Source organism: Pseudomonas sp. Sample_10 (assembly GCF_004321495.1).
In the GTDB taxonomy this organism is placed as follows: domain Bacteria; phylum Pseudomonadota; class Gammaproteobacteria; order Pseudomonadales; family Pseudomonadaceae; genus Aquipseudomonas.
The window spans coordinates 1-44,541 of record NZ_RCOE01000046.1 but is presented as its reverse complement, the minus strand read 5'-3'; the positions used below and the strand labels follow the sequence as shown (position 1 = coordinate 44,541).

42 protein-coding genes are annotated in these 44,541 nt (G+C 59.4%); 11 read left to right on the top strand and 31 right to left on the bottom strand.

Annotation, left to right across the window (positions count from 1 at the left end):
* The coding region (locus D8U18_RS03735) for a GntP family permease (RefSeq protein ID WP_131107047.1) at nt 1-1,342 on the bottom strand (1,342 nt) is incomplete at its 3' end.
* A gap of 83 nt (nt 1,343-1,425) precedes the next feature.
* Nucleotides 1,426-1,959 carry a gluconokinase gene (locus D8U18_RS03730; protein WP_056852595.1) on the bottom strand — a complete coding sequence of 178 codons (534 nt, stop codon included), beginning with the start codon at nt 1,957-1,959 and terminating at the stop codon, nt 1,426-1,428.
* A gap of 215 nt (nt 1,960-2,174) precedes the next feature.
* Here D8U18_RS03730 and D8U18_RS03725 point away from each other — a divergent pair, with 215 nt between their 5' ends.
* From D8U18_RS03725 to D8U18_RS03715, 3 genes are all read left to right on the top strand, one after another.
* Nucleotides 2,175-3,206, top strand: coding sequence for a LacI family DNA-binding transcriptional regulator (locus tag D8U18_RS03725; RefSeq protein WP_056852596.1), 1,032 nt, complete (start codon nt 2,175-2,177; stop codon nt 3,204-3,206).
* A gap of 389 nt (nt 3,207-3,595) precedes the next feature.
* A complete protein-coding gene (locus D8U18_RS03720; RefSeq protein WP_130908625.1) occupies nt 3,596-4,231 on the top strand; it encodes a glutathione S-transferase in 636 nt (211 codons plus the stop codon).
* 170 nt (nt 4,232-4,401) lie between these two features.
* Nucleotides 4,402-4,965 (top strand): hypothetical protein, encoded by a 564-nt coding sequence (locus D8U18_RS03715; protein WP_056852599.1) that lies wholly within the window; start codon nt 4,402-4,404, stop codon nt 4,963-4,965.
* Between the two features lie 58 nt (nt 4,966-5,023).
* On the opposite strand, the gene D8U18_RS03710 is transcribed toward D8U18_RS03715, so the two are convergent.
* From D8U18_RS03710 to D8U18_RS03690, 5 genes are all read right to left on the bottom strand, one after another.
* Nucleotides 5,024-6,343, bottom strand: a complete 1,320-nt coding sequence (locus D8U18_RS03710; protein WP_130905875.1) for a PAS domain-containing methyl-accepting chemotaxis protein — start codon at nt 6,341-6,343, stop codon at nt 5,024-5,026.
* 594 nt (nt 6,344-6,937) lie between these two features.
* Nucleotides 6,938-7,951: an ABC transporter substrate-binding protein gene (locus tag D8U18_RS03705; RefSeq protein WP_130908627.1), complete on the bottom strand. Its 1,014-nt coding sequence runs from the start codon at nt 7,949-7,951 to the stop codon at nt 6,938-6,940.
* On the bottom strand, nt 7,948-8,490 hold the full coding sequence (locus tag D8U18_RS03700; protein WP_131107046.1) for a sigma-70 family RNA polymerase sigma factor: 543 nt from the start codon (nt 8,488-8,490) through the stop codon (nt 7,948-7,950). The genes D8U18_RS03705 and D8U18_RS03700 overlap by 4 nt, the downstream gene beginning before the upstream one ends.
* 118 nt (nt 8,491-8,608) lie before the next feature.
* The gene (locus D8U18_RS03695; protein WP_131107045.1) at nt 8,609-9,400 is read right to left on the bottom strand and encodes a PhnD/SsuA/transferrin family substrate-binding protein; all 792 of its coding nucleotides are present in this window, start codon (nt 9,398-9,400) and stop codon (nt 8,609-8,611) included.
* A 133-nt stretch (nt 9,401-9,533) separates the two neighbouring features.
* Nucleotides 9,534-10,475, bottom strand: a complete 942-nt coding sequence (locus tag D8U18_RS03690; RefSeq protein ID WP_130908630.1) for a fatty acid desaturase — start codon at nt 10,473-10,475, stop codon at nt 9,534-9,536.
* Between the two features lie 330 nt (nt 10,476-10,805).
* Here D8U18_RS03690 and D8U18_RS03685 point away from each other — a divergent pair, with 330 nt between their 5' ends.
* Nucleotides 10,806-11,237 carry a GNAT family N-acetyltransferase gene (locus D8U18_RS03685; RefSeq protein ID WP_131107044.1) on the top strand — a complete coding sequence of 144 codons (432 nt, stop codon included), beginning with the start codon at nt 10,806-10,808 and terminating at the stop codon, nt 11,235-11,237.
* 8 nt (nt 11,238-11,245) lie between these two features.
* Here the strand turns inward: D8U18_RS03685 and def are convergent, their stop codons facing one another.
* The 3 genes from def to D8U18_RS03670 all read right to left on the bottom strand — a co-directional run bounded on the left by def (nt 11,246) and on the right by D8U18_RS03670 (nt 13,111).
* Complete coding sequence (gene def, locus D8U18_RS03680; protein WP_056852606.1) at nt 11,246-11,785, bottom strand: peptide deformylase; 540 nt, start codon at nt 11,783-11,785, stop codon at nt 11,246-11,248.
* Nucleotides 11,786-11,787: 2 nt separating this feature from the next.
* A complete protein-coding gene (locus tag D8U18_RS03675) occupies nt 11,788-12,744 on the bottom strand; it encodes a YihY/virulence factor BrkB family protein (protein ID WP_056852607.1) in 957 nt (318 codons plus the stop codon).
* 175 nt (nt 12,745-12,919) lie between these two features.
* Entirely contained in the window at nt 12,920-13,111 is a 192-nt protein-coding gene (locus tag D8U18_RS03670) for a CsbD family protein (protein WP_056852608.1), read from the bottom strand.
* Between the two features lie 200 nt (nt 13,112-13,311).
* Between D8U18_RS03670 and D8U18_RS03665 the strand changes: the two genes are divergently transcribed.
* Nucleotides 13,312-13,689 (top strand): hypothetical protein, encoded by a 378-nt coding sequence (locus tag D8U18_RS03665; RefSeq protein WP_007990351.1) that lies wholly within the window; start codon nt 13,312-13,314, stop codon nt 13,687-13,689.
* 265 nt (nt 13,690-13,954) lie between these two features.
* On the opposite strand, the gene fadD1 is transcribed toward D8U18_RS03665, so the two are convergent.
* Together fadD1 and fadD2 are read right to left on the bottom strand one after the other, a co-directional pair.
* Nucleotides 13,955-15,652: a long-chain-fatty-acid--CoA ligase FadD1 gene (gene fadD1 / locus D8U18_RS03660; protein WP_131107043.1), complete on the bottom strand. Its 1,698-nt coding sequence runs from the start codon at nt 15,650-15,652 to the stop codon at nt 13,955-13,957.
* 384 nt (nt 15,653-16,036) lie between these two features.
* Nucleotides 16,037-17,725, bottom strand: coding sequence for a long-chain-fatty-acid--CoA ligase FadD2 (gene fadD2, locus D8U18_RS03655; RefSeq protein ID WP_056852610.1), 1,689 nt, complete (start codon nt 17,723-17,725; stop codon nt 16,037-16,039).
* 244 nt (nt 17,726-17,969) lie between these two features.
* Between fadD2 and D8U18_RS03650 the strand changes: the two genes are divergently transcribed.
* Both D8U18_RS03650 and D8U18_RS03645 read left to right on the top strand, forming a co-directional pair.
* Nucleotides 17,970-18,914, top strand: coding sequence for an alpha/beta hydrolase (locus D8U18_RS03650; RefSeq protein WP_131107042.1), 945 nt, complete (start codon nt 17,970-17,972; stop codon nt 18,912-18,914).
* Between the two features lie 41 nt (nt 18,915-18,955).
* On the top strand, nt 18,956-19,426 hold the full coding sequence (locus tag D8U18_RS03645) for a MaoC family dehydratase (RefSeq protein ID WP_056852612.1): 471 nt from the start codon (nt 18,956-18,958) through the stop codon (nt 19,424-19,426).
* A 155-nt stretch (nt 19,427-19,581) separates the two neighbouring features.
* On the opposite strand, the gene D8U18_RS03640 is transcribed toward D8U18_RS03645, so the two are convergent.
* The 4 genes from D8U18_RS03640 to D8U18_RS03625 all read right to left on the bottom strand — a co-directional run bounded on the left by D8U18_RS03640 (nt 19,582) and on the right by D8U18_RS03625 (nt 23,262).
* Entirely contained in the window at nt 19,582-20,445 is an 864-nt protein-coding gene (locus D8U18_RS03640; RefSeq protein ID WP_056852613.1) for an HlyD family secretion protein, read from the bottom strand.
* Nucleotides 20,446-20,455: 10 nt separating this feature from the next.
* Nucleotides 20,456-20,662, bottom strand: coding sequence for a DUF1656 domain-containing protein (locus D8U18_RS03635; protein ID WP_056852614.1), 207 nt, complete (start codon nt 20,660-20,662; stop codon nt 20,456-20,458).
* Complete coding sequence (locus D8U18_RS03630; protein WP_130908636.1) at nt 20,649-22,637, bottom strand: FUSC family protein; 1,989 nt, start codon at nt 22,635-22,637, stop codon at nt 20,649-20,651. The genes D8U18_RS03635 and D8U18_RS03630 overlap by 14 nt, the downstream gene beginning before the upstream one ends.
* Before the next feature lie 157 nt (nt 22,638-22,794).
* Complete coding sequence (locus tag D8U18_RS03625; protein WP_056852616.1) at nt 22,795-23,262, bottom strand: PA2169 family four-helix-bundle protein; 468 nt, start codon at nt 23,260-23,262, stop codon at nt 22,795-22,797.
* Between the two features lie 203 nt (nt 23,263-23,465).
* On the opposite strand from D8U18_RS03625, the gene D8U18_RS03620 reads away from it, so the two are divergent.
* Nucleotides 23,466-23,702 carry a DUF3820 family protein gene (locus D8U18_RS03620; RefSeq protein WP_131107041.1) on the top strand — a complete coding sequence of 79 codons (237 nt, stop codon included), beginning with the start codon at nt 23,466-23,468 and terminating at the stop codon, nt 23,700-23,702.
* A 32-nt stretch (nt 23,703-23,734) separates the two neighbouring features.
* Entirely contained in the window at nt 23,735-24,916 is a 1,182-nt protein-coding gene (locus tag D8U18_RS03615; RefSeq protein ID WP_056852617.1) for an aminotransferase class V-fold PLP-dependent enzyme, read from the top strand.
* 2 nt (nt 24,917-24,918) lie between these two features.
* On the opposite strand, the gene D8U18_RS03610 is transcribed toward D8U18_RS03615, so the two are convergent.
* From D8U18_RS03610 to zwf, 4 genes are all read right to left on the bottom strand, one after another.
* On the bottom strand, nt 24,919-25,635 hold the full coding sequence (locus D8U18_RS03610) for an intradiol ring-cleavage dioxygenase (protein ID WP_056852618.1): 717 nt from the start codon (nt 25,633-25,635) through the stop codon (nt 24,919-24,921).
* 175 nt (nt 25,636-25,810) lie between these two features.
* On the bottom strand, nt 25,811-26,476 hold the full coding sequence (locus D8U18_RS03605; RefSeq protein ID WP_056852619.1) for a bifunctional 4-hydroxy-2-oxoglutarate aldolase/2-dehydro-3-deoxy-phosphogluconate aldolase: 666 nt from the start codon (nt 26,474-26,476) through the stop codon (nt 25,811-25,813).
* Nucleotides 26,477-26,493: 17 nt separating this feature from the next.
* Nucleotides 26,494-27,207 (bottom strand): 6-phosphogluconolactonase, encoded by a 714-nt coding sequence (gene pgl / locus D8U18_RS03600; protein ID WP_131107040.1) that lies wholly within the window; start codon nt 27,205-27,207, stop codon nt 26,494-26,496.
* Nucleotides 27,194-28,663: a glucose-6-phosphate dehydrogenase gene (gene zwf, locus D8U18_RS03595; RefSeq protein ID WP_131107039.1), complete on the bottom strand. Its 1,470-nt coding sequence runs from the start codon at nt 28,661-28,663 to the stop codon at nt 27,194-27,196. The genes pgl and zwf overlap by 14 nt, the downstream gene beginning before the upstream one ends.
* A gap of 228 nt (nt 28,664-28,891) precedes the next feature.
* Between zwf and D8U18_RS03590 the strand changes: the two genes are divergently transcribed.
* Nucleotides 28,892-29,752, top strand: coding sequence for a MurR/RpiR family transcriptional regulator (locus D8U18_RS03590; RefSeq protein WP_170948639.1), 861 nt, complete (start codon nt 28,892-28,894; stop codon nt 29,750-29,752).
* A 185-nt stretch (nt 29,753-29,937) separates the two neighbouring features.
* On the opposite strand, the gene D8U18_RS03585 is transcribed toward D8U18_RS03590, so the two are convergent.
* From D8U18_RS03585 to edd, 11 genes are all read right to left on the bottom strand, one after another.
* Entirely contained in the window at nt 29,938-30,792 is an 855-nt protein-coding gene (locus tag D8U18_RS03585) for a D-hexose-6-phosphate mutarotase (protein ID WP_131107038.1), read from the bottom strand.
* A 112-nt stretch (nt 30,793-30,904) separates the two neighbouring features.
* On the bottom strand, nt 30,905-32,251 hold the full coding sequence (locus D8U18_RS03580; protein WP_056852623.1) for a carbohydrate porin: 1,347 nt from the start codon (nt 32,249-32,251) through the stop codon (nt 30,905-30,907).
* A 223-nt stretch (nt 32,252-32,474) separates the two neighbouring features.
* Nucleotides 32,475-33,635 (bottom strand): sn-glycerol-3-phosphate ABC transporter ATP-binding protein UgpC, encoded by a 1,161-nt coding sequence (gene ugpC, locus D8U18_RS03575; protein ID WP_056852624.1) that lies wholly within the window; start codon nt 33,633-33,635, stop codon nt 32,475-32,477.
* Nucleotides 33,636-33,637: 2 nt separating this feature from the next.
* Nucleotides 33,638-34,483: a carbohydrate ABC transporter permease gene (locus D8U18_RS03570; RefSeq protein WP_056852625.1), complete on the bottom strand. Its 846-nt coding sequence runs from the start codon at nt 34,481-34,483 to the stop codon at nt 33,638-33,640.
* Nucleotides 34,476-35,384, bottom strand: a complete 909-nt coding sequence (locus D8U18_RS03565) for a sugar ABC transporter permease (RefSeq protein WP_056852626.1) — start codon at nt 35,382-35,384, stop codon at nt 34,476-34,478. The genes D8U18_RS03570 and D8U18_RS03565 overlap by 8 nt, the downstream gene beginning before the upstream one ends.
* 180 nt (nt 35,385-35,564) lie before the next feature.
* A complete protein-coding gene (locus D8U18_RS03560; RefSeq protein WP_130931478.1) occupies nt 35,565-36,866 on the bottom strand; it encodes an ABC transporter substrate-binding protein in 1,302 nt (433 codons plus the stop codon).
* Between the two features lie 118 nt (nt 36,867-36,984).
* On the bottom strand, nt 36,985-38,244 hold the full coding sequence (locus tag D8U18_RS03555) for an AGE family epimerase/isomerase (RefSeq protein WP_131107037.1): 1,260 nt from the start codon (nt 38,242-38,244) through the stop codon (nt 36,985-36,987).
* A 192-nt stretch (nt 38,245-38,436) separates the two neighbouring features.
* Nucleotides 38,437-39,906 (bottom strand): ATP-binding protein, encoded by a 1,470-nt coding sequence (locus D8U18_RS03550; protein ID WP_056852629.1) that lies wholly within the window; start codon nt 39,904-39,906, stop codon nt 38,437-38,439.
* Nucleotides 39,896-40,627, bottom strand: coding sequence for a response regulator transcription factor (locus D8U18_RS03545; RefSeq protein WP_056852630.1), 732 nt, complete (start codon nt 40,625-40,627; stop codon nt 39,896-39,898). The genes D8U18_RS03550 and D8U18_RS03545 overlap by 11 nt, the downstream gene beginning before the upstream one ends.
* Before the next feature lie 197 nt (nt 40,628-40,824).
* On the bottom strand, nt 40,825-41,790 hold the full coding sequence (locus D8U18_RS03535) for a glucokinase (RefSeq protein WP_131107035.1): 966 nt from the start codon (nt 41,788-41,790) through the stop codon (nt 40,825-40,827).
* Nucleotides 41,787-43,613 carry a phosphogluconate dehydratase gene (gene edd / locus D8U18_RS03530; RefSeq protein WP_056852632.1) on the bottom strand — a complete coding sequence of 609 codons (1,827 nt, stop codon included), beginning with the start codon at nt 43,611-43,613 and terminating at the stop codon, nt 41,787-41,789. The genes D8U18_RS03535 and edd overlap by 4 nt, the downstream gene beginning before the upstream one ends.
* 219 nt (nt 43,614-43,832) lie before the next feature.
* Here edd and D8U18_RS03525 point away from each other — a divergent pair.
* Nucleotides 43,833-44,541: type I glyceraldehyde-3-phosphate dehydrogenase (locus tag D8U18_RS03525; protein WP_131107034.1), on the top strand; the 709-nt coding region annotated here is incomplete at its 3' end.

Here is a 44,541-nt window from a genome sequence, read left to right as displayed (position 1 = left end):
GCGACAACAACAGAATAAAGCCCAGGCCCACCACCGACAGGATGGTTTCCATCGCAGTCCAGGTCTTGAAGGTTTCGGCCACGGTCATGTTGAAGTACTGCTTGACCAGCCAGAAACCGGCGTCGTTCACGTGGGACAGGATCAACGAACCGGCACCGGTGGCCAGCACCAACAACTCGCGGTTCACGCCCGGGATCATTCCTACCACCGGTACCACGATGCCCGCGCCCGTGATGGTCGCCACTGTCGCCGAGCCGGTTGCGATACGGATCACCGCCGCCACCAGCCAGGCCAGCAGGATCGGCGAAATTTGTGCGTTCACCGCCATGTGGCCGATCACGTCGCCCACACCACTGGTCACCAGCATCTGCTTGAAGCCACCACCGGCACCGATGATCAGGATGATCGCGGCGGTCGGTGCGAGGCTCGCATCCAGCCATTTCATCATTTGGCTGGAACCGATGCCCTGCTTGTAGCCAAAGGTATACAGCGACAGCAGCAACGCCAGCAGCAATGCCGAAATCGGGTGACCGATCAGGTCCATGAAGGCGCGGAAGATGTTGCCATCCGGCAGCACGACGTCGGCGAAGGTCTTGAGCAGCATCAGGAACACCGGCAGCAGCACGGTCACCAATGTGATGCTGAAGCTCGGCAATTCAGTTGTGTCTGTTTCGCGGGCCAGTTGATCCACCAGTTCCTGGTTCGGATGACCGGGAATGTGCTTGGCAATGAACGTACCGAAGATCGGGCCGGCAATGATCGCCGTTGGCAGCGCCACGATCAGACCATAAAGAATGGTTTTACCGATGTCGGCACCGAACACGCCGATGGCCAGCAGCGGGCCCGGGTGCGGCGGCACCAGGCCGTGGACCGCCGAGAGGCCGGCCAGCAGCGGGATACCGATCTTGATGATCGAAACGCCGGTGCGACGGGCAACGATAAACACCAACGGAATCAGCAACACGAAGCCGATTTCGAAGAACAGCGGGATGCCCACCAGGAACGCGGCGAACATCATTGCCCACTGCACTTTGTCCTTGCCGAACGCGCGGATCAGGGTCTGGGCAATCTGGTCTGCCCCGCCCGACTCGGCCATCATTTTGCCGAGCATGGTGCCCAGCGCCAGGATGATACCGACGAAACCGAGCACACCACCGAAGCCGTCCTGGAACGCCTTGATGATGGTGCCGATCGGCATGCCGGAGGTCAGCCCGAGGAAGGCGGCGGCAATGATCAGGGCAAGAAAGGGGTGCAACTTGAACTTGGTGATCAGGACGATAAGCCCGATCACCGTGACCACTGCATCGAGCAGCAGGAACGTCTCGTGGGACATGCCAAACATTAGGGGTGTCTCCTGGTTGTTGTTGTTATTAAAGCGGGTAATTCAAAAGCCATAAGGACAGCGCTATCTCTGCAAGCAAAAAATTAACCGGCGCGCTTCAAGCCATGTTCAAGCCACCAATGGTGTGCCTGGACAGCCAGTTCATCGACGCTGTGATTCGACGCATCGAGGGCCAGGGTCAATGGCTCGCCGACGGGAGATTCGAGGGTGGCGAACTGGCTGTCGATCAAGGTCGACGGCATGAAATGGCCCGGCCGGTGGGAAACGCGGTCGGCGGCGACTTCGGGGGTCAGTTCAAGGAACACGAAGCCCAGGCCCGGCAAGGCGCTGCGCAAGCGTTCGCGATAGATGTGCTTGAGCGCCGAACAGGTCAACACCGGGCGCTGGCCCTTGGCGTCAATGCGGCGCAATTCATCGCACAGGCTGTCGAGCCAGCCGGCACGGTCTTGATCGTCCAGGGGGATACCCGCGCTCATCTTTTCGATATTGGCGGCTGGGTGGAAAGAGTCGCCTTCAATGGCAGTGGCGCCGCTCAGTTGGCAGAGAGCTTCGCTGACGCACGTCTTGCCGCAACCGGCAACGCCCATGATGACCAGGGCGGTGATGGGATGATTCATGTAACACCTCAGCGCGCAGACAGCGCTACCTTTGCAAGCTATGACACTCGAACAAAAGCAGAAGTTGCCGACGCCTTTCTTGTCATTTTATGGGTTGCAGCATGTTCGTTCCCAATGCCAAAAAGCGAGGATCAGGCGAACCCCCGCTCACGCATTTGCAGCTGCATCGAGACAGCGCTACCTTAGTGCCTTGAATTTTGTTTGGCAAGCCGTCGATGAATCCAACTAAAAACGATAAAAATACCCGCACCACTGGCCGCCCTACCCTGAATGAAGTTGCCCGCCTGGCCGGTGTCAGCCCGATCACTGCTTCGCGTGCCCTGCGCGGCGTCAGCACCGTGGCTACCGAACTGGTGGAAAAAGTCCAGAAAGCGGCACTTGAGCTCAACTATGTAGTCAACCCTGCCGCCCGTGCCCTGGCGTCGGCGCAGAGCCATTCGGTGGTGGTGCTGGTGCCGTCATTGTCCAACCTGCTGTTCATCGACACCCTGGAAGCCATTCATCAGGTTTTGCGCCCCAAGGGCTTCGAAGTGCTGATCGGCAACTTCCACTATTCCCGCGACGAAGAAGAAAACCTGCTGCGCAATTACATGGCCTATCAGCCACGCGGTTTGTTGCTGACCGGGTTCGACCGCACCGAAAGCTCGCGACGGATGATCGAAGCCAGCAACATTCCCTGCGTGTACATGATGGAGCTGGACAGCGCCGCCGGGCTTAACTGCGTGGGCTTTTCGCAACTGGCCGCCGGTGAAACGGCTGCCGAGCACTTGCTGTCCCGCGGTCGCAAGCGCCTGGCGTACATCGGCGCGCAACTGGATCAACGCACCTTGCTGCGCGGCGAGGGTTTCCGTCGCGCCCTGCAAAAGGCCGGTTTGTACGATCCCGCCCTGGAAGTGCTGACCCCGCGTCCGTCTTCCGTGGGCCTGGGTGGCGAACTGTTCTTGCAGATGATTGCCAGCCACCCGGATGTCGATGCGATCTTCTTCGGCAACGACGACCTGGCCCAGGGCGCGCTGCTCGAAGCCATGCGTCACGGGATCAAGATCCCCGAACAAGTGGCGATCCTCGGCTTCAACGACCTGCCCGCATCCGCGCACATGGTCCCGCGCCTGAGCAGCATCAGCACCCCACGCGAAGCCATCGGCCGCCGCGCGGCGGAGCAGATGCTGACGCTGATGGCCGGCAACACCGTGGCCAGGCCGGTGCAGGATATGGGCTTTGAGCTGAAGGTGCGTGAGAGTACATAAGCACGACTCAACCGCAGTGAAGTGAGATTTTGTGGCGAGGGAGCTTGCTCAGTTCGGCGGCGAAGCCGTTGCAATGTAGATAGAACGCATCCGCTGATATTGGGAGCGCTTCGCACTCCAGCGCGAGCAAGCTCCCTCGCCACAGGTTCGGCGATCAATCCTGCGGATCGAGGTTATCCGTGGACCAAGCCAAGGTTGCGAAGCACCTGAAGTCCAATCAAGAGCCAAACGCGGAACTTCCGTTGGGGCATTACCACGCGGAGCATGGGAACGATCAGGGCGCCCATGCGAGTCGATTTCAACTAACCTTTTAGAGCAACGTATGTCGCCCTCTGGCGAGCACACTGTTAGATTCCCGTAGCGCACCAACTCGCTAACGGAGCAGCGCAATGGATCACACACTGAAAATTCTCGGTAAAGCCTCGTCGATCAACGTCCGCAAGGTGCTGTGGACCTGCGAGGAACTGGGGCTGTCCTTTGAGCGCGAGGATTGGGGCAGCGGTTTTGCCTCGACCCACAGCCCCGAGTTCCTCAGGTTCAACCCGAACGCCCAGGTTCCGGTGATCATCGATGAAGCCGGGGTGTTGTGGGAGTCCAATACCATTTGCCGCTACCTGGCCGGCAAGCACCAACACCACCATGAATTACTGCCCGGCGAACCGGCCGCCCGCGCCCGGGTGGAGCAGTGGATGGACTGGCAGGCCACTGATCTCAATTCATCCTGGAGCTACGCGTTCATGGCGCTGGTGCGCAAGGACCCGGAATACCAGGACGCCCATCGCATCGAAGTCGGCGTGCGTGGCTGGAACCAGAAAATGGCCATCCTCGAACATCAACTCGCGACCACCAAAGCCTATGTCGCTGGCGCGCGGTTTACCCTGGCCGATATTGTCATCGGCCTGTCGATCAACCGCTGGCTGATGACGCCGATGGAACGCCCCGATTACCCGGCCATCGATGAGTATTTCAAACGTCTGGCGCAACGCCCCGGCTTCCTCAAGCATTGCTGCAACGGCTTGCCTTGAGCACGCGATCTGGGCGGTAGGGCTCTGCCGCCCAGCGGCAAGGCCTTACCGCAAACACGTTTACCCGCTGCAAGAAAAACACATAACGCACTGATTTATTTAGCTTTAAATGTTCAGGCACAGACTTTGCTCAGCGCACCTCACCACAAACACCTACAAGGTCTCTCCTTATGTTGGTCAGTGCAAAGTCAAACCTGGTCACACCACTCCCCAAACGTCCTGGTGAAGATCCAACCGCTGAAGCCGCCGCCGGTCTGCAAAGCGTCATGACTCAAGCCCTGCAAAACAACGTGCAGGCACAAACCGCGCAAACCGACACGCAGGTTCAGGAATCAGCGACCCAGATCGCGACGCAACAGGTCAGCGAGGCCGCCAAAGTGAGCGACAACGTCGATGAAGCGTTCGCCAAGACCCGGGTGAATCTGCAAGCGGTCTACGCGCCACTGCCGGATGACATCAAGGACCGTTTCAAGGGCGGTTCGGCTACGGATGAGTTCAAGGACTACATGAGCAAAACGCCGGAGCAGCGCCTGCGTGATGCGATCCTTCAGGAGATGGGGCTGACTCAAGAGGAGGTAGACGCCATGCCCCCGGAGAAACAGCAAGCGATCGGTGAAGAGATCGCCCAGCGCATGGAAGACAAGAGGAAGATGGCCCAGGCCGAGGAAGCCAACGAACGTAACCACGACAGGCCGGGCGCCGAGGCCGTGGACAAACTCATCGCTGCGCTTTAAGGCATTGCACGAGATAAAGAAGGGTCCCTCTACCGGGACTCTTCTTTATTTGTTGCTCTTAATTCAACTGCAAGGTCGAGTTGAATTGACTGATCGCATCCACCACGTGTCGCGACCCTTGCTGAATTTCCAGGATCACCTCCCCCGCCTCGTTCGCCAATTCCACACCGAGCCCCGTTCGACTCAAGCTCGACTGCATGCTCGACACGGCACTCAATGACAAATCGTGGTTCTTGCGCACCACGTCGACAATCTCCAGCGTCGCCTGACTGGTGCGGGCGGCAAGGCTGCGCACTTCATCGGCCACGACCGCAAAACCCCGCCCATGCTCGCCGGCGCGGGCGGCTTCGATGGCGGCATTGAGCGCCAGCAAATTAGTCTGATCGGCAATGCCACGGATGGTCTGCACGATGGTGCCGATGATGTCCGACTGTTTGCTCACCGCGTCGATACTCAGCGCGGCCTGATTCAGATCCCGGGAAATGTCCTGGATGATCTGCACCGTTTGCTGCACCACCTCGGAACCTTTGCGTGCGCAGGCGTCGTTTTGCACGGAAGTGCTATGGGCCGATTCAGCAGCGGTTTGCAGCGTGGTCATCTGGTGGGTGATGTCGCTGGCGAACTTCACCACCTTGTACAACCGCCCTTTGGTGTCGAACAACGGGTTGTAGGACGCTTCGAGATAAATCGTCTGACCCTGCTTGTTCTTGCGCTCGAATCGGTGCGAGTGATATTCGCCGCGATTCAGCGAAGCCCAGAACGCCTTGTAACTTGCCGATTCGGCTTCGGCCCGGTGACAGAACAGACTGTGATGCTGCCCGATCACTTCGTTGAGCGAGTACTGCATGGTTTTCAGGAAGTTTTCATTGGCGGTGATCACTCGCCCGTCGGGGGTGAACTCGATCACCGCCATGGAGCGACTGATAGCTGCCAGCATGCTCTCGTTTTCGTGTTCCTTGTTGACTCTGGCCGTAATGTCGGTGGCGACCTTGATCACGCTTTTGACTTGCCGATCGGGACCAAACACCGGCATGTAACTGGCTTCGAGCCAGATTTCCTTGCCGTTCTTGTTCAGGCGCAAAAAGGTGCCGCTGACCGGCTCGCCACGGGCCAGGTCACGCCACAACTTGGCGTACTCCTCGCTACGGTAAAACGCCTCTTCGCAAAACACCCGATGGTGCTTGCCGCGAACTTCTTCTGCGCTGTAACCCATGACGCCGCAAAAGTTTTCATTGGCGTCGAGGACGATACCCTCCGGGGTGAATTCAATCATCGCCATCGAACGACTGACGGCCGCCAACTTGGCATTGGCCTCGGTCAGTGCGCAACTGAAACGCTCGATCTCCAGCAGGTCAGCCTTGTGATGTAGGTTGAACATGGTCTTATCACCCTATTGCTTGCGCGGTCTTTTGAATTATTGAAAGTTGCTGGTCTTTCAAATCCACCACTACGTTCCACAGAACAGGCACACGCGCCCCTCCAAAAGAGGAAGGACCAGTCAGGTGATTAATGATGTTCAATCGGAGGGTCCCTGGCGCGACACTCTCATCAAGACATCCTTCTCTTGATAACCCGCAGGCGGGTCAACCCTAACGTGCTCATAACGAAATTCCCTTTCCACAACAGCTCCATTGAATGCATCGGTGCCTTGGATTGCGCACTCTGGGAGTCACCGCGTCGTTGCGGTCGACATGGTTAGTTACACGAGAGCATAGACAGACGAGTGAGGCTTGCAAGGCCACTAGTCGGCCAGCATTGGGTACAAAATCGGTTCAGCGTCAGACGAAGACCTAGGAGGGAGCGATGACAGGCAAGGCTTGATCAGCGGGGGCGAATGGGCGTGAGTCTTGGGATTGATTGCGAGCAGGCTCGCTCCTGAAGGAGATCTGCGGTGATCAACATTTTTGTGAACACCGGGAAACACTGTAGGAGCGAGCCTGCTCGCGATGGCTATCTACACGTCTCCCCGAAACTACAAACTGGCACTCACTTTCGTAGCCACCTCACCCGGCACCCAACCCTTCCAAACCTGCGGCTGTTCACGCAAAAACGCTTCGGCGACTTCACGGGGTTTCTGGCGTTTTTCACTCATCTGCCCCAGCGTCTGGTTGAGCAGATCAATCGGCAAGTCGACTTTTTCGAAAAACGCCACCAGGTCGGGATACTGCGCCTTGAACGGTGCCGATACGCCAATGGCCAGGCTGGCCGGCATCGAGCTAGTACCTATGGGGTTTGGGTTACTGGCGTCGGCCAGGGTTTTCCAGGCTTGGGCATCGAACGGCGGTTCTTCGAGTTTCACCAGTTTGAAGCGACCTAACAGCGGCGTTGGCGACCAGTAATAGAACAACACCGGTTTGCCTCGACGAATCGACGACGCCACTTCGGCATCCAGCGCCGCGCCGGAACCGGTGCGGAAATTGACGAAACTTTCGCTCAGGCCGTACGCCTTGAGCTTCTGGCTGTTGACGATCTCCGAGGTCCAGCCCGTAGGGCTGTTGAGGAAGCGGCCACGCCTTGGGTCTTCCGGATCGCGGAACACATCTTTGTACTTGGCCAGGTCGGCCACCGACTTCAGCTCCGGCGCCAGGGGTTTGATGCCGCGTTCCGGGTCGCCCTTGATCACATACTCCGGCACCCACCAGCCTTCGGTGGCGCCCTTGACGGTGTCGCCCAGGCCGAACACTTTACCTTCCGCGGCAGCCTTGACCCACGCAGGGCTGCGTCCGGCCCATTCTTCGCCGATCACCTGGATGTCATTCTTCGCCAACGCCGCTTCGAGGCTGACGGTGCTGCCCGGCAGCGTGTCTGTCGGGTAGCCATAACCTTTCTCGACGATCAACCGCAGGATCTCGGTGATCAGGCTGCCGCTTTCCCAGGTGATGTCGCCAAAATGGATAGGTGCCGGTTTTTCCGTCGCAGGGGCCTGGGTGGCAAACAGGCTCAGGGCCAGCAGCGAACTGCCGAGCAGGGTTTTGATCGATCTCATGCGGACCTCTTGTTTGGCAGGGGGCGGTTCAGGGATTGATTGGCGCTGTGGCGGATGCACAGAGCCTCGGAGCGAGTCATGTAGACGCTGACCGAACGCAGGGAAATGCCCAGCTCGGCAGCGATTTGCGGGTAGGTCAGACCGTCGACCCGCGACAACAGAAAGGTCGCCCGAACGTTGTCGGGCAGACGCGACAGTGTGCAGTCAAGGCTTTGCAGGGCCTGGGTCGATTGCGCCAGTTCTTCAGGTGAAGGCGATAACGGCGGATCCATCTGCAATATATGGTCGACATGCTGGCGCTCCAGGTCGCGCCGGCGCCAGAGTTGATAGATCAGGCGTCGCGTAATGGTGGTCAGCAAGGCACGCGGTTCGCGGATGGCAAGCGGCTTTGGGGCTTCGAGCAATTGCACAAAGGCTTCGGCGGCGATGTCTTCGCAACCGCAACCCACGTGCTGGCGCAACCGTGCACAAAGCCAAGGGTAATGCGTGCGGAACAGTCTGCTTATTACGTAATGATGGGAACGGTCGATGCCGGACATAGAGGCTCCAAGGTCTAGGGGGTCACTGGATGTCCGGTCATCCGGTGAGGTGATCCTAGCAATGGGCCTTATTCATTAACAATACTAAAAATGCATTTTTATATTACCGAAAAGAATATTAACGCAGTTGCCCGTATCCCAATGTTTCAGCTTCGCGTTGATAGTCGAGTATCACTTGATAGTCACCTTCACTGGCCGGCAACACTTCTCGCAAGCCAAGGACTTCAGCTACCTGCGGCAACTCGCCCAGGGCCTGATTCATCACGTGTCGAATCTTTTCCGCTTGCCCGGCGCAAAGGCTTGCTGCGGTGATGTAGGGCAAGGTCGGGCTGAAAGCGCTGCGAGCTACGACCCGCAAGCCAGCCACTTGCGCTTCGGCGTGACGGGCGAGAAAAGCGAAGGTCACACTGTCGATGGCCGCCAGATCAGCACGGTTCTGCTGTAACCAGCGCAAGCTTTCGCGATGACTGCCGCTGGTACCGACCGAGGCAAAAAACTGCCCGTCCCGATGCAGCGGCGCCAGACGATGACGCAACAGGTTCATGCCGCTGTTGGAGTCTTCGCCATTGATCACCCCACGGCTGCCAAGAAATTCCGGCAAGGTTCGTCGTCGATCGTCGGCGCGGCTCAACAACAGGCTGCAATGGTGGCCGCCGCTACTGTCCGGCAGCTCGTAACGCGGACGTCCCAGCACCCTGACCTTGCCACGCAAAGCCGTCATCAGCGGATAGCCGCAGGTTTGTGTCAACAGCAGTTGCGGGGATAGCCACAGGTCCATCAAGGACAGACTTTCGGCGCTGCGGCGAGTGACGCCCAGGTGTTCGACGATACGTGCCAGCCACTGTTCGTTGGCTTGTTGAACAGGCTCAGGAGCAACGTACATCAGTAATTCAGCAATCTGTTGAGTCATCAAAATCCTCCATACAACGAAGATCCCAAGCGAGCCTGCTCGCGATGGCTATGTCACATTCAACACATCTGTTGATTGGCCCAACGCTATCGCGAGCAGGCTCGCTCCTACAGGGTACAGAAGTGGCCTTACGTCAGTGAAACGGATGCAGCGGACTGTCGATCGCCCTCACCCCATGCTCACGCCAAAAATGGCCATAGCCCTGCACCAGAAACCCGCCGCTGCGCGCCAGCCATTGCTCGCGACGCATGCGGTAGGCGCGGGGCAAGTCATACCAGGGCAGTCCCGGCAAATCGTGGTGCACCAAATGCAGATTGAGGTTGAGGAACAGCCAGCGCCACGGCCAGGCCGCTTCATTGAGTACGGTGCGTTGCTCCGGTGCCGCATGCGGGCGGTGTTCATAGTAGGAGCGAATCATCGCAATCGACAGCGCCGGCACGCTGACCAGCAACAAGTAATGCCAGATCGGCAGCACGCTGAAGTGGGCGATAAACAGCAACATCAACAAGGTCACCGCGCCATGGCTGAGCCACATCAACCAGGCTTGGCGATCGCCCTTTTTCAAGCGTTTCAGTTCATCCCGGGCCAGACCCAGCAGGGCAACTGGCGCTCCGAGCAGAAAGCGGCCGAGCATGGTTTTATTCAGCCAGTGCAGGCTTTTTTTCAACCAGGAGCTGCCTTGCCACTGCTCGGCACTCAGGTAGCGGCTTTCCGGATCGCGACCGGGAATGGTCAGGTCTTCATCGCGGTGATGCAGCAAATGGCTGTCGCGATACAAGGTGTAGGGATACCAGACGGCGAACGGCGCATAGCCAAGGATTTTATTCAACAGCGGCCAGCGGGTCGGATGACCGTGCAGTAGTTCGTGCTGCACCGACAGCCACAACACCACCACGGGAATCAGCAACCCGGTACTCAACCACAAGCCCAGGGAGTGACTGGCCATCACGAGGGCGAACCACGCGCTGTAGACGCCGATCAACAGCAACCAGGTCGGCCACTCGGTGCGGGCGGTCAGGCGTTGGCGTAGCGTTTCGATTTCTTTTCGGTGGGCAGTATCGAAGTAATGAGGCATGGCGTTGCTCGGATCGGGGACCAATCCTCTTCTGTGCAACGACGCCTGGATTTCCTGCAGATTATTTTCAAACTGATCGCTCCCGCATTGCGCGGGAGCGAACGATCAGCGCAGGCTCAATGCCCGAACACATTGACCTTTTTGGCTTTCTTGTCGGCGCGTTTTTCAATAGCGGTTTTCGCCGGCTTTTTCTTGTCCGCTTTCTTTGAATCCATACCTTTGGACATGATGCGTACTCCACTCACAGGGGATGTGAGATCAGGTATACACCTATCTTTGCAGGTGCGTTCTTTTATAATCGCCCGCTTCGCGTACCGACAGTCCGAGACCATGCCCGACACCCGTTTCAGCCGACTCGATGAGCCGCTTTGGCCATTGATGAACAAGTTCTACCGCGCCCATCAATCGTCGATGAAAGCGGTTCGCGAGGCGCAATTGTGGGTGGCCCGGCGCGACGAAATCGTCGGGGCGTTGTGTTTGCGTCCGGTTTCCGGCGGGCATTGGTTGACCGGTTTATTTGTCGATCCGGCGTGTCGCGGGCAAGGCATCGCCGCAGCGTTGATCAGCGCGGCGGTAAAGGAGTGCGAACTGCCGGTATGGCTGTTCTGTCATCCCGACCTGCGTGGTTTTTATGAGCGCCGCGGTTTTACCTTTGATCCGCCAATGCCCTACGCGATGGTCGAGCGACTGAGCCGCTATGCGCGCAGCAAACCGATGATTGCCATGGGCCTGGCACCAGTGGTGAGGGCTCGTTGCGCGTAAACGGTGGATCAATCGTCAGCGTTGGGATCGAGGTCCGGAAACATCACTTCGGTGAAGCCGAACTTGCTGAAATCGCTGATGCGCGACGGGTAGAGCCGGCCGATCAGGTGATCGCACTCATGCTGCACCACCCGCGCGTGGAACCCGGATGCAATGCGCACGATCGGCTCTCCCTTGGGGTCGAAACCTTCATAGCGGATCTGCTGGTAGCGATCCACCGCGCCACGCAAGCCGGGCACTGACAGGCAACCTTCGAAGCCCTCTTCCATCAGCGGGCTCAATGGCGTGATCAACGGGTTGATCAGTATCGTTTGCGGCACCGCCTCGGCGTCCGGGTAACGTTCGCTGTGCTCGAAACCGAAGATCACCAGTTGCAGGTCAACACCGATCTGCGGTGCAGCCAGGCCGACGCCACCCACGCTCTCCATGGTCTGGAACATGTCATCGATCAGTTGCCACAATTCGGGACTGTCGAACATTTCAGCGGGCACCGGCGGAGCAATGCGCAGCAGGCGCTCATCACCCATTTTCAGGATTTCACGAATCATGGTCAGGTTTCGTCAATGGTCGGTTTGGGTTGTGAATGATCGCGGCCAAGTCCCGATACGTGCTGTTTTTCATGGACAGGGCCTTTCTCGCCGGCAACTTTCTCGCCAGGGTCCTTACCCTCGCGCGACATGTGCTCGATCACCGCATTCATCTCCGCGCCGAGCAGTAACACCGCCGCGGAAATGTAGAAGTACAGCAACAGCACGATGATCGCACCGATACTGCCATACATGGCGTTGTAGTTGGCGAACTCCTTGACGTACAAACCGAAGCCCAGCGACGCAATGATCCACACCACCACGGCCAGCACCGAGCCGGGGGTGATGAAGCGAAATTCCTGTTTGACGTCAGGCATGACGTAATAGATCAGCGCCACCGCGACCATCAACAGGATCACGATCACCGGCCAACGCGCGATGGTCCACAGGGTGACGATGAAGTACTCGAGGCCCACTTGCGAGGCGATCCAGCTCATCACTTGCGGCCCGAGTACCATCAGCGCGGCGGCGATCAGCAGCATGCCGGCGATGCCGACGGTGTAGATGATCGACAGGGGAAAACGCTTCCACGCCGGGCGACCTTCAACGACATCGTACGCCGCGTTCATCGCACTCATCATCAGCCGCACACCGGCCGAGGCGGTCCACAGCGCAATCACGATACCCACCGACAGCAATCCGCCCTTGGACTGCTGAAGCTGGTCGATGACCGGGTTCACCTGTTCCAGGGCCTGGGGCGGCAGCACCAGCTCCGATTGCAGGCGCAGCCAGGAAAAGAAATCCGGCAGGTGCAGGAAACCGATCAGGGCAATCAGGAACAGAATGAAGGGGAACAGCGAAAACAGCATTTGATAGGCCAGTGCCGAGGCATAGGTCGACATCTCATCGTCGACGAACTCGGTGACCGTGCGCACCATCACACGGTGGATGGGCAGACCTTTCATGTCCGGGAAAATCATTAGCGTCTCCATTCGCCGCAATCAGGATGGGATGTAGTCATGGCGACTCAGGGGCCGTTTTCTTAGATCAAAGTAGCCTACCTGGCGACTTTGAAACAATTTCCTCAATCAAGTTCAGGCTGACACAAAAACGGCCATCTGTGGATGGCCGTTCGAGGCTTGTTCAAAGGCCGGATCAAGCCTTGTCGACACCTTTTTTCACGGCATCCTTGGCCTTGCCGACGGCTTGTTGAGCTTCGCCTTTCTTTTCTTGCACCACGCCTTCGGCGCGCATCTTGTCATTACCGGTGGCCTTGCCGACGCCTTGCTTGACGTTGCCGGCGGCTTCGTTGGCCATGCCTTTCACTTTATCGCTTGTGCTGCCCATGATGAATCTCCTGCGTGCGTTTCATTGGGAGGAAAGTGGTTACACAAGGTTGACCGAGCGCATTCGCGCGGAGTTTCATTTATTTTCCGCGCGACATTTCATCGTTCCATGCAGGTTGGGCTTTATGTTTGCCCGGCAACCCCCGAGAATGCGCAACGTATCGGCGCGTGGCGCTGAAGATCCAATACCGCAGGAATGTTATGAAACTCGATAAAAAGCAGGCCATTGCCCGCAGAAACCAGGAACTTGGTGGTGCTGTGCTTGGCGTCAACAACTGCCACTTCACCGAACTGAACCGCAACCGCAACATCTGGTGGTTCGATATTCCGGTGGCACGCCTGGCCGTGGGTCAGTACGAGTGGATTCACCTGCTGATGCACACCCCGGACACCGACGAACTGCTGCATTTGAAAGTGCCGACGGTGTTTTTGCGCGAGAAGCTCGAAGGCCTGGTGGTGCGCAATCAGGGCAAGCGCAAAGCGGCCCTGAGCCTGGAACTGAGTGCCGACAAGGACTCGTATCTGCAGGACATGCGTCCGGCAGGTACCAACGTCAACTTCGCACCGTTCCGCCAATAACTCCTGCCGCTTGCGGAGTAAAGGACTCCCGCGACAGAAAAGTTTTGCAAAGAAGAATCCAGCACCAACAAAAAGCCCCGCATTTGCAGTAATGCTGTTCAGTCAAGGAACATTACCCTGTGGCGAGGGAGCTTGCTCCCGCTGGGGCGCGAAGCGGCCTTGAAAAGGCACTGCTGCGCAGCGCAGCGGGAGCAAGCTCCCTCGCCACAGGATGCTAACGTTCTCTTCAGTGAACAGCATCACCGCATTTGCGGGGCTTTTTGGTTTACGCGGCGTTCTTCGCCTTGAGCTTTTTCAGCTCCTCATCGCGCAGTTCCCGGCGCAGGATCTTGCCAACGTTGGTGGTCGGCAACGCGTCGCGGAACTCCACCGAACGCGGAACCTTGTAGCCAGTGACGTTGGCGCGCATGTGCTCCATCACCTGTTCCTTGGTCAAGGTCACGCCCGGTTTGGCGACGATGAAAATCTTGATCGCCTCACCCGACTTCTCGTCCGGCACGCCGATGGCCGCGCATTGCAGCACGCCCGGCAAAGTTGCCAGCACGTCTTCCAGTTCGTTCGGGTACACATTGAAACCGGACACCAAAATCATGTCTTTCTTGCGATCGACAATGCGCATGTAGCCGTCGGGCTGGATCAATGCGATGTCACCGGTCTTCAACCAGCCTTCGCTGTCGAGGATTTCGTCGGTGGCGTCCTGGCGCTGCCAGTAGCCTTTCATGACCTGTGGGCCTTTCACGCACAGTTCGCCGATTTCGCCCATTGGCTGCTCGACACCGGCATCGTCGACGATTTTGCACAGGGTCGACGGTACCGGAATGCCGATGGTGCCGATCTGGATATTCTGGATCGGGTTGACCGTGGCCACCGGACTGGTTTCGGTCATGCCGTAGCCTTCGCAGATGGCGCAACCGGTGACCGCTTTCCAGCGCTCGGCTGCCGCCAGTTGCAGCGCCATGCCGCCGGACAGGGTGACTTTCAGCGCGGAGAAGTCCAGCTTGCGGAAACCTTCGTTATTGCACAGGGCCACGAACAGAGTGTTGAGGCCAACAAAGCCGCTGAACTTCCACTTCGACAGTTCCTTGACCATCGCCGGCAAGTCGCGCGGGTTGCTGATCAGGATGTTGTGGTTGCCGATCAGCATCATCGCCATGCAATGAAAGGTGAAGGCATAAATGTGGTACAGCGGCAGCGGTGTGATCAGGATTTCGCAACCTTCGTTGAGGTTGGACCCCATCAGCGCCTTGCACTGCAGCATGTTCGCCACCAGGTTGCGGTGGGTCAGCATCGCGCCCTTGGCCACGCCGGTAGTGCCACCGGTGTATTGCAGCACTGCCACATCGCTGTTGGCCGGGTTCGCTTCCGCCACTGGCTGGCCCTGGCCCTTGCTCAGCACGTCGTTGAACTTGACGGCTTTTGGCAAGTGATAGGCCGGCACCATCTTCTTCACGTACTTGATGACGCTGTTGATCAGCAGGCGCTTGAGCGGCGGCAACAGGTCGGCGACTTCGGTGACGATGACGTGCTTGACGCCAGTCTTGGGCACCACGATTTGCGCCAGGTGCGCCATGTTGGCCAGGCAGACCAGGGCCTTGGCACCGGAGTCGTTGAACTGGTGTTCCATTTCCCGTGCGGTGTACAACGGGTTGGTGTTGACCACGATCAGCCCGGCGCGGATGGCACCGAAGACGGCCACGGGGTACTGCAGGACGTTGGGCAGTTGCACGGCGATTCGATCGCCCGGCTGCAAATCGGTATGCTGTTGCAGATACGCGGCAAAGGCACCGGACAATTCGTACAGTTCACCGTAGGTGATTGTCTTGCCCAGGTTGCTGAATGCCGGCTTGTTGGCGAAGCGTTGGCAGGATTGCTTCAACACTGCCTGAATATTCGGATACTCGTCTGGATTGATGTCGGCAGCAATCCCAGCTGGGTACTTATCCTTCCAAAAGTCTTCGATCATGGAAGCCCACTCCTCAGCAACGCGAATTCAGCACCGCATTTGATGCGATTATTATTGGTGTTTGGTCATTGGTGAATCTGGCTGACAGAAGGCCGAGAAGTCACAAAGCGCGCCGAGAGTAGCAGCTTTGCCAAGGGTCGACTAGAGCCAAAAGCGGCCTCTACGGTCACAAATGTGACTCAAGAATGACAAACGGTCATTTTAGAGCAAAAAACCTATAACATCCTGAAAGCCACGGAATTCGGGGCTCTGGCGTACGCCGAAAAGCATCGCGGGCAAGCCCGCTCCCACAGGGTTCGCGTCGTACACAACGTGCGTGCACAACAGTGAATCTGTGGGAGCGTGGCTTGCCCGCGATCCGCGTGAAGCGCGGCCATTCAACAATCAGGCGATATCGCGCAACTCGCGCCGCAGAATCTTGCCCACCGGTGTCATCGGCAACGACTCACGCAGCACGATGTGCTTGGGCACTTTGTAAGCGGTGAAGTTTTCCTTGCAGTACGCCTTCAGCTCTTCAAGGCTGACCCCTGCCTCACGCGCCACCACAAACAGCTTGACCGCCTCACCGGAACGTTCGTCCGGTACCCCGATGACCGCACAGTTGGCGACTTTCGGGTGGGCCATGACCACGTCTTCGATCTCGTTCGGGTACACGTTGAAACCCGAGACAATGATCATGTCTTTCTTGCGATCGACAATGCGCACAAAGCCGTCCGGGTCGATCACAGCAATGTCGCCGGACTTGAACCAGCCCTCGGCGTCCAGCACCTCGGCGGTGGCCTCGGGTTTCTGCCAGTAGCCCTTCATGATCTGCGGGCCCTTGATGCACAGCTCGCCGCGCTCGCCCAAGGGCTGTTCGACCCCTTCATCATTGATCACTTTCAACGTGGTGCCCGGCACTGGCAGCCCGACCGTGCCGATGCGCGATTGGTCGCCGTACGGGTTGGTGCAGGCCACTGGCGAGGTTTCGGTCAAGCCGTAGCCTTCGGTGATGCGACAACCGGTGAGCTGTTCCCAGCGTTCGGCAGTAGCCTTGACCAGCGCGGTGCCACCGGAGTTGGTGAGCTTGAGGCTGGAGAAATCCAGGGTCTTGAAATCCGCGTGATCCATCAGCGCAACGAACAGCGTGTTGAGCCCGAGCAACGCCGAGAAGCGCCAGTTTTTCAGTTCCTTGATGAAGCCGCCGATGTCCCGCGGATTGGTGATCAGCACGTTATGGTTGCCGGACACCATCATGCACATGCAATTGGCCGTGAATGCATAGATGTGGTACAGCGGCAGCGGCGCGATCATCACTTCCTGCCCTTCGCGCAACAGCGGCTGACCGTCGTTGCCGAACTGCTCCAGACAGGCCCGCACTTGTTGCATGTTCGCCACCAGGTTGCCGTGGGTCAGCATGGCGCCCTTGGCCAGCCCGGTGGTACCACCGGTGTATTGCAGCACGGCGATATCGTCGAGGCCGACTTTCAGCGGCTTGATGCCCAGGCCGCGGCCCATGCGTAACGCAGTCTTGAAGGAAATGGCCTGGGGCAAGGCATAGGCCGGGACCATTTTCTTCACCTTGCTCACTACCGTGTTGACCAGCCAGCCTTTGGCGGCGGGCATGAAGTCGCCCATTTTGGCTTCGATCAGGTACTGGATGTCGGTGTCGGGCAGGACTTCCTGGACCTTTTGCCCGAACATGTTGAGGTACACCAGTGCCCGGGCGCCGGAGTCCTTGAACTGGTGACGCATCTCCCGCGCGGTGTACAGCGGGTTGGTGTTGACCACGATCAACCCGGCACGCAACGCGCCGAACACGGCAACCGGATAATGCAGGACGTTAGGCATCTGCACCGCGATGCGATCCCCCGGCACCAGGTCGGTATGGGCTTGCAGGTAACCGGCGAACGCTGCGCTGTAGCGTTCCAGTTCGGCGTAGGTCAGGGTGATGCCCATGTTGCTGAACGCCGGGCGATCAGCGAATTTCTTGCAGGAACGTTCGAACACCTCGATGACCGACTTGTAGGCACCCGCGTCGATGTCCAGGGGTACGCCGGCCGGGCGCTTGTCATTCCAGAAATCAGGTTGCATTGTTCTTGTCCTCTTTACCTGAGCCTATCCGGGCCGCTTTTCTGTCATTTCTCTGTGATCCCTCAAAAAGCAGAAAGCGAAAAGCGGAGCTTCACGGACACTAGCAGTTATGGCCAATCAGGCAAATATGCGTCAACGCGTCATTGACCGTGTGAATCTTCCTGCCGTGGCGTGAGCTGATGCCGGCAGGATTTTGCGCTATACAATGCAACCACCCCGCGCCCATGCATGGAAAGGAATCGCCATGATCCACGACACGTTCTGGCTGACCACCAGTGACCGCAGCCGCCTCTTCGTCAATCAGTGGCTGCCCACGGGCAAGCTAAAGGCGGTGATCCTGCTGGCCCACGGCATGGCCGAACACAGTGGCCGCTATGCGCGCCTTGCCGAAAAATGCTGCGATCAGGGTTACGGCGTGTATGCGCCGGACTTGCGCGGACATGGCAAAACTGCCGAAAACGGGACGCTCGGCCACTTCGCGGACAACGATGGCTGGGCCAAAGTGGTGGGTGACCTGGCCTGCCTGAATCAGCACATCGGCCAGCAGCATCCCGGTGTGCCGATCGTACTGCTCGGCCACAGCATGGGCAGTTACATCGCCCAAGGTTACCTGTTGCACCACAGCGCCAGCCTGCAGGGGGCCATTCTCAGCGGTTCGAACTTCCAGCCCGTGACGCTTTACCGTGCGGCGCGGCAGATTGCCCGCCTCGAACGCCTGCGCCAAGGCCCCAAGGGCCGCAGCGCGCTGATCGAATGGTTGTCGTTTGGCTCGTTCAATAACAAATTCAAACCGGTGCGCACCCGGTTCGACTGGCTCAGTCGCGATCCTTCAGAGGTCGACTTGTACGCCAATGACCCGCTGTGCGGCTTCAGGTGTACCAATCAAATGTGGATCGATTTGCTCGGCGGGTTGCAGCAAATCAGCAAAGCGTCCAATCTCGCGCAGATCGATCCAGGCCTGCCAATGCTGGTGATTGGCGGTGAATGTGATCCGGTGAGCGAAGGCAAGCGTCTGAAAGATCTGGCCGACGCCTTGCGCGAAGCCGGCAGCCAGAGCCTGCAACTGACGATTTATCCGCAGGCTCGGCACGAACTGTTCAACGAAACCAACCGCGATGACGTGATTGCCGACGTGCTGGGCTGGATCAACCAGACCCTGAGCACCCCCAGGCCACATCGAGCCGAATAGTTTTTTGTGAATTCTTTTATTCGTCACAGGAATTGAGACACATGACCCAGGTTACCAACACCCCTTACGAAGCCCTTGAAGTCGGCCAGACCGCCAGCTTCAGCAAGACGGTCGAAGAGCGCGACATTCAATTGTTCGCCGCGATGTCGGGCGACCACAACCCGGTGCACCTGGATGCCGAATACGCTGCCAGCACCATGTTCAAGGAGCGCATTGCCCATGGCATGTTCAGCGGTGCACTGATCAGCGCTGCGGTGGCTTGCGAACTGCCTGGGCCGGGCACCATCTACATCGGCCAGCAAATGAGTTTCCAGAAGCCGGTGAAGATCGGCGACACCCTGACGGTGCGCCTGGAAATCCTCGAAAAACTGCCGAAGTTCCGCGTGCGCATCGCCACCCGCGTATTCAACCAGCGCGATGAACTGGTGGTCGACGGCGAGGCGGAAATCCTCGCGCCGCGCAAACAGCAGAGCGTGACGCTGACCGAGTTGCCACCGATCAGCATCGGCTGACCTGTGGCGAGGGGGCTTGCTCCCGCTGGGGCGCGAAGCGCCCCCAACTCAGACACCTCAGTTCACTTGAACGAATGCGTTGGCAGGATTTGCGACGGCTGCGCAGCCGAGCGGGAGCAAGCGCCCTGGCCACAGGACAGCAGCACGAACACGAACTAGCGCTCACCCTCCTGCACCTGCACGCTCGCAGTCATTCCCGCACTCAAGTTGATCCCTTCGGGCACTTTGTCCAGCTTGATCCGCACCGGAATCCGTTGCGCCAGTCGCACCCAATTGAATGTCGGTTCCACCTCTGCCAGTAACTGGCCGTCCGGTGTGGTATTGCGATCGGTTATCCCGCGGCTGATGCTTTCAACGTGCCCCTGCAACGCTTCCCCGGCGCTCATCAACCAGACTTTCACCGGGTCGCCGACCTTGATCCGTGGCAGCTTGGTTTCTTCGAAATAAGCCTGCACGTAAAAGGTTGAATCATCGATCAACGCCATCACCGGTTGCCCGGCATTCACATAATTGCCTTGAGCCAGACGCAGGTTGGTGATGTGACCATTGCGCGGCGCATGGATCTGGCTGCGCGCCAGGTTGATCTCTGCGACCTTGGCCTCGGCCTGTGCTTCACGCAGTTCACCACGGGCGATACCGGCATTGATTTGTGCGTTTTCCCGCAGTTCGGCGCTGATCGCTTGCGGCCCGAGGCTGGCGCGGCGGCTGGCTTCGCGTTCACGCAGGTTCAGTTGTTGCTGGCGGGTTTGCACCACCGCCTGGGCTTTTTCCAGGGCGGCTTCGAAACGGTCGCGATCGATACTCAACAACAGGTCCCCCGCCTTCACCTGCTGGTTATCGTAGGCCTTGAGCTCACGCACCCAGCCCGACACATCCGGCGCGATCACCACCACGTCGGCGCGAATACGTGCATCGCGGGTCCAGGGCGTGAGCATGTAGTACTGCCACAAATGCACGCCGGCAAATATCGCCACCGCCACCAGGCACAGGGTCAACGCGACACGTACGGGGGTACGCATATTCAGCTCCTTATAAAGGTCCGAGGACGACGGTGATCACGGTCAATACACAGACGTACAAGGCACAATCAAACAATGCTTCGTGCCAGACCCAACGACCAATCGGGGTCAGCCGCAACAACAGGCGCAAGGCGCCGGTCACCAGCAGCGCCAGCAGCACATAAATCAGAAACGGGCTGAGCAACACCCCGCCCACCGCCCACTCACGCAAGCCCATGGTTTGCCTCCTGTTGGCGGCACCAGGCGCGCCAGCTGTTCTGCAATTGCAGCACCGCGCCCCGGGCCAGTTTCACTGCATCACTCGAGGGCAAGGCGTAAAGGTTTTGCACGAAAGCCTCGCTGGCTTCGGCCAGCGCTTCGCCGCGATCTGGCGCCGGACCTTTTTTCAGGACGCTTTCCAGTTGCTCGAGGTATTGCTGTTGCGCTGTAGAAACCGGAACCTGCGCAACCGCCAGGCTCAGGCGCAGGTGCAGCAATTCATCGCCGATATCCAACCCGAGCAGCCCGTCATCCCAGCGGCTTCGCGCCGGCTCGGGCAACTCCGGATAATGCCGCGCCAATTGCAGCAAGCGGTCGGCCATGCGTCCGCCGAACCAGCTCTCGGCGCCGGCCAGATTGCGCCGGGTCAGGCGCACCAGATCGTCAAGGGTAGCCGCGAGCAATCGACGGCCATGCCACGCCGGGTTACGCAGGATCAACAGATGGAATGCGAGCACCGCCGCACCGACGCCGATGACCATGGCCTGGGCGCTGTTGAAGAACGTCGCGACGTCGAACTTCATCTGGTTGAGCGGAGCCACCAGCACAATGAAATGCAGGCAGAATGACGTGGCCGTAGCGCCGATCTGTGGCTTGGCCATGCCCAGCGCCCCGAAAAACAACGGCACGCCCATACCCATGCACAACATGGCAAAACTGCTCCATTGCGGCAGCAGAATTTGCCCGACGATGAACGCCGCCGGAATGGCCAGGAATATCCCGCGCATGAAACTCATGCCGATTTGCGCACCATTTTCCCGGCTGGCGAACAGGCTGCACACGACGCACGTCAACAACATCGCCCCCGCTGCCGCGGGCCAGGCGGTCGCCAGCCAGAAACTCGCAACCACCAGAAACGCCAAGGCACTGCGGGCGCCAAACACCAGGGCCAGCGACAGATCGCGGTGAGGTGTCAGCGTCTTGGGCGGCGCGACCGGATCACCGCCCTCCTCAACGGCGCTCAACGCCGCCGTCGCCGCCATGGCCGTATCCATCAGCAAGGTGAAACGCACCAGGCAGTAACTCTGTGCCGAACTGATCTGCGGGTCGTGGGACGCGTCGAGCAAACGCGGGCGCAGGGCATGCAACGTCGCAGGATCGGCGACTTTCAGCGCCTCCAGCACTTCGTTCATCCACGGTGACAACTGCGCCGACTCTTGCGGTTCCAACTGTTTCCACTGCCGGCGCACTGAACGGGCGATGCGCAGCAGCATCAACAATTTCTGGCTCAAACCGCTGATGGCGCGTGCCCGTTGCCGACCGAGAGGCCCTTCGAACCAGGCGTGTTCGCGTTGCGCGTCCACGGCAACGATTCGACCGAGAATTTCCAGCAAGCCTTTGCGTGCCTGTCCATCCCCGGCCAGTGTCGCCCGCGCGGCATTCATGCCACTTTGCCAGGCTCCTCGGGCCTGGTCCGACAGCTGTCTCTCGACCCGCAATGGCCAGAGCAAAGCACTGCTGGCGGTGGCGCAGATAATGCCCAGGCTGATTTCGGTGCAGCGTGCCACGGCTTGGTCAAATACGGTCAACGGATGATTGATGGCCGGCAGCGCGATGATCGCCACGGTGTACCCGGCCAGTACAAATGAATAGGACCAGGCACTGCGCAGTAATGTCGAACTGGCCGTACACAGTCCAAGCCACAATGCCAACGCCAGCAAAAACAGCCACGGTGTCTGGGCGAACAAGCCCATGAACACCACCGACATGATGGTTCCGACCAACGTCCCCAACAGCCGCGCCAAGCCTTTTTGCATCACCATGCCGGACAGTGGCTGCGCGACGATGAACGCAGTCATCAATGCCCAGGCCGGTTGCTCCAGGCCCCAGCGCAATGCCAGCCACAGCGCCACTCCTCCGCCGATCAAGGTCTTGATCGCGAACTGCAAGGCGCGGCGGTCAGGCGCGAACAACGCCTGCAAAGTAATGGGCACGAAAAGCACTCTTGAAAAGTCGTTTTAACGATAGTCGGCTTCAGGCCGGTCACTTGAAAAACAAATTATTAGCTAGCTATCTATACCCCGTCCAGCGCTAATTCCCGAGCACAAAAAAACGCCAGACTGGCTGGCGTTTTTGACAGCAAACGAACGCTTACGAACGTGCGCGCGCCTGGTTACGCAGGGCTTTTACCTGATCGTGGTTACGTTGCACGCCGTGGTACTGACGCTCAACGAGATCACGAATGCCCACCAGGTTGTGCTTGTTGATTTTCTCCATGGCATCGCGATACGCCTTCAGCGCATGGTCCTCGCCACGTTCGGCTTCATTGAGCACCGCTTCTTCATCCTTGCCGGTGAACATCGACTTCACATCGACCCAGCGACGATGCAGATCGCCACTGACGCTGGTGGACGTTTCCGGATCGCCGCCCATTGAACGCACCGCAGCCTGCAGCTCAGCGGCGGCGGTGCCACAGTCGGCAGCACGTTGCACAAACAAGGTTTTGAGTTCAGGGTGTTTGATGTCTTCGGCGCAAGTCTTGAACCCTTCCTGACCGTCCTTGCAGGTTTCAATCAGGTCATTGAGTACAGAAATCGCTTCTTTATTCATGTCGGTCATTTTTCAATTCCTTGCGGTTGATGAAAGATGACTTACTCATTGCAGGGCGCATGCCAGCTCAACAGACATAAATTTCCCTTTATTTTTCAATTAGTTACTGTTACAGCGAAAATCTGTATCCGTTTTTTTTGCATGATCTGTCAATTGGCCTGCATGCAGAATGCCTGTATTTTCCAGACCGAATGAATCAAGACGACTGCGTGATGAACCCTGAAAAGCTCGAACTGCTGATTACCCGGGAAATGCCCTTCGGCAAATACAAGGGACGGATCATTGCCGACCTGCCCGGCCCATACCTGAACTGGTTTGCCCGGGAAGGTTTTCCCCACGGCGAATTGGGTGGCTTGCTGGCCCTGATGCAAGAGATTGATCACATCGGCTTGTCGGAGTTGCTGGAACCCTTGCGCGCCAAGCATGGCAAACCTGCTCCACGCCACTGATCCACGCCCCCCGCCCCTGATTGAGTAAGCCCATGCCCGACAATACCCGCCGTGCCCGTGATGAAGCCTTTTGGCGGACCTTTGCCGATCGCTACGATCGGCAACCGGGACCGATCAATCTGGAAAACGGCTACTTCGGACGCATGTCGCGCACCGTGGTCGAGGAGTATCAGCGCAACATCGAGCTGATCAACCGCAGCAACTCGGTGTATGCGCGCCAGCGCTTCGAACAGGGCGACAGTGTGAAGATCCGCGCGCAGTTGGCCGGGCTGATCGGTGTACCTGCCGAAAGTGTCGCCCTGACCTGCAACGCGACGGATGGTTTGCAATCGTTGATCCGCAACTACAATCGCCTTCAACCGGGCGATCAAGTGCTGATCTGCGACCTGGAGTACGACACGGTCAAGGGCGCGATGCGCTGGCTGGCGCGTCATCGGGGTGTCGAGGTGATCGAGATCGACCATGGGCACCCTGCCAGTTTCGACAGTTTACTGGCCACCTATCGCGAGACCTTTGCACGCTACCCACGACTCAAGCTGATGGCCTTGACCCACGTCACTCACCGCACAGGCCTGGTGATGCCGGTGCAGGCGATTGCCGCCGCCGCCAGGGAGCATGGCATCGATGTGATCCTCGACGGCGCCCATGCACTGGGGCAACTGGAATTCGATCTCGAAGAGCTGGGCATCGCCTTCGCCGCCTACAACCTGCACAAATGGATCGGTGCACCGCTGACCCTGGGCTTTCTCTACATCGCCCCCGAGCGCCTGGCTGACATCGACCCGGACATGGAGGAGATGCATTTTCCGATCACCGACATTCGCGCTCGCACGTCTTACAGTACGCCGAACATCCCCGCGCTGCTGACCCTGCCGCTGGTGCTCGAAGAGCATTGGGCCATGGGTGGTGCCGCGGCCAAGGGGGCACGGCTCAACTACCTGCGCAACCTGTGGGTGCGCGCGGTACGTGGGCACCCGGGTATCGAAGTCATGACCCCGGATGATCCACGGTTGTACTGTGGCATCACCTCGATGCGCTTTACCGCCCATGCCGACCAACAGGCGATGGCCGAAAAACTGCTCAGCGACTACAACCTGTTTACCGTAGTGCGCAACGGCGCTGCCAGCGGTCCATGCATTCGCATTACGCCAGGGCTGACCAGCACTGCGGCGGACATGAACCGACTGGCTTCGGCGTTGGCGGAACTGGCCTGACGTCACACGGTGTATTTATCGAAGTCTTCCGGCTTGATCTGGGTCGACACTGCAAAGGTGTCGATGCCGATGGTCATGTGCCCGAAAAAACCGTCGTCCCTGGAGTCTCGAGAGAGGGTATGTACATTCAGGGTCGAGGCCTCGCCGCCCATGGTTGTGTAAAAGTGATCTTGCTCATTGCCCAGCGGTCGCACAGCCCGTCCGCTGTACTGCCGACTGCCAAGCACTGAACGCGAAGCCACTTCGGGAAAGTACAGCTGCCCCACCCAGGCGACGTGTCGTTCTTCCAGATAGTTGTTGCCCGAGGTGATTCGCACGGCCACATGAATGTGCAGGGTACGGCCGGCATAGAAACCCGGGTAGATGGTAGTGAAGCGCACGTTCCCCGCTTTATCAGTGAACTGAGCACCACGCAGGTACGTATCGTCGTCGGTTCTCGGGATTGCGCCGATGTCGCCGACATCGACTTCCAGGTCCGGATTGATCTTGCTCCAGCCTGAATAGGCGCCCCGCGCATTGCAGTGCCAGATATCCACCAGCGCATCGGTGACCGGTTGGCCAGTCATGGCATCGATGATTTGCAGGCGCAATACCAATGGGATGCCGTCGGCGCCTTCGCTGATATTGCGTCGAATCAGTTTGGGATTGCGAAAATAAGGGCCGGCGATTTGTTCCGGGGACAGCAGGCAAACGGGTGTATCGGTAATGTTGGCGTCCATGACGTTCTCTCTTCCATAAGATCAACGCAGGCTAGCACTGGCCGCTTTTCCGGATGCGGTAACTATGTATCGCAGGATGTCTTGACGCCGGTTTTCATCAGGCAAAAAAAAACGGTGCACCGACCAAGCGCACCGTAAAGCCGTAGAACACACAACGAAGTGTCGGGTGAAGCGATCAGTCCAGCAGCGCCAGTGCCTCGGCGGTGCATTCCTGAATGCGGGCCCAGTCGCCGTTCTTGATCCACTCAGGATCAAGCATCCAGCTACCGCCCACGCACATGACGTTCTTCAACGCCATGTAGCTCTTGATATTGGCCGGGCCCACGCCGCCGGTCGGGCAGAATTTCACTTCGCCGAACGGACCGCCCAAGGCCTTGATAGCGGCAACGCCACCGCTGACTTCCGCCGGGAACAACTTGAAGCGGCGATAACCCAGACCATAGCCTTCCATGATGCCCGAGGCATTGCTGATGCCTGGCAGCAACGGGATCGGACTGGCAACGCTGGCTTCCAGCAGGTCACGGGTGATGCCTGGCGTAACGATGAACTGCGAGCCCGCCGCTTCTGCCGCGGCCAGCATGTGGCGATCGAGCACGGTGCCGGCACCGGTCATCAACTCCGGACGCTGTTCGCGCAGGATCTGGATGGCCTTGAGGCCGAACTGCGAACGCAGCGTCACTTCCAGCGCGGTCAGGCCACCCGCCGCGAGGGCATCGGCCAGCGGCAGCACGTCCTGCTCGCGGGCGATGGTAATCACCGGCAGGATCCGCGCCTTGGCGCAGAGGCTGTCGATCAGGGCAACTTTATCCGCCATGGAAACGGTCGGGGATGGGATTGTCATAGCGGCTGTTCCTTGGCTCATGGGCACCAGTAAATCTCTAACGTAGGTTGCAGAAACGCGCGAATCGGCATTGCGGCGACATCGTCACCGGCCAGTGCGGTACTCAGGGTGGTCAGCTTGGACTGACCGGAAATCGATAGAACCTTGTGCTTGGCCGAAGCCAGCAGCGCACGGCTCATGGTCAGGCGCTGATGCGGCACGGTCGGTGCGAGCATTGGATAGCAACGACGGCTACCGTCGGCCTGCAAGGCCTCGGCAAGCTTCGGACTGTTGGGGAACAGCGAGGCGGTGTGACCGTCATCGCCCATGCCCAGTACCAGCACGTCGATCACCGGCAACTCGGAGAGCAAACGGTCAGCCTGCTCTGCCGCCTGTTCCAGGTTGGCGCTGGCGCTATACAGGCTCAGAAACTGAGCCTTGGCCGCCGGGCCTTGCAACAGGTATTTCTTGATCAGGCCGGCATTGCTGTCGGCATGCTCGACCGGCACCCAACGCTCGTCAGCCAGGCTGATCACGACGTTGGACCAGTCCAGTTTCTCCTTGGCCAGGTGCTGGAAAAATGCCACCGGACTGCGGCCACCGGACACCACCAGGGTCGCAGTGCCCTGGGTGTCGATCGCGTCGCTCAGTTGTTTCGCCACGCTCAGCGCCAGGCCTTCGGCCAACAGCGTCGGGCTCTTGAACTCATGGGCGCTTACACCCTGAGGCAGTTTCAAATCAGATATCGCCATACCACGACCTCCCATCCCGCGTAATCAGTGCAATGGAGCTCATCGGCCCCCAGGACCCTGCCGCATACGGCTTGGGCGCATCACCGGATTTCTTCCACCCGGCGATCAACTGGTCACACCACTTCCACGCGGCTTCGATTTCATCTTTACGGACAAACAGGTTCTGATTGCCGCGCATCACTTCCAGCAACAACCGCTCGTAGGCGTCGGGAATCCGCGCGCTGCGATAGGTATCGGAAAAATTCAGCTGCAACGGACCGCTGCGCAGCTGCATGCCTTTGTCCAGGCCTTGATCCTTGGTCATCACGCGCAAGGAAATGCCTTCGTCCGGTTGCAGGCGGATAATCAGCTTGTTGCTGATTTGCAGGCGCTGCTCGGGGGCGAAGATGTAGTGCGACGGTTCCTTGAAGTGGATGACGATCTGCGACAGTTTTTGCGGCATGCGCTTGCCGGTGCGCAGATAGAACGGTACGCCGGCCCAGCGCCAGTTGCGGATATCGGCACGCAGGGCGACAAAGGTTTCGGTGTCGCTCTGGGTGTTGGAATTGGGTTCTTCCAGATAACCCGGCACTGCTTTGCCTTCGCTGTAGCCGGCGATGTATTGGCCGCGCACCACCTGGGTGGTCAGGCCTTCCGGGCTAATGGGCGCCAGTGCCTTGAGCACTTTGACTTTCTCGTCGCGGATGCTGTCGGCGGACAGGTCGGCCGGTGGGTCCATGGCGATCAGGCAGAGCAATTGCAGCAGGTGATTCTGGATCATGTCCCGCAGCTGGCCGGCCTTATCGAAGTAGCCCCAGCGGCCTTCGATCCCGACCTTCTCGGCCACGGTGATTTCCACGTGGGAAATGTAATTCTGGTTCCACTGGGTTTCGAACAGGCTGTTGGCAAAACGCAGGGCGATCAGATTCTGGACAGTCTCTTTGCCCAGGTAATGGTCGATGCGGTAGGTGCGGTTTTCCGGGAAGAACTGCGCCACGGCATCGTTGACCTTGCGCGAGGATTCCAGGTCCGAACCGATGGGTTTTTCCAGCACCACGCGGGTGTTTTCCGCCAGGCCGACCTTCGCCAGGTTCTCGCAGATCGCGCCGTACACCGCTGCCGGCGTAGCAAAATAGGCGATGACCCGCTGGGCACTGCCTGCCGCTTCGGCCAGGGCCACATAGTCTTCGGGTCTGAGGAAATCGACGTGCAGATAGCTCAGGCGTGCGAGAAAACGTTCGACGACGGCTTCGTCCAGATCTTTGGCACCCACGTAGCGGCGCAGCTCGGAGGCGATGAACGCCAAATGCTCCTGCTCGCTGCCGGGCTCACGGGCCAGCGCGATGATCCGCGTGTCCTCGTGCAATAGGCCTGCACCGTCGAGTTGATAAAGCGCAGGAAACAGCTTGCGCAAGGCCAGATCGCCAAGGGCGCCAAACAAGGCAAAGGTGCACGGTTCAACCGTAATCGAGAGCATGATGTTTGTTCTTTTATCAAGTTAAGCTACAAATACCTTTTTTCAAGGCATCACTCAAGGGAAAATGTAGTAATAACCACAACATTTTCGCAAAATACAGATTCCGAGTGGTGGTCGGTCGGAGCCATCAGTAGGATAGGCCACCGTTATGGGCCACACCAAAGGCCCTTTTTGCATTAGCCGCGCGCTTATCGGCGCTGGTGAATCAAGGAAACTCATATGGACCGCGTGCGAAATTTACTGGAACAGATCCAGAATCGCCTTGAAGAGCTGAACAAGGCCGAGCGCAAAGTCGCCGAGGTGATCCTGCTCAACCCGCAGCAGGCCACCCGTTTCAGCATCGCCGCCCTCGCCCAGGCCGCTTCGGTCAGCGAGCCGACGGTCAACCGTTTCTGCCGTTCGTTCGGCGTCAGCGGCTACCCCGAGCTCAAGCTGCAATTGGCGCAAAGCCTGGCCAGCGGCGCGGCGTATGTCAGCCGCGCAGTGGAGGCCGATGACAACCCGGAGGCCTACACGCAGAAAATCTTCGGCAGCGCCATCGCGTCCCTGGACAGCGCTTGCCAGGCACTGGACCCGAACCTGATCAGCCGCGCCGTCGACCTGTTGATCCAGGCGCGGCAGATCCACTTTTTCGGTCTCGGCGCTTCGGCCCCGGTGGCACTGGATGCGCAGCACAAGTTCTTCCGTTTCAACCTGGCCGTGACTGCCCACGCCGACGTGCTGATGCAACGCATGATTGCCTCGGTGGCGCACACCGGCGAGTTGTTCGTGATCATTTCCTACACCGGCCGCACCCGCGAACTGGTGGAAGTGGCGCGCATTGCCCGGGAGAACGGCGCTTCGGTGCTCGGCTTGACCGCGGAAAACTCACCATTGGCCAAAGCCAGTACCTTGAGCCTGAACATTCCATTGCCGGAAGACACCGACATCTACATGCCGATGACGTCGCGGATCATTCAACTGACCGTGCTCGACGTGCTCGCAACTGGCATGACCCTGCGACGCGGAGTGGATTTCCAGCCGCATTTGCGCAAGATCAAAGAGAGTTTGAATGCCAGCCGGTATCCGGTGGGTGACGAATTCAACTGATCCGAAATCTGCGCTGACCGGTCAGGCCTCATCGCTGGCAAGCCAGCTCCCACAGTGTCCGCGCCGAACCTGAAATGCTGATTGTTCCCACGCTCCGCGTGGGAACACAGCCCGTGACGCTCCGCGTCACTGGACGCGGAGCGTCCCTTGAGGCATTCCCACGCAGAGCGTGGGAACGATCCCCATTAAGCCGCCACCCGCGCCTGCAAACTCAAATGCGCCCGCTCCCCCGGTTTCAGGCACAGGCCATCGGTGCCGCCGCTGGCCGCTTCCACGCAAACGAATTCAGATATCTCGTTCCAGCTCACCCCAAGCAACGGTCGTGATCCCGGATGCCACACCACCGTGTCAGCCGTATCGCCGGTATCGATGCACAACGCCCGATCCCAGGCGTGATCGTTAAGCTGCAACTCCCCGTCATGCTGAAACACCCGCTGGCATCCGCCATCGACCCGCAACTCGCCTTCCTGTTGGCAAATCTGTCGGTTCAACTGGTCGTAACCTTGCGCGCCTTCGAGCCCAGACAGCGCTACCTCACCGACATCGCCAATACGCCAGTAAGCGTGCAAAGCCTGGCTCAACTGGCATGGCATGTCGTCCTGATGCTCGGTACTCAAACGCAACTCCATGCGTTCCCCCAGGTGTGCATGCAGGTCCACTTGCCAGTCGCAGAGTTCAAGTTGCCAGTGCAAACGCACGCCATCCTCGTCACTGCTGCTATCGATCAGCTTCCAGTCGAGCAACCGCGCCCAACCATGGGACGGCCAGGCATTTTCGCTCGGATGACGGCCATACCATGGCCAGCACACCGGCACGCCACCACGGATCGCGCCCACCTGCGGCCACTTCGCCGCACACCACAGCCAGGGTTTCTGCCCCTTGGGCTGGAAGTGCAACAACTGCGCGCCCTGGCGACTGAATACCGCCTGACACAGCGGGTGATCAATGACCAACACGTCGCGCTTCTGATAGCGCTCCCAGGCAAACACCGGTCGTTCGCGCAAGGATTTGAAGAAGCGTTGTAGCGGATGCTCATGCATGTGCCACGGTCCTGAAAATCATCTGTCAGCGGGGTGCGCGGCCCTCCAAAAAAAAGCGGACAGCCTTGGCCGTCCGCAAAATGCGCACAGAGAGGAGCTTATCGCAGTCGCGTTAGAACACCGACTGAATTTTCAGACCGGCCACCAGCGCGTTGTCGACTTCATCCACACCGCCCGGGTGGGTGATGTATTGCAAGTTAGGACGCACGGTCAGCCAGTTGGTGACGTGGAAACCGTAGTTAAGCTCGTAGTTGTACTCGGTCTCACGCAGTGGCGAGAACAGTGGATCGTTGTAGTCGCTGACGCCATTGGCGGCGTTGGTCAGCTCGGCGTTTTTCTTCACGTCATCGTTGACATGGATGCGGGCGAAACCGATACCGAGGTCATCTTTCGGACGTGCATCGAACGGGCCTTTATACACGAACATCAGCGACTGGTAGTTGTCGACGATGTTGGTGTCCTTGTCGTGGAACGTCGCGTTGGCGGCGATGTTCAGACCGCGAGTGGCGTCACCGTTGTGGCTGGTGAGTTGCTGTTGCGCCACGAACCAGTAGCCGTGCTTGCTGCTGTGGCTGCGATAGGCATTGCCGCTGGTGGCCGCATCATTGCCGTTGTCATCCTCACGAACGTCATCGGCGCTGGCGGTGCTTTTGTAGTAACCGACACGGTATTCGCCCGGCAGGTTGCCAGGGTTGGGCAGCCACACCAGTTCAACCGGCAGGACGGTGCCTTTGGTACCACTGCCGCTGAGCTTGAAGCCGTTGCCGTGCTCCAGTTGCGACGGGTTCTGGTTGTACGCGCCGATCTGCGCATACCACTCAGGCGAGATGTTGTACTTCACGCGGATCGCCGCCTGGCTGACCGGCCAGTTGTACCAGATGTTGGTGGCCCAGTTACCCACTTGGGAACCGCAGAATGCCAGGTTCTGGAATTCGCACGGGAAGGTGTTGAAATCTTCACCCTCACCGAAGTAACCGGCCTTGACGTCGAGTTTGTTGTCGAAGAACTGATGCTTGATCCACAGTTGGGTCAGACGCACCATGTGGCCTCGGCCGTAGACTTCCTGGGACGAACTCAGGGTGCCGGCCCGCGGGTCGCCGACGCGGTCGTTGGAAATGTTTTCGCCGTTACGGTTGGTCAGCTGGATCTTGGCCTGGGTGTTATCCCAACCGAACAGCTTTTCCAGGTCCAGCGCCGCGCCCAGACCAAACTGGTCACTGTAGCGCGCGGTCTTGTCGTCGTTGAAACCGCCATGCAGGTTGCCACCGACTTCACCGACGTAGTCCATCTTGATGTCGATGCCCTGCTCGATCAGCTTGGTACGCTCGCCACCCCAATCACCGGTCATCCATTCCGAATCGGCGCTGAACGCGTCAGCCGCGTGCACGCTACCGGCCAGCATCATTGCCGCAACGGCTGACAACTGGCAGATAAGCTGAGCACTGTTGTTCTTCTTCATCCCTACTTCCTCGTTTTATTGTTATTAACTTTTCTTTTTCCAACGCGGTTACATCAGTTGCGGCGGATGACAGGCCATCCGCCACGGATTCCCCCTGTGGAGATGGGCTTTTGTGTGGGAGCTGGCTTGCCAGCGATGGCATCACCTCGGTTCGACGTCAAAACCAGTCGCCTGCATCGCTGGCAAGCCAGCTCCCACAAAAATCCATTCCCACCTATGATCTTCAGCGGCCTTTGAACTGGGCGACGTTGGCAGCGTGCGCCTCGGTTTTCGGCACACCGGCAACCCCCAAGCGCTCGCCGGTCTTGGCATCGAACAGCAGCACTTTCGCCGGATCGAATTGCAGGGTCAGGGTCTCGCCGACTTGCGGCGCCACGTCCGGGGCCAAGCGGCAGCAGACCTTGGTGTCGTTGAGATTGACGAAAACGAGAGTGTCCGGGCCGGTTGGCTCGGTAACCTGGACCTCGGCGCGAATGGTCGGCAAACCATTGGCTTCACCGTTGGCCAGTACGATCTGCTCCGGGCGCATGCCGAGAATCACTTCGCGATCCTCGAGACCGGCGTCCTGGATGCCCAGCGGCAATTCGCAACGGGCCTGGCCACTGTCGAGCAGCGCCACCAGACGACCGTCCTTGCGCTGCAACCGCAGCGGGATGAAGTTCATCGGCGGCGAACCGATGAAGCTCGCCACGAACAGGTTGGCCGGGTCGTTGTAGATCTCTTTCGGTGTACCGAACTGCTGGATGATCCCGTCCTTCATCACCGCCACCTTGTCGCCCAGCGTCATCGCTTCGATCTGGTCGTGGGTCACGTAGACCGTGGTGGTTTTCAGGCGCTGGTGCATCAGTTTCATTTCGGTGCGCATCTCGACCCGCAGCTTGGCGTCGAGGTTGGACAGCGGTTCGTCGAACAGATAAATCTTCGGTCGGCGCGCCAGGGCACGGCCCATCGCCACGCGCTGTTGCTGACCGCCGGAGAGCTGGCCCGGCTTGCGATTGAGCAGGTGCTCGATCTGCAACAGCTTGGCCACGCGGGCGACTTCTTCGTCGATCGCCGACTGGCTCATCTTGCGGATTTTCAGGCCGAACTCGATGTTCTCGCGCACGCTCATGGTCGGGTACAGCGCATAGGACTGGAACACCATGGCGATGTCGCGATCCTTGGGGCTCATGCCGCTGACGTCCTGGTCGCCGATCATGATCGCGCCGCCGGTGATGGTTTCCAGACCGGCGATGCAGTTCATCAGGGTCGACTTGCCGCAGCCCGACGGGCCGACAAGGATCAGGAACTCACCGTCCTTGATCGACAGTTCGATGTTCTTCAGGGTGTCCGGCAAGCCGGCGCCGTAGGTCTTGTTTACATTGCGAAGTTCGAGCGTAGCCATGATTACCCCTTGACTGCGCCGGCCGTGAGCCCGCGCACGAAATACTTGCCTGCGACCACATAGACCAGCAGGGTCGGCAGCCCGGCGATCATCGCCGCTGCCATATCAACGTTGTATTCCTTGGCGCCGGTGCTGGTGTTGACCAGGTTGTTCAGCGCCACCGTGATCGGTTGCGAATCACCGCTGGAGAACACCACGCCGAACAGGAAGTCGTTCCAGATCTGGGTGAATTGCCAGATCAGGCAGACCATGATGATCGGCGTCGACATCGGCAGAATGATCCGGCGAAAGATGGTGAAGAAACCCGCACCGTCGAGGCGCGCAGCCTTCACCAGCGCATCCGGAATGCTGATGTAGTAGTTACGGAAGAACAGCGTGGTGAACGCCAGGCCGTAGACCACGTGCACGAACACCAGGCCCGTGGTGGTACTTGCCAGGCCCATCTTGCCGAGGGTGAACGAGGCCGGCAGCAGGACGGTCTGGAACGGCAGGAAGCAACCGAACAGCAGCAGGCCGAAGAACAGCTGCGAACCACGGAAACGCCACATCGACAGCACGTAACCGTTCAAGGCACCGATGGCCGTGGAGATCAGCACCGCCGGAACGGTGATCTTGATCGAGTTCCAGAAGTAACCATCAACCGTGGCCCAGGCCTTGACCCAGCCGATGCCGCTGACCACGGTCGGCCAGCTCAGCAGATTGCCGGTGCTGATGTCTTCCGGGGTCTTGAAGCTGGTCAACAGCATGACCACCAGCGGTATCAGGTAAAGCAGCACAGCCAGGATGAGCACCGCGTAGATCGCGATGCGACTCAGGCTGATGGCAGGTTTGGCAGCGAGACTAGTCATGACGCTTGGTCCTCAGCTCGGAGTACAGGTAAGGCACGATGATTGCGAGAATCGCACCGAGCATCAGAATCGCACTGGCCGAGCCCATGCCCATCTGGCCGCGACTGAAGGTGAACGAATACATGAACATCGCTGGCAGGTCCGAGGAGTAACCCGGGCCGCCGGCCGTCATCGCCGCCACCAGGTCGAAACTCTTGATCGCAATGTGCGCCAGAATCATCACGGCACTGAAGAACACCGGACGCAGGCTTGGCAGCACAACTTTCCAATAGATGCGCGGCATGCTCGCGCCATCGATCTGCGCGGCACGGATGATCGATTGATCAACACCCCGCAGGCCGGCGAGGAACATCGCCATGATGAAACCCGAGGCTTGCCAGACAGCGGCAATCACCAGGCAATAGACCACGCGATCCGGGTCGATCAACCAGTCCAGGCGGAAGCCTTCCCAGCCCCAGTCACGCAACAATTTGTCCAGGCCCATGCCGGGGTTGAGCAGCCACTTCCATGCGGTACCGGTGACGATCATCGAGAGCGCCATCGGGTACAGGTAAATGGTGCGGATGAAACCTTCGCGCCGGATGCGCTGGTCGAGGAACACCGCCAGCAGCACGCCGATCACCAGGGTGATGCCGATGAACATGCCGCCGAACAGCGCCAGGTTCTTGCTCGCCACCCACCAGCGGTCGTTGTCGAACAGCCGCGCGTATTGCGCCAGCCCTGCCCACTTGTAATTGGGCAGGAACGTCGAGGTCGTGAACGACAGAATGAACGTCCACAGGATGTAGCCATAGAAGCCCACCAGAACGATGAACATGCTCGGCGCCAGCACCAGTTTTGGAAGCCAGCGCTGCAATGCATCGAACGGCGAGGCCTTGCTGAACACAGCAACAGAACTCATGGGAAGATCCAGTACGAGGAATAAAAACTTCAGACGATCCCGGTAGGAGCGGCTTCTGTGGGAGCTGGCTTGCCAGCGATCGCATCACTCGGGTGCAACTGTTGAACCGAGGTGCCTGCATCGCTGGCAAGCCAGCTCCCACAAAAAATGGCTGCTACAGGGGGGCAGGTAAGGACGACCTTATTTGGCCGACTGAACCGCCGCGCCCAGTTTCTTGGCCGCATCGGCCGGGTCGGCTTTCGGGTCGTTGATGAAGTTGGTCACGACATCGAAGAACGCACCCTGTACCGCCAGCGTGGTCGCCATGTTGTGCGCCATGCTCGGCTGCAGGCCGCCGGACTTGGCGTCAGCCAGGAAGTCCTTGGCTGCCGTCTGGGCGCACGAGTCGAAACCGTACTTGCCCATGTCGGCCAGCATGTCGTTGCGCACCGGGATCGAACCTTTGTTGATGCTGAAGACTTTCTGGAAGTTTTCACCCAGCACGACTTTGGCGATGTCCTGCTGACCGGCAGCGGTGCCTTTGTCTTTCTGCTTGAACACCGCCAGCGAGTCGATGTTGTAAGTGAACGCCTTGTCGGTGCCCGGGAACGCTACGCACTCGTAGTCCTTGCCGGCGACTTTCCCGGCGGCGGTCCATTCGCTCTTGGCCCAGTCACCCATGATCTGCATGCCGGCCTTGCCGTTGATGACCTTGGCCGCTTCCAGGTTCCAGTCCTGACCTTTGCCGTCGGCATCCATGTAGGTCGCGACTTTCTTCAGCTCGGTCAGCGCCTTGACCATTTCCGGACCGGTCAGCGCCTTGTTGTCCAGATCGACCAGGGCTTTCTTGTAGCCATCAACGCCCATGACCGACAGCACGACAGCTTCGAACACGGTGCTGTCCTGCCATGGCTGACCGCCGTGGGCCAGCGGGATGAAGCCAGCAGCCTTGAGCTTGTCGCCAGCGGCGTAGAATTCTTCGAGGGTGGTCGGGTTCTTGGTGATACCGGCTTTCTTGAAGACTTCCGGGTTGATCCACAGCCAGTTCACCCGGTGAATATTCACCGGCACGGCCACGTAATCACCCTCGTACTTCACGGTATCGGAGACTTTCTTGTCGAGCAGGCTGTCCCACTTCTCTGCTTTGGCAACGTCTTCGAGCACGTCGGTGTCGAGCAGACCGGTCGACGCCCACTCCTGGATGTCCGGCCCCTTGATCTGCGCAACGCCTGGCGGGTTGCCGGCAACGGCGCGGCTTTTCAGCACGGTCATGGCCGTCGCACCGCCACCGCCGGCCACGGCGCCGTCTTTCCAGGTAAAACCGTCTTTTTCGACTTGGGCCTTGAGCACATCAACGGCGGCTTTTTCACCACCGGATGTCCACCAGTGCACGACTTCGACCGAACCTTTGGATTCGGCAGCGGAAACACTGAGCGGCAGCATTGCGAGCGGGAACAGGGAGGCGACAGAAATGACAGTAGCGAGGCGAGAAATCGCATTCATCTGAGATGTACCTTTCTTGTTGTTATGCATGCAAGTCTGGTGCTTGCGCTGCACAGGAGTTTAAACAGGACGCCTCCCCTCGCAGGTAACGAAGGGACGCGCGAATGTCACCGCATGGTTACACAGAACCGCCCTGGGACATTTGCGCCAGAGCCGTTGCCATACTGGGCGACAACGGTAGTCGAGGGATCAGCACGGCTTGCCAGGCGTGATACAGATCCGGTTTGCCCGGCCAGATATCAGCACTAGGGCGATTCAGCGGATCGAGTTCGTGATGCCAGCTGCCGTCGCATCGGTCGATGAAAAAACTGTCACAGAATTCCCAGAACAGTCGGTACCAGCGCTCGAATTGTTCATCACCGGTACGCTGCAACAAGGCGCTGGCGGCGGCACTGGCTTCGCAATGAGTCCAGTGCAGGCGATGGCGGACCACTGCTTTGTTGTCCCAGTCGAGGGTGTAGACAACGCCCGCTGCACCGTCGACATCCCAGCCGTGCAGGCAATTTTGCTCGAAGAGTTTTTGCGCGTCGGTGGCCAGCCATCCGGGTGTCAGCATGCCGGCCTGCACTCGCGCCGCTTCGAGATGCAGGAGCAACCGCGCCCATTCGAATCCATGGCCCGGCGTGGTGCCGTAAGGACGGAAACCATCGGCCGGGTTGTCGTGGTTGTACTCACGCAGCGGCTGCCAGTCGCGGTCGAAATGCTCGATCACCAGGTAGTCGTTGGCAGCGGCATGGCCGTGGATCACTCGCTCGACGATACGCTGCGCACGGCACAGCCAGCGGTTGTCGTCAGTGACATCGGCCAGGGCGAGAAAGGCTTCGGTGGCGTGCATGTTGCTGTTCGCGCCGCGATACGACTCCTCTTCGCTCCAGTCGCGATTGAAGGACTCGCGCATGGCGCCCTCCTCCTCACTCCAGAAGTAGGTGTCGATAATGTCGATGGCGTCATCGAGCAACGCTTGTGCGCCGGGACGCTGGGCGACTAACGCGGAACTGGCGGCCAGCGCGACAAAGGCATGCAGATAGGCATTCTTGCCGGTGTTGCCGTCGCGGTGTTCGGCCACCGCAAACCAGCCACCGTGCACGACATCGCGCAACGGTCCGCGCAGAGCTTCGACGCCATGATCGACCAGCGCTGCAAACCCCGGCAGGCCTTGAATGTGGGCCATGGCGAAGCTGTGGGTCATGCGTGCGGTGATCATGGTTTGCGCTTGCGCATTGGCCGCAAGGTGACCTTTTTCATCGAGGTTACCGAAGCCTTCGGGAAGCTTCGAAGCTTTGGCGAACGCCAACAGGCGCAACCCTTCGGTGGCGAGCCATTGCTGATGGGCAGGTGCGTTCAGCCAACTGCTGAAGGCAGGTTGGAAGCTGTGCATGGAGGACCTTTTTTGTTGTTATGACTGAGGGCCAGCATAAACAACGGGCAGTGGCGGGCTTGTAACGAAGGGGCCGGGTTTTGTCACCAGCCTGTGACATTTGCTTTGCATTCATCGCGAGCAAGCTTTGCTCCTACAGTGCGCGGTGCCTGTAGGAGCAAAGCTTGCTCGCGATGAACGATAACGCGGTCGTCAGTCTAGACTTCGAGGCAATTGAAGGGTTACGCGCAACCCGCCCTCACGCAAATTCTGCAGGCTGACTTCACCACCATGGCTATGGGCAATGTTGCGGGCGATTCCCAGCCCCAGGCCATACCCCTGCTGCTGCCCGGCCAAACGAAAGTGCGGCTCGAACACCTGCTCCAGCCGCTGCTCCGGGACCCCCGGCCCTTCATCATCGACGTGCAAAACAAACGCACTGTCGTCGTCATCGATGTGCAGATGCGCGTTCTGCCCGTACTTGAGGGCATTGTCGATCAGGTTGCCGATGCAGCGCTTGAGCGCCAATGGCTTGCCCGGATACGCCGCCAGCGCCCGCCCCTGCTGGGTCACGCGGCCATTGCCGTTGGGTGCCAGATACGGTTCCACCAGACAATCGAGCACATGATTGAGATCCACCGGCTCGATGTTCTCGTGGATGTCGGTGTCTTTCACGCATTGCAGCGCGCCTTTGACCAGCAGCTCCAGCTCATCCAGATCACGGCCGAACTTGGCTTGCAGCTTTTCGTCTTCGAGCAGTTCGACGCGCAGGCGCAAGCGGGTAATCGGTGTGCGCAAATCGTGGGAAATCGCGCTGAACAACTGGCTGCGTTCAGTCAGGTAACGGCTGATGCGCTCGCGCATGGTGTTGAAGGCGCGACCGACTTCGACCACTTCACTGCCGCCACCCTCGGCCACCGGCTCGACGTCGGCGCCCAGCGACAAATCCCGCGCGGCCCGCGCCAGGCGCTTGAGCGGACGGCTCTGCCAGTGCACCAACAGACCGATGAACAACAGCAGGAAACCGCTGGTGAGTACGATGAACCACACCTGCTGCGCCGGCAGGCCTTGTTCTTCGAGGCTGGTGTAGGGCTCGGGCAGCAGCGAGGCGATGTACAACCATTCGCCGGGTGCCATCTGGATTTGCGTGACCAGCACGGGCGGATTAACCGGCTCCAGGGTCAGCGCGTAATGCGCCCAGGAGCGTGGCAGCTCGTCGAGCTTCAGGCCGGCGTTGAAAATCCGCAGATCCTCGGGGCTGACGAAGGTCACCGAAATATCGGTGTCATGGCCAAGGGACTGGCGCAACACTTCGTCCACCGCGTTGATCACCGCTTCCTTGCGCGGGGTGATTGGCAGCACGTCCATGCCCAGGGGTTTGTCATTGAGCGTCACCACGAATCGCGTACCGCCCATGCTACGCAACTGGTCGAGCACCAACGGCCGAAACGCCACGGGCAACGAACGGAAGTAACTCACGCTGGCGGTCATCGAATGGGCAAGGCTGCGGGCGCTGGTGACCAGGCCTTCAAGCTGGGTAGCACGCAATTGCGAGACCCAGATCACGCTCGATAACGTCTGGGCGAACAGCACCGCCAGCAGGGTCAGCAGCAACATGCGCCCCAACAGCGAGCGCGGCACCGGCACGCGCCCTGCGAGTTTGCGCAGGGATTCAGTGACCATTGCTGGCAATCACATTGGCTGCCAGTTGATAACCGCTGCCACGCACAGTGCGAATCAGCCGGGGCGGTTTCTCGGTGTCGCGCAGACGCTGGCGCAATCGGCTCACCGCCATGTCGACAATGCGGTCGAGCGGCATCAGTTCACGACCGCGGGTGGCGTTGCCGATGGTGTCGCGGTCGAGGATTTCCTGGGGGTGATCGAGGAACAGTTTCAGCAAGGCGAAATCGGCGCCGGACAGAATCACTTCTTCACCGTCGATGTGAAACAGCCGGTGGCTGACCATGTCCAGCCGCCAGTCATCGAAGGCCAGCACTTCCCCACCGCTGCGCTCCTGGCCGAACTGCGCACGACGCAGCAACGCCTTGATGCGCGCCTGCAGTTCGCGAGGGCTGAAGGGTTTGCCCAGGTAATCGTCCGCGCCCAGCTCCAGGCCGATCACCCGGTCAGCCTCGTCGGAGCTGGCGGTGAGCATGATGATCGGCACCTGAGCCCGCCGCGGGTGCTGACGAATCCAGCGACACAAACTGAAACCGTCTTCGTCCGGCAACATCACATCGAGGATCACCAGATCACTGGGTTCGTCATTCAAGGCCTGGCGAAAACCGGCGCCATCGGGCGTGGTACGTACCTGAAACCCGGCGCGGGTCAGGTAGGTGTCCAGCAACTCGCGTATCTCTTGATCGTCATCGACCAACAAAATCGACTTGTTGACTGAGCTCACTTCGAAGGCATCCTTGTTGTTGGAATTGGGGCGGATTATGCCTGAGCAAAAACAGATGGCGTACGAGCTTTTGTGGCGAGGGAGCTTGCTCCCGCTGGGCTGCGAAGTGGCCCCGCTGTTTTGCCAGGACATCGTGCTTGCCGAATTTGCGACTGCTGCGCAGCCGAGCGGGAGCAAGCTCCCTCGCCACAGATTACTTATGTCACAACAGGGTGTGCCTGTTCGAGGGCCACACCGGCGCCTACTAGCCCGGAATACGGTGCCGTCACCAGCCACACCGGAATCCCCTTGAAGTAATCGCTCATGCACCCCTTGTCGGCGAAGCATCTTGCGAAACCGCTTTCGAGGAAGAAATCGGCAAAGCGTGGAATCACCCCGCCCACGATGTACACGCCACCGCGCGCACCGGTAGTAAGTACGTTGTTGCCGGCCACCCGACCGAGCCAGCAGCAGAACTGCTCAAGCACTTCCACCGCAATCGGGTCTCCCGCCAGACCGGCAGCGGTGATCGCTTCCGGTGTCTCAAGCACCGGCTCATGCCCGTCCACCGCACAGATTGCCCGATAAACCCGTGGCAAGCCGCCGCCGCTCAATGCCGTTTCAGCGCTGACATGCCCGATTTCATTGAAGATGTGCTGCCACAGTTGAGTCTCGCGAGGGCTGCTCAGCGGCAAGTCGACGTGACCACCCTCCCCCGGCAGCGCGGCAAATCGGCCTTCGCCGAGATCGAGCAAAGTGCCGACGCCCAACCCCGTGCCGGGACCGATCACCACCGCCGGCCGCAACGGCTCCGGCGTGCCTTCGCAGACCACGCGGAATTCGCCGGGCTGCAAACGGGTCATGCCCAGCGCCATGGCCGAAAAATCGTTGACCAGCAACAGCTGATCCACCAGCAAGGTCTGGCAAAAGATCTTGCGGCTCAAACGCCAGTGGTTGTTGGTGAACTTGAATTCATCGCCGCTCACCGGGCCGGCCACCGACAGGCACACCGAACCGATGGCCCCCGGTGCCAGGCCGAGCCCGCTCAGGTAAAGGCTGATTGCCTGTTCCGGATTGGCGAAATCTGCTGTCGCCAACACCTGGACCGATTCCAGCTGCTGGTTTTTCCACAACGCGAAACGTGCGTTGGTCCCACCGATGTCACCGACCAAAGCCAGTTTCAATTAAGCGTCTCCAGGGCAGAAGTAAAGGCGCTGGCGCCCTGCTCCGCCGAGCTGAAGGCCATGCGCATGAAACCAAACAGTTCGCGACCGGTGCCGATGTTGTTACCCAACAGGCCTTTGGCCGGTGTGCGCGCTGCGAATTCTTCGGCGTCCACCTTAAGCTCCAGGGTGCCTTTGACGCCATCGACGCGGATGATATCGCCCTCTTGCACCCGCGCCAAAGCGCCGCCGACATAAGCTTCGGGGCTGACGTGAATCGCTGCCGGGATTTTCCCCGACGCGCCGGACATGCGCCCGTCGGTCACCAGCGCAACCTTGAAGCCGCGATCCTGCAGCACACCGAGGAACGGCGTCATCTTGTGCAGTTCCGGCATGCCGTTGGAGCGCGGCCCCTGGAAGCGCATCACCGCGACAAAATCCTTCTCCAGCAATCCGGCCTTGAACGCATCCGCCAGGTCCTGCTGATCCTGGAACACCATTGCCGGCGCTTCCACAATCTGGTTTTCCAGCGCCACGGCGGACACCTTCATCACGCCGCGACCGAGGTTGCCTTCCATCACGCGCAAACCGCCTTCTGGCGAGAATGCCCGAGCGACCGGCCGCAGAATGCTTTCATCAAGGCTCTCGGTCACGCCTTCGCGCCATACCAGTTCACCGTTGTCGAGGAACGGCTCCTTGGTGTAGCGGCTCAGGCCATGGCCGAGCACGGTGTTGACGTTTTCATGGAGCAGCCCGGCTTCCAGCAGTTCGCGGATCAGGAACGACATGCCGCCCGCCGCCTGGAAGTGGTTGATGTCGGCCTTGCCGTTCGGGTAGACGTGGCTCAGGGTCGGCACCACCTCGGAGAGGTCGGCCATGTCCTGCCAGGTCAACTGAATGCCCGCCGCCATGGCAATGGCCGGCATGTGCAGGGTGTGGTTGGTCGAGCCACCGGTGGCATGCAGCGCCACGATGGAGTTGACCAGCGAACGCTCGTCGACGATTTCACCGATCGGCAGGTAGTCGCCGTTCTGTTTGGTAATGCGCGTCACCTGATGCGCCGCTTCGCGGGTCAGGGCGTCACGCAGTGGCGTGTTCGGGTTGACGAAGGACGCACCCGGCAAGTGCAGGCCCATGACTTCCATCAGCAATTGGTTGGTGTTGGCGGTGCCGTAGAAGGTGCAGGTGCCGGGGCTGTGGTAGGAATTCATTTCCGACTCCAGCAGCTCCTCGCGGCTGGCCTTGCCTTCGGCGTAGCGCTGGCGCACGTCGGCTTTCTGCTTGTTGGAAATACCGGAGACCATCGGCCCGCCCGGCACGAAGATCATCGGCAGATGACCGAAGCGCAGCGCGCCCATCATCAGGCCCGGGACGATCTTGTCGCAGATGCCGAGCATCAGCGCGCCGTCGAACATGTTGTGGGACAACGCCACGGCGGTGGACAGCGCGATCACTTCACGGCTCGGCAGGCTCAGCTCCATGCCCGGCTCGCCCTGGGTCACGCCATCGCACATGGCCGGTGTACCACCGGCGAACTGGCCGACGGAGCCGATTTCGCGCAGGGCTTTCTTGATCAGTTCAGGGAAGACTTCGTACGGCTGGTGCGCCGAGAGCATGTCGTTATATGACGAAACAATTGCAATGTTCGCGGAATTCATCATCCGCAAGCTCTTCTTGTCGTCGCTGCCGCAACCGGCCACGCCGTGGGCGAAGTTGGCGCATTGCAGCTTGCCGCGCATCGGGCCGTCGCTGGCCGCACCGCGAATCAATGCAAGGTAAGCCTCACGCGTGGCGCGACTGCGGGCGATAAGCCGTTCGGTGACCTCAAGGACGCGGGGATGCATGTGTAGAACTCCAGGCTAACGGATGTGGCGACCTGATTGTCTATGCTGATCAAACGCCGGTGTCGATGGGATGACAGACGGTTTTTTTGACCATTCGGACCAGTTGATTCAGGTCACTCGTTGTAGATAAAACAAAATATTGCCACTAAAAAGGCTTGTTTTCTATTTTTTTGCGAATAATCTTGTAATTCCAACAACAAAACGACGGTGGCGCTGTTAATGACTCTTCGAATTGCAATCAATGGTTTTGGCCGGATTGGCCGTAACGTCCTGCGCGCACTCTATACCCAGGGCTACCGTCAGGATCTGCAGATCGTTGCCATCAACGATCTCGGAGACAGCGCTATCAATGCGCACCTGCTCAAATACGACACCGTTCACGGCACATTCGACGCGGATGTCCAGCACGATCAGGAAAGCCTGACCGTCAATGGCGACCGTATTGCCGTCAGCGCCATTCGCAACCCGGCCGACCTGCCCTGGGCCGCGGAAAAAATTGACGTGGTGTTCGAATGCACCGGCCTGTTCACCGACCGCGCCAAGGCTGCCGCGCATATTACGGCCGGCGCACGCAAAGTGATCATCTCGGCGCCAGCCAAAGGCGCCGACGCCACGGTGGTCTACGGGGTCAACCACGACATTCTGCGCCAATCGCACCAGATCATTTCCAACGCCTCGTGCACCACCAACTGCCTGGCCCCGGTGGCCCAGGTGCTGCACCGCGAGTTGGGCATCGAAAGCGGTTTGATGACCACCATCCACGCTTACACCAACGACCAGAACCTGACCGACGTTTACCACAGCGACCCGTACCGTGCGCGCTCGGCCACCCAGAACATGATCCCGAGCAAGACTGGCGCCGCTGAAGCGGTCGGCCTGGTGCTGCCGGAACTGGCGGGCAAACTGACCGGCATGGCGGTGCGTGTAC

Excerpts from the sequence above, each read along its gene's own strand:
- D8U18_RS03730 (WP_056852595.1), bottom strand. The coding sequence starts at position 1,959 with ATGAATCATCCCATCACCGCCCTGGTCATCATGGGCGTTGCCGGTTGC.
- D8U18_RS03725 (WP_056852596.1), top strand. The coding sequence starts at position 2,175 with ATGAATCCAACTAAAAACGATAAAAATACCCGCACCACTGGCCGCCCT.
- D8U18_RS03720 (WP_130908625.1), top strand. The coding sequence starts at position 3,596 with ATGGATCACACACTGAAAATTCTCGGTAAAGCCTCGTCGATCAACGTC.
- D8U18_RS03715 (WP_056852599.1), top strand. The coding sequence starts at position 4,402 with ATGTTGGTCAGTGCAAAGTCAAACCTGGTCACACCACTCCCCAAACGT.
- D8U18_RS03710 (WP_130905875.1), bottom strand. The coding sequence starts at position 6,343 with ATGTTCAACCTACATCACAAGGCTGACCTGCTGGAGATCGAGCGTTTC.
- D8U18_RS03705 (WP_130908627.1), bottom strand. The coding sequence starts at position 7,951 with ATGAGATCGATCAAAACCCTGCTCGGCAGTTCGCTGCTGGCCCTGAGC.
- D8U18_RS03700 (WP_131107046.1), bottom strand. The coding sequence starts at position 8,490 with ATGTCCGGCATCGACCGTTCCCATCATTACGTAATAAGCAGACTGTTC.
- D8U18_RS03695 (WP_131107045.1), bottom strand. The coding sequence starts at position 9,400 with ATGACTCAACAGATTGCTGAATTACTGATGTACGTTGCTCCTGAGCCT.
- D8U18_RS03690 (WP_130908630.1), bottom strand. The coding sequence starts at position 10,475 with ATGCCTCATTACTTCGATACTGCCCACCGAAAAGAAATCGAAACGCTA.
- D8U18_RS03685 (WP_131107044.1), top strand. The coding sequence starts at position 10,806 with ATGCCCGACACCCGTTTCAGCCGACTCGATGAGCCGCTTTGGCCATTG.
- def (WP_056852606.1), bottom strand. The coding sequence starts at position 11,785 with ATGATTCGTGAAATCCTGAAAATGGGTGATGAGCGCCTGCTGCGCATT.
- D8U18_RS03675 (WP_056852607.1), bottom strand. The coding sequence starts at position 12,744 with ATGATTTTCCCGGACATGAAAGGTCTGCCCATCCACCGTGTGATGGTG.
- D8U18_RS03670 (WP_056852608.1), bottom strand. The coding sequence starts at position 13,111 with ATGGGCAGCACAAGCGATAAAGTGAAAGGCATGGCCAACGAAGCCGCC.
- D8U18_RS03665 (WP_007990351.1), top strand. The coding sequence starts at position 13,312 with ATGAAACTCGATAAAAAGCAGGCCATTGCCCGCAGAAACCAGGAACTT.
- fadD1 (WP_131107043.1), bottom strand. The coding sequence starts at position 15,652 with ATGATCGAAGACTTTTGGAAGGATAAGTACCCAGCTGGGATTGCTGCC.
- fadD2 (WP_056852610.1), bottom strand. The coding sequence starts at position 17,725 with ATGCAACCTGATTTCTGGAATGACAAGCGCCCGGCCGGCGTACCCCTG.
- D8U18_RS03650 (WP_131107042.1), top strand. The coding sequence starts at position 17,970 with ATGATCCACGACACGTTCTGGCTGACCACCAGTGACCGCAGCCGCCTC.
- D8U18_RS03645 (WP_056852612.1), top strand. The coding sequence starts at position 18,956 with ATGACCCAGGTTACCAACACCCCTTACGAAGCCCTTGAAGTCGGCCAG.
- D8U18_RS03640 (WP_056852613.1), bottom strand. The coding sequence starts at position 20,445 with ATGCGTACCCCCGTACGTGTCGCGTTGACCCTGTGCCTGGTGGCGGTG.
- D8U18_RS03635 (WP_056852614.1), bottom strand. The coding sequence starts at position 20,662 with ATGGGCTTGCGTGAGTGGGCGGTGGGCGGGGTGTTGCTCAGCCCGTTT.
- D8U18_RS03625 (WP_056852616.1), bottom strand. The coding sequence starts at position 23,262 with ATGACCGACATGAATAAAGAAGCGATTTCTGTACTCAATGACCTGATT.
- D8U18_RS03620 (WP_131107041.1), top strand. The coding sequence starts at position 23,466 with ATGAACCCTGAAAAGCTCGAACTGCTGATTACCCGGGAAATGCCCTTC.
- D8U18_RS03615 (WP_056852617.1), top strand. The coding sequence starts at position 23,735 with ATGCCCGACAATACCCGCCGTGCCCGTGATGAAGCCTTTTGGCGGACC.
- D8U18_RS03610 (WP_056852618.1), bottom strand. The coding sequence starts at position 25,635 with ATGGACGCCAACATTACCGATACACCCGTTTGCCTGCTGTCCCCGGAA.
- D8U18_RS03605 (WP_056852619.1), bottom strand. The coding sequence starts at position 26,476 with ATGACAATCCCATCCCCGACCGTTTCCATGGCGGATAAAGTTGCCCTG.
- pgl (WP_131107040.1), bottom strand. The coding sequence starts at position 27,207 with ATGGCGATATCTGATTTGAAACTGCCTCAGGGTGTAAGCGCCCATGAG.
- zwf (WP_131107039.1), bottom strand. The coding sequence starts at position 28,663 with ATGCTCTCGATTACGGTTGAACCGTGCACCTTTGCCTTGTTTGGCGCC.
- D8U18_RS03585 (WP_131107038.1), bottom strand. The coding sequence starts at position 30,792 with ATGCATGAGCATCCGCTACAACGCTTCTTCAAATCCTTGCGCGAACGA.
- D8U18_RS03580 (WP_056852623.1), bottom strand. The coding sequence starts at position 32,251 with ATGAAGAAGAACAACAGTGCTCAGCTTATCTGCCAGTTGTCAGCCGTT.
- ugpC (WP_056852624.1), bottom strand. The coding sequence starts at position 33,635 with ATGGCTACGCTCGAACTTCGCAATGTAAACAAGACCTACGGCGCCGGC.
- D8U18_RS03570 (WP_056852625.1), bottom strand. The coding sequence starts at position 34,483 with ATGACTAGTCTCGCTGCCAAACCTGCCATCAGCCTGAGTCGCATCGCG.
- D8U18_RS03565 (WP_056852626.1), bottom strand. The coding sequence starts at position 35,384 with ATGAGTTCTGTTGCTGTGTTCAGCAAGGCCTCGCCGTTCGATGCATTG.
- D8U18_RS03560 (WP_130931478.1), bottom strand. The coding sequence starts at position 36,866 with ATGAATGCGATTTCTCGCCTCGCTACTGTCATTTCTGTCGCCTCCCTG.
- D8U18_RS03555 (WP_131107037.1), bottom strand. The coding sequence starts at position 38,244 with ATGCACAGCTTCCAACCTGCCTTCAGCAGTTGGCTGAACGCACCTGCC.
- D8U18_RS03550 (WP_056852629.1), bottom strand. The coding sequence starts at position 39,906 with ATGGTCACTGAATCCCTGCGCAAACTCGCAGGGCGCGTGCCGGTGCCG.
- edd (WP_056852632.1), bottom strand. The coding sequence starts at position 43,613 with ATGCATCCCCGCGTCCTTGAGGTCACCGAACGGCTTATCGCCCGCAGT.